The 57,671-nt window shown below is 42.4% G+C and carries 65 protein-coding genes (2 of these 65 cut by a window edge); 64 read left to right on the top strand and 1 reads right to left on the bottom strand.

Annotated features, from left to right (window positions below; translation table 11 throughout):
* Both QSJ37_RS05815 and spoVM read left to right on the top strand, forming a co-directional pair.
* Positions 1-304, top strand: partial view of a thiamine diphosphokinase gene (locus QSJ37_RS05815; RefSeq protein ID WP_285754302.1) — the 3' end only. 344 nt of this gene lie to the left of the window's left edge; the window shows 304 of its 648 coding nt (coding positions 345-648); the start codon falls outside the window, past its left edge; the stop codon is at positions 302-304.
* Positions 305-373: 69 nt separating this feature from the next.
* Positions 374-454: a stage V sporulation protein SpoVM gene (gene spoVM / locus QSJ37_RS05810; RefSeq protein ID WP_003394991.1), complete on the top strand. Its 81-nt coding sequence runs from the start codon at positions 374-376 to the stop codon at positions 452-454.
* A 45-nt stretch (positions 455-499) separates the two neighbouring features.
* Here spoVM and rpmB read toward each other — a convergent pair whose 3' ends face one another.
* Positions 500-685, bottom strand: coding sequence for a 50S ribosomal protein L28 (gene rpmB, locus QSJ37_RS05805; protein WP_015863405.1), 186 nt, complete (start codon positions 683-685; stop codon positions 500-502).
* Between the two features lie 239 nt (positions 686-924).
* Here rpmB and QSJ37_RS05800 point away from each other — a divergent pair, with 239 nt between their 5' ends.
* From QSJ37_RS05800 to QSJ37_RS05495, 62 genes are all read left to right on the top strand, one after another.
* Positions 925-1,287, top strand: a complete 363-nt coding sequence (locus QSJ37_RS05800) for an Asp23/Gls24 family envelope stress response protein (protein WP_015863406.1) — start codon at positions 925-927, stop codon at positions 1,285-1,287.
* A 17-nt stretch (positions 1,288-1,304) separates the two neighbouring features.
* Positions 1,305-2,981 (top strand): DAK2 domain-containing protein, encoded by a 1,677-nt coding sequence (locus QSJ37_RS05795; RefSeq protein WP_285754301.1) that lies wholly within the window; start codon positions 1,305-1,307, stop codon positions 2,979-2,981.
* Positions 2,982-3,047: 66 nt separating this feature from the next.
* The gene (gene sdaAB / locus QSJ37_RS05790) at positions 3,048-3,710 is read left to right on the top strand and encodes an L-serine ammonia-lyase, iron-sulfur-dependent subunit beta (protein ID WP_285754300.1); all 663 of its coding nucleotides are present in this window, start codon (positions 3,048-3,050) and stop codon (positions 3,708-3,710) included.
* A gap of 34 nt (positions 3,711-3,744) precedes the next feature.
* Positions 3,745-4,635: an L-serine ammonia-lyase, iron-sulfur-dependent, subunit alpha gene (gene sdaAA, locus QSJ37_RS05785; protein WP_285754768.1), complete on the top strand. Its 891-nt coding sequence runs from the start codon at positions 3,745-3,747 to the stop codon at positions 4,633-4,635.
* Positions 4,625-6,673, top strand: a complete 2,049-nt coding sequence (gene recG, locus QSJ37_RS05780) for an ATP-dependent DNA helicase RecG (protein WP_285754299.1) — start codon at positions 4,625-4,627, stop codon at positions 6,671-6,673. Before sdaAA ends, recG begins: the two co-directional genes overlap by 11 nt.
* A 120-nt stretch (positions 6,674-6,793) precedes the next feature.
* Positions 6,794-7,390 (top strand): transcription factor FapR, encoded by a 597-nt coding sequence (gene fapR, locus QSJ37_RS05775; RefSeq protein WP_285754298.1) that lies wholly within the window; start codon positions 6,794-6,796, stop codon positions 7,388-7,390.
* Entirely contained in the window at positions 7,374-8,363 is a 990-nt protein-coding gene (gene plsX, locus QSJ37_RS05770; protein WP_285754297.1) for a phosphate acyltransferase PlsX, read from the top strand. The genes fapR and plsX overlap by 17 nt, the downstream gene beginning before the upstream one ends.
* A 14-nt stretch (positions 8,364-8,377) precedes the next feature.
* On the top strand, positions 8,378-9,319 hold the full coding sequence (gene fabD, locus QSJ37_RS05765; RefSeq protein WP_285754296.1) for an ACP S-malonyltransferase: 942 nt from the start codon (positions 8,378-8,380) through the stop codon (positions 9,317-9,319).
* Positions 9,320-9,322: 3 nt separating this feature from the next.
* Entirely contained in the window at positions 9,323-10,063 is a 741-nt protein-coding gene (gene fabG / locus QSJ37_RS05760; RefSeq protein WP_285754295.1) for a 3-oxoacyl-[acyl-carrier-protein] reductase, read from the top strand.
* 74 nt (positions 10,064-10,137) lie between these two features.
* On the top strand, positions 10,138-10,371 hold the full coding sequence (locus QSJ37_RS05755) for an acyl carrier protein (RefSeq protein ID WP_003251806.1): 234 nt from the start codon (positions 10,138-10,140) through the stop codon (positions 10,369-10,371).
* A 149-nt stretch (positions 10,372-10,520) separates the two neighbouring features.
* Entirely contained in the window at positions 10,521-11,261 is a 741-nt protein-coding gene (rnc, locus tag QSJ37_RS05750) for a ribonuclease III (protein WP_285754294.1), read from the top strand.
* A 92-nt stretch (positions 11,262-11,353) separates the two neighbouring features.
* Positions 11,354-14,917: a chromosome segregation protein SMC gene (gene smc / locus QSJ37_RS05745; RefSeq protein ID WP_285754293.1), complete on the top strand. Its 3,564-nt coding sequence runs from the start codon at positions 11,354-11,356 to the stop codon at positions 14,915-14,917.
* Between the two features lie 21 nt (positions 14,918-14,938).
* Positions 14,939-15,928, top strand: a complete 990-nt coding sequence (ftsY, locus tag QSJ37_RS05740; protein WP_285754292.1) for a signal recognition particle-docking protein FtsY — start codon at positions 14,939-14,941, stop codon at positions 15,926-15,928.
* Positions 15,929-16,089: 161 nt separating this feature from the next.
* Positions 16,090-16,422 (top strand): putative DNA-binding protein, encoded by a 333-nt coding sequence (locus QSJ37_RS05735; RefSeq protein ID WP_062753422.1) that lies wholly within the window; start codon positions 16,090-16,092, stop codon positions 16,420-16,422.
* 17 nt (positions 16,423-16,439) lie between these two features.
* The gene (gene ffh, locus QSJ37_RS05730; protein WP_285754291.1) at positions 16,440-17,780 is read left to right on the top strand and encodes a signal recognition particle protein; all 1,341 of its coding nucleotides are present in this window, start codon (positions 16,440-16,442) and stop codon (positions 17,778-17,780) included.
* Between the two features lie 94 nt (positions 17,781-17,874).
* Positions 17,875-18,147, top strand: a complete 273-nt coding sequence (gene rpsP / locus QSJ37_RS05725; RefSeq protein ID WP_015863421.1) for a 30S ribosomal protein S16 — start codon at positions 17,875-17,877, stop codon at positions 18,145-18,147.
* Positions 18,148-18,161: 14 nt separating this feature from the next.
* Entirely contained in the window at positions 18,162-18,398 is a 237-nt protein-coding gene (locus QSJ37_RS05720) for a KH domain-containing protein (protein WP_041269849.1), read from the top strand.
* Between the two features lie 52 nt (positions 18,399-18,450).
* Positions 18,451-18,837: a YlqD family protein gene (locus QSJ37_RS05715; RefSeq protein WP_285754290.1), complete on the top strand. Its 387-nt coding sequence runs from the start codon at positions 18,451-18,453 to the stop codon at positions 18,835-18,837.
* 14 nt (positions 18,838-18,851) lie between these two features.
* Positions 18,852-19,370 carry a ribosome maturation factor RimM gene (gene rimM, locus QSJ37_RS05710; protein ID WP_285754289.1) on the top strand — a complete coding sequence of 173 codons (519 nt, stop codon included), beginning with the start codon at positions 18,852-18,854 and terminating at the stop codon, positions 19,368-19,370.
* Entirely contained in the window at positions 19,370-20,104 is a 735-nt protein-coding gene (gene trmD / locus QSJ37_RS05705; RefSeq protein ID WP_171698685.1) for a tRNA (guanosine(37)-N1)-methyltransferase TrmD, read from the top strand. The genes rimM and trmD overlap by 1 nt, the downstream gene beginning before the upstream one ends.
* A 137-nt stretch (positions 20,105-20,241) precedes the next feature.
* The gene (gene rplS, locus QSJ37_RS05700) at positions 20,242-20,589 is read left to right on the top strand and encodes a 50S ribosomal protein L19 (protein WP_285754767.1); all 348 of its coding nucleotides are present in this window, start codon (positions 20,242-20,244) and stop codon (positions 20,587-20,589) included.
* A 102-nt stretch (positions 20,590-20,691) separates the two neighbouring features.
* Positions 20,692-21,243 carry a signal peptidase I gene (gene lepB / locus QSJ37_RS05695; protein WP_285754766.1) on the top strand — a complete coding sequence of 184 codons (552 nt, stop codon included), beginning with the start codon at positions 20,692-20,694 and terminating at the stop codon, positions 21,241-21,243.
* Between the two features lie 13 nt (positions 21,244-21,256).
* Complete coding sequence (gene ylqF / locus QSJ37_RS05690; RefSeq protein WP_483313579.1) at positions 21,257-22,108, top strand: ribosome biogenesis GTPase YlqF; 852 nt, start codon at positions 21,257-21,259, stop codon at positions 22,106-22,108.
* Between the two features lie 82 nt (positions 22,109-22,190).
* Positions 22,191-23,024 (top strand): ribonuclease HII, encoded by an 834-nt coding sequence (locus tag QSJ37_RS05685; protein ID WP_285754287.1) that lies wholly within the window; start codon positions 22,191-22,193, stop codon positions 23,022-23,024.
* The gene (locus QSJ37_RS05680) at positions 22,981-24,555 is read left to right on the top strand and encodes a hypothetical protein (RefSeq protein WP_285754286.1); all 1,575 of its coding nucleotides are present in this window, start codon (positions 22,981-22,983) and stop codon (positions 24,553-24,555) included. The genes QSJ37_RS05685 and QSJ37_RS05680 overlap by 44 nt, the downstream gene beginning before the upstream one ends.
* Positions 24,552-24,848: an EscU/YscU/HrcU family type III secretion system export apparatus switch protein gene (locus QSJ37_RS05675; protein ID WP_285754285.1), complete on the top strand. Its 297-nt coding sequence runs from the start codon at positions 24,552-24,554 to the stop codon at positions 24,846-24,848. Before QSJ37_RS05680 ends, QSJ37_RS05675 begins: the two co-directional genes overlap by 4 nt.
* A 118-nt stretch (positions 24,849-24,966) precedes the next feature.
* Entirely contained in the window at positions 24,967-26,127 is a 1,161-nt protein-coding gene (gene sucC / locus QSJ37_RS05670; RefSeq protein ID WP_285754284.1) for an ADP-forming succinate--CoA ligase subunit beta, read from the top strand.
* A 17-nt stretch (positions 26,128-26,144) separates the two neighbouring features.
* A complete protein-coding gene (gene sucD / locus QSJ37_RS05665; RefSeq protein ID WP_015863433.1) occupies positions 26,145-27,047 on the top strand; it encodes a succinate--CoA ligase subunit alpha in 903 nt (300 codons plus the stop codon).
* Positions 27,048-27,182: 135 nt separating this feature from the next.
* Positions 27,183-28,064: a DNA-processing protein DprA gene (dprA, locus tag QSJ37_RS05660; protein WP_285754765.1), complete on the top strand. Its 882-nt coding sequence runs from the start codon at positions 27,183-27,185 to the stop codon at positions 28,062-28,064.
* Between the two features lie 103 nt (positions 28,065-28,167).
* Positions 28,168-30,243: a type I DNA topoisomerase gene (topA, locus tag QSJ37_RS05655; RefSeq protein ID WP_285754283.1), complete on the top strand. Its 2,076-nt coding sequence runs from the start codon at positions 28,168-28,170 to the stop codon at positions 30,241-30,243.
* Between the two features lie 18 nt (positions 30,244-30,261).
* On the top strand, positions 30,262-31,584 hold the full coding sequence (trmFO, locus tag QSJ37_RS05650) for an FADH(2)-oxidizing methylenetetrahydrofolate--tRNA-(uracil(54)-C(5))-methyltransferase TrmFO (RefSeq protein WP_285754282.1): 1,323 nt from the start codon (positions 30,262-30,264) through the stop codon (positions 31,582-31,584).
* Positions 31,585-31,623: 39 nt separating this feature from the next.
* Positions 31,624-32,526: a tyrosine recombinase XerC gene (gene xerC / locus QSJ37_RS05645; protein ID WP_285754281.1), complete on the top strand. Its 903-nt coding sequence runs from the start codon at positions 31,624-31,626 to the stop codon at positions 32,524-32,526.
* 33 nt (positions 32,527-32,559) lie between these two features.
* Positions 32,560-33,102, top strand: coding sequence for an ATP-dependent protease subunit HslV (gene hslV, locus QSJ37_RS05640; RefSeq protein ID WP_015863438.1), 543 nt, complete (start codon positions 32,560-32,562; stop codon positions 33,100-33,102).
* A 19-nt stretch (positions 33,103-33,121) separates the two neighbouring features.
* A complete protein-coding gene (gene hslU, locus QSJ37_RS05635) occupies positions 33,122-34,519 on the top strand; it encodes an ATP-dependent protease ATPase subunit HslU (protein WP_062753406.1) in 1,398 nt (465 codons plus the stop codon).
* A gap of 26 nt (positions 34,520-34,545) precedes the next feature.
* Entirely contained in the window at positions 34,546-35,325 is a 780-nt protein-coding gene (gene codY, locus QSJ37_RS05630; protein ID WP_062753404.1) for a GTP-sensing pleiotropic transcriptional regulator CodY, read from the top strand.
* A gap of 253 nt (positions 35,326-35,578) precedes the next feature.
* The gene (gene flgB, locus QSJ37_RS05625; RefSeq protein WP_081188591.1) at positions 35,579-35,971 is read left to right on the top strand and encodes a flagellar basal body rod protein FlgB; all 393 of its coding nucleotides are present in this window, start codon (positions 35,579-35,581) and stop codon (positions 35,969-35,971) included.
* A 2-nt stretch (positions 35,972-35,973) separates the two neighbouring features.
* Positions 35,974-36,426, top strand: coding sequence for a flagellar basal body rod protein FlgC (gene flgC, locus QSJ37_RS05620; protein ID WP_062753402.1), 453 nt, complete (start codon positions 35,974-35,976; stop codon positions 36,424-36,426).
* Positions 36,427-36,448: 22 nt separating this feature from the next.
* Positions 36,449-36,748: a flagellar hook-basal body complex protein FliE gene (gene fliE, locus QSJ37_RS05615; protein WP_081188589.1), complete on the top strand. Its 300-nt coding sequence runs from the start codon at positions 36,449-36,451 to the stop codon at positions 36,746-36,748.
* 32 nt (positions 36,749-36,780) lie between these two features.
* On the top strand, positions 36,781-38,364 hold the full coding sequence (gene fliF, locus QSJ37_RS05610; protein ID WP_285754280.1) for a flagellar basal-body MS-ring/collar protein FliF: 1,584 nt from the start codon (positions 36,781-36,783) through the stop codon (positions 38,362-38,364).
* Positions 38,365-38,376: 12 nt separating this feature from the next.
* The gene (fliG, locus tag QSJ37_RS05605; RefSeq protein WP_015863445.1) at positions 38,377-39,396 is read left to right on the top strand and encodes a flagellar motor switch protein FliG; all 1,020 of its coding nucleotides are present in this window, start codon (positions 38,377-38,379) and stop codon (positions 39,394-39,396) included.
* On the top strand, positions 39,380-40,168 hold the full coding sequence (gene fliH, locus QSJ37_RS05600) for a flagellar assembly protein FliH (RefSeq protein ID WP_015863446.1): 789 nt from the start codon (positions 39,380-39,382) through the stop codon (positions 40,166-40,168). Before fliG ends, fliH begins: the two co-directional genes overlap by 17 nt.
* Before the next feature lie 10 nt (positions 40,169-40,178).
* Complete coding sequence (gene fliI, locus QSJ37_RS05595; RefSeq protein WP_062753396.1) at positions 40,179-41,459, top strand: flagellar protein export ATPase FliI; 1,281 nt, start codon at positions 40,179-40,181, stop codon at positions 41,457-41,459.
* Between the two features lie 5 nt (positions 41,460-41,464).
* Entirely contained in the window at positions 41,465-41,908 is a 444-nt protein-coding gene (fliJ, locus tag QSJ37_RS05590) for a flagellar export protein FliJ (RefSeq protein ID WP_285754279.1), read from the top strand.
* 4 nt (positions 41,909-41,912) lie between these two features.
* The gene (locus tag QSJ37_RS05585; protein ID WP_285754278.1) at positions 41,913-42,566 is read left to right on the top strand and encodes a MotE family protein; all 654 of its coding nucleotides are present in this window, start codon (positions 41,913-41,915) and stop codon (positions 42,564-42,566) included.
* Positions 42,563-43,810 (top strand): flagellar hook-length control protein FliK, encoded by a 1,248-nt coding sequence (locus tag QSJ37_RS05580; protein WP_285754277.1) that lies wholly within the window; start codon positions 42,563-42,565, stop codon positions 43,808-43,810. The genes QSJ37_RS05585 and QSJ37_RS05580 overlap by 4 nt, the downstream gene beginning before the upstream one ends.
* Before the next feature lie 11 nt (positions 43,811-43,821).
* Positions 43,822-44,244 carry a flagellar hook assembly protein FlgD gene (gene flgD / locus QSJ37_RS05575; RefSeq protein ID WP_285754276.1) on the top strand — a complete coding sequence of 141 codons (423 nt, stop codon included), beginning with the start codon at positions 43,822-43,824 and terminating at the stop codon, positions 44,242-44,244.
* A gap of 25 nt (positions 44,245-44,269) precedes the next feature.
* Complete coding sequence (gene flgG, locus QSJ37_RS05570; protein WP_285754275.1) at positions 44,270-45,064, top strand: flagellar basal body rod protein FlgG; 795 nt, start codon at positions 44,270-44,272, stop codon at positions 45,062-45,064.
* 45 nt (positions 45,065-45,109) lie between these two features.
* Positions 45,110-45,328 carry a flagellar FlbD family protein gene (locus tag QSJ37_RS05565; RefSeq protein ID WP_062678221.1) on the top strand — a complete coding sequence of 73 codons (219 nt, stop codon included), beginning with the start codon at positions 45,110-45,112 and terminating at the stop codon, positions 45,326-45,328.
* Positions 45,325-45,750: a flagellar basal body-associated protein FliL gene (gene fliL / locus QSJ37_RS05560; RefSeq protein WP_285754274.1), complete on the top strand. Its 426-nt coding sequence runs from the start codon at positions 45,325-45,327 to the stop codon at positions 45,748-45,750. Before QSJ37_RS05565 ends, fliL begins: the two co-directional genes overlap by 4 nt.
* Positions 45,751-45,780: 30 nt before the next feature.
* Entirely contained in the window at positions 45,781-46,785 is a 1,005-nt protein-coding gene (fliM, locus tag QSJ37_RS05555; protein ID WP_285754273.1) for a flagellar motor switch protein FliM, read from the top strand.
* Positions 46,775-47,977, top strand: a complete 1,203-nt coding sequence (gene fliY / locus QSJ37_RS05550; protein ID WP_285754272.1) for a flagellar motor switch phosphatase FliY — start codon at positions 46,775-46,777, stop codon at positions 47,975-47,977. The genes fliM and fliY overlap by 11 nt, the downstream gene beginning before the upstream one ends.
* A gap of 22 nt (positions 47,978-47,999) precedes the next feature.
* Complete coding sequence (locus tag QSJ37_RS05545; protein ID WP_013401257.1) at positions 48,000-48,359, top strand: response regulator; 360 nt, start codon at positions 48,000-48,002, stop codon at positions 48,357-48,359.
* Positions 48,360-48,379: 20 nt separating this feature from the next.
* Positions 48,380-49,045 (top strand): flagella biosynthesis regulatory protein FliZ, encoded by a 666-nt coding sequence (fliZ, locus tag QSJ37_RS05540; RefSeq protein ID WP_285754271.1) that lies wholly within the window; start codon positions 48,380-48,382, stop codon positions 49,043-49,045.
* On the top strand, positions 49,038-49,706 hold the full coding sequence (gene fliP, locus QSJ37_RS05535) for a flagellar type III secretion system pore protein FliP (protein ID WP_285754270.1): 669 nt from the start codon (positions 49,038-49,040) through the stop codon (positions 49,704-49,706). The genes fliZ and fliP overlap by 8 nt, the downstream gene beginning before the upstream one ends.
* Before the next feature lie 14 nt (positions 49,707-49,720).
* Positions 49,721-49,990, top strand: coding sequence for a flagellar biosynthesis protein FliQ (gene fliQ, locus QSJ37_RS05530; protein ID WP_062678217.1), 270 nt, complete (start codon positions 49,721-49,723; stop codon positions 49,988-49,990).
* A 6-nt stretch (positions 49,991-49,996) separates the two neighbouring features.
* Positions 49,997-50,770, top strand: coding sequence for a flagellar biosynthetic protein FliR (gene fliR, locus QSJ37_RS05525; RefSeq protein ID WP_285754269.1), 774 nt, complete (start codon positions 49,997-49,999; stop codon positions 50,768-50,770).
* On the top strand, positions 50,771-51,853 hold the full coding sequence (flhB, locus tag QSJ37_RS05520) for a flagellar biosynthesis protein FlhB (RefSeq protein ID WP_285754268.1): 1,083 nt from the start codon (positions 50,771-50,773) through the stop codon (positions 51,851-51,853).
* A 19-nt stretch (positions 51,854-51,872) separates the two neighbouring features.
* Positions 51,873-53,912, top strand: coding sequence for a flagellar biosynthesis protein FlhA (gene flhA / locus QSJ37_RS05515; protein WP_285754267.1), 2,040 nt, complete (start codon positions 51,873-51,875; stop codon positions 53,910-53,912).
* On the top strand, positions 53,909-55,027 hold the full coding sequence (gene flhF, locus QSJ37_RS05510; RefSeq protein WP_285754266.1) for a flagellar biosynthesis GTPase FlhF: 1,119 nt from the start codon (positions 53,909-53,911) through the stop codon (positions 55,025-55,027). Before flhA ends, flhF begins: the two co-directional genes overlap by 4 nt.
* Positions 55,024-55,893: a MinD/ParA family protein gene (locus QSJ37_RS05505; protein ID WP_285754265.1), complete on the top strand. Its 870-nt coding sequence runs from the start codon at positions 55,024-55,026 to the stop codon at positions 55,891-55,893. The genes flhF and QSJ37_RS05505 overlap by 4 nt, the downstream gene beginning before the upstream one ends.
* 7 nt (positions 55,894-55,900) lie before the next feature.
* Positions 55,901-56,998 (top strand): protein-glutamate methylesterase/protein-glutamine glutaminase, encoded by a 1,098-nt coding sequence (locus QSJ37_RS05500; RefSeq protein ID WP_285754264.1) that lies wholly within the window; start codon positions 55,901-55,903, stop codon positions 56,996-56,998.
* Positions 56,964-57,671: the 5' end (the start) of a chemotaxis protein CheA gene (locus tag QSJ37_RS05495; RefSeq protein ID WP_285754263.1), read on the top strand. The gene runs 1,320 nt beyond the window's last position; the window shows 708 of its 2,028 coding nt (coding positions 1-708); it begins with the start codon at positions 56,964-56,966; the stop codon falls past the right edge of the window. The genes QSJ37_RS05500 and QSJ37_RS05495 overlap by 35 nt, the downstream gene beginning before the upstream one ends.

Below are 57,671 nucleotides of genomic sequence, written 5' to 3'. Positions count from 1 at the left end.
GCTGGTCAAATACGCAGGGAAACCGATTGAGATGATCGACAGACAAAATATTGTGACTGTCCATCTTCCAGGCACGTACACCGTTTCTTACGATGAACGATATCGATACGTTTCTTACATTCCGATTTCCAATGATATTAAAGGAATGACGTTGGATGGATTTAAATATCCGCTAACAAATAGTCATATTTTTCGAGGTTCGACACTATGTATTAGTAACGAACTTATCCAATCTTCTGGTACTTTTTCATTTTCCAAAGGCATATTAATGATGATAAGAAGTAGTGATGTAGGTACGATTTAAAGTGAAGCGAATATACTTATAAAGAGATGAAGGAAAGCCCGTTATGATGGCAGTGAGGAGGGAATCGGAATGAAATTTTATACCATTAAATTACCGAAATTTCTTGGTGGAATTGTGCGTGCCATGTTAAATTCCTTTAAAAAAGGGTAATAAAAAAGCACCAATTTTTGGTGCTTTTTTATTATGCGGTGTCCGTTAAACGCGTTGTACTTTTCCAGATTTTAATGCGCGGGCAGACACCCATACACGTTTTGGTTTTCCGTCGACTAAAATACGAACTTTTTGAAGGTTTACTTTCCATGTGCGTTTATTTGCATTCATCGCATGTGAACGTGAATTACCGAAAGATTTTTTCTTTCCTGTCACAAAGCATTTTGCCATCTTTTTTCCCTCCTTACTCGTACCGCTTTCCGTTGTGAGTCTAAAAAACACTATTATAATTTACCATACAAACAGTTAAATTTCAATATATGATGTTTTATCTTTCAAGAAAATATCCTTGACATATATTTTTATTTTCGGCTAAATAATACTAGTGGGCGATGGGAGAACTTTTAAAAAGCAGAGCGTTATAGTACAATGACTGTAGCTATGCGAACAATTCCGAAGGGGGAACTGTCATGTCCATTGAATTGCAAACGAAATACGGGAGAATCGAAATTTCCAATGATGTAATTGCGATGATTGCAGGGGGCGCTGCGGTCGATTGCTATGGAATCGTTGGAATGGCATCGAAAAATCAAATTAAAGACGGAATTTCTGAAATTTTGCGGAGGGAAAACTTTTCTAAAGGTGTGATTGTCCGAGAAGAAAATGGGGAAGTACATATTGATATGTACATTATTGTTAGCTATGGAACGAAAATTTCTGAAGTTGCTCACAATGTGCAAACAAAAGTGAAATATACGCTTGATCAAATGTTAGGGCTTTCTGTACAGTCGATTAATATTTATGTTCAAGGGGTTCGTGTAACGAATCCGTAGTAAGGAGGAGTTAGTAGGTGACAATTAGGATACTTGACGGAAGACTGTTTGCAGAAATGGTCTTTCAAGGAGCGGCGCATTTATCCAACAATGCAAAAGCGGTCGATGCGCTGAACGTCTTTCCGGTTCCGGATGGCGATACAGGCACGAATATGAATTTATCGATGACTTCTGGTGCAAAGGAAGTAAAAAATAACATTTCTGATCATATTGGAAAAGTCGGCAGTGCATTAGCAAAAGGGCTATTGATGGGAGCGCGCGGAAATTCAGGAGTGATTTTATCGCAATTGTTTCGTGGTTTTGCGAAAGCGGTGGAAGCGAAAAAAGAAATTAATAGTGCGGAATTTGCTGCTGCGCTTGAAGCAGGTGTCACCACCGCTTATAAAGCGGTAATGAAGCCGGTGGAAGGCACGATACTGACCGTAGCGAAAGACGCGGCGAAACGGGCGGTAGAAGTCGCAAAAAAAGAACAAGACATTGCCATTGTGATGGAAGAGGTAGTGAAGGAAGCGAAGGCGTCTTTGCAACGCACACCTGAATTATTGCCGGTATTAAAAGAAGTGGGGGTTGTCGATAGCGGCGGTCAAGGGCTTGTCTACGTATATGAAGGATTTTTGAGCGCATTAAAAGGGGAAAATGTTGCTGATCGAAAGCCTGTAGAAGTCTCGATGCAAGAATTAATCAATGCTGAACATCATAAAAGTGCACAAAGCCATATCGATACGGATGAAATTGAGTTTGGTTACTGTACCGAATTTATGGTACGGTTTGAACGAGATAAATTGCAAAAACATCCATTCTCTGAAGAAGCGTTTCGTCAAGATTTAAGCCGATTCGGTGACTCATTATTAGTCATTGCTGATGATGAACTTGTAAAAGTGCATATTCACACAGAACAGCCTGGCGAAGTACTGACATACGGACAAAAATACGGAAGTTTAATAAACATTAAAATTGAAAATATGCGCCAACAGCACGCAAATATAGTAAATCAAGAACGCAATGCTGCTTCGAGCGTATCGAAGGCGAAACAAAAAGAGAAATATGGAATTGTGACAATAGCGATGGGATCCGGCGTTGCCGAGCTGTTTAAAAGCATCGGCGCACACGTTGTCATTGAAGGCGGCCAAACGATGAACCCGAGCACGGAGGATATCGTAAAAGCAATTGAAAGCATTAACGCAGAAACAGTATTCGTGCTTCCAAATAATAAAAACATTATTATGACAGCGCAACAAGCTGCGACCGTCGTCAACCAAAAGGTGATCGTTATTCCATCGAAAACAGTCCCTCAAGGGATGTCGGCATTGCTAGCGTTTAATCCATCACTTTCTGAGGAACAAAACGAAAAAGCAATGACGGTCGCCCTGTCGCGTGTCAAAACAGGACAAGTTACGTTTTCGGTACGGGATACAACGATCGATGGGGTGGAGATTGAAAAAGACGATTATATGGGTCTTGCTGATAATAAAATCGTTGCGGCGGAAAGAGATAAGCTTTCGGTGACGAAGCAATTGCTTAATACGCTAATTGATGAAGATAGCGAAATCGTTACAATGATATATGGGGAAGAAGCAACAGAAGAGGAAGTCGAAGCAATTGTTTCTTATATTGAGGAAACATATCCGGACGTAGAAGTGGAAGTGCATAACGGAAAACAGCCGTTATATCCATTTATCTTTTCTGTTGAATAAATTATGTTAGAATAGTAGAAGGGGAGCCCCCCTTCTATTTTATTGTAATATTAAGGGAGTGGAAATGTGAAATATAAAAGCGTTTTTGATATTATCGGACCGATTATGATTGGCCCATCCAGTTCGCATACAGCGGGAGCGGCGCGAATCGGGAGAGTGGCTCGCAGCTTATTTGGCAGAAAACCGAAATGGGCACATATTTCCTTTTACGGTTCTTTTGCGCAGACGTATAAAGGGCATGGAACCAATGTGGCCATTGTTGGAGGCCTTCTTGATTTCGATACATTTGATGAGCGAATTCCGCATTCGCTTGAAATTGCGAAACAAGAAGGAATGGAAGTCACTTTTTATGAAGAAGATGCGATCCCACATCATCCTAACACTGCGAGAGTGCGCATTGGAGATGAAAAAGGGGAATTGGAACTTGTCGGTATTTCCATTGGCGGTGGAAAAATCGAGATTATCGAGTTAAACGGATTTGAGTTGAAGTTGTCTGGTCATCATCCGGCATTGCTCATTATGCATAATGACCGGTATGGGGCGATCGCGTCGGTGGCGAATGTTTTAGCGAAATATGCGATTAATATTGGACATATGGAAGTGTCACGGAAAGAAAAAGGAAAAGAAGCATTGATGACCATTGAAATAGATCAGCCGATTGATCAAACAGTGATTGATGAACTGACAGCGTTGCCGCATATTATCCAAGTAACAAACATTGTGGACTAGCGTAAGCGTTTGCAAAAAAGGAGGCCGCATCATGATGTTTCGCAACGTTGCTGAACTTGTGCAATTGGCGGAAAGCCAAAACATTAAAATTGCCGAAGTAATGATTCGGCAAGAGATAGAAGTAACGGGGAGAAGCCGTGAAGAAATTTTTGAGCAAATGGATAAAAACTTACAAGTAATGGAACAAGCCGTTGCAAAAGGGCTTGCTGGCGTTGTCTCCAGATCGGGGCTCACTGGCGGGGATTCGGTGTTGTTGCAACAATATATCAGCCAAGGGAATTTTTTATCAGGAGAAACGATTTTAGATGCCGTTAGTAAAGCGGTGGCGACAAATGAAGTAAACGCGGCAATGGGCGTCATCTGCGCGACGCCGACCGCGGGTTCTGCCGGAGTTGTCCCGGGGACGCTTTTTGCAGTAAAAGAAAAATTAAAGCCGACGCGTGAAGAGATGATTGAATTTTTATTTACAGCGGGGGCATTCGGTTTTGTTGTTGCCAATAACGCATCCATCTCTGGAGCGGCTGGAGGGTGTCAAGCGGAGGTTGGCTCAGCCGCGGGAATGGCGGCGGCAGCGTTAGTCGAACTTGCAGGGGGAACGCCGAGCCAAGCAGCGGAAGCGATGGCGATCGCTTTAAAAAATATGTTAGGATTAGTATGTGATCCTGTCGCTGGTCTTGTCGAAGTTCCATGTGTAAAGCGAAATGCGATGGGAGCGGCAAATGCGATGGTAGCAGCGGACATGGCGCTTGCTGGCATTAAAAGCCGCATTCCATGTGACGAGGTCATTGAAGCGATGTTTCGCATCGGTGAAACGATGCCAACTGCATTGAAAGAAACTGCAGAAGGAGGGTTAGCAGCAACGCCGACCGGCCGCGCTTTAGCGGCAAAAATTTTCGGCGTTTCAGCTAATAGCCGTGAATCGTGAGTTGCAACAACCTGTTACAGCAATAAAGGGAATTGGAGAAGAAACAAGTGAAGCGCTTCGGGAAATGGGGATTACAACGATCGAGGAATTGTTTATGCATATTCCATACCGCTATGAAGATTATGAGATAAAAGATTTAGCGGAAGTAAAACACGACGAAAAAGTAACAGTCGAAGGGAAGGTTCATAGCGAGCCTTCTCTTACCTATTATACGAAAAAAAAATCGCGCTTGACATTTCGTCTGCTTGTGGGGCGGTATTTAATCACCGTCGTTTGTTTCAATCGTCCTTATTTAAAAGGAAAATTATCCATTAACGATACCGTTACAGTCATTGGAAAATGGGATCAACACCGTCAAATGATTACGGCATATGAATTGAAATTAGGACCGCTGCCGCAAAAGCGGGAAATTGAACCTGTTTACTCGGTTCGTGGATCCATCACAGTGAAAGGAATGCGTCGTTTTATCAAGTTGGCTTTAACGCAATACGGCGAAGCAATCGTGGATCCGCTCCCGCTATCGATACGGCAAACGTACCGGCTTATTTCAAAGCAGGAAGCGATTCGGGCGATCCATTTTCCACGTTCTCATGAGGAATTGAAGCAGGCTAGACGGAGGCTTGTATACGAGGAATTTTTGCTTTTTCAATTAAAAATTCATGCTCTTCGTAAAGTGCAAAGGGAATATTCGGAAGGAATCGCCCACTCGTTTTTGGAGGAAAAATTGCATGACTTCATCCAACAGCTTCCATTTTCGTTGACAAAAGCACAGCAGCGCGTCGTTCATGAAATACTAGCAGATATGCGATCCCCATACCGTATGAACCGCCTTCTTCAAGGAGACGTTGGTTCGGGAAAAACGGTCGTTGCGGCGATTGTATTATATGCTGCCGTTCTATCCGGCTATCAAGGAGCGCTAATGGTGCCGACGGAAATTCTAGCGGAGCAGCACGCGCAGTCATTGCAAACATTATTCACATCAACCGATGTAACGGTGGCGTTACTAACGAGTTCTGTGAAAGGAAAGAAAAGAAAGGAAATTTTAGAACAGCTTGCTTGTGGAGATATTGACATTATTATTGGGACACATGCACTTATTCAAGAAGAAGTAAATTTCAAGAAGCTTGGTTTGGTGATTACAGACGAACAACATCGGTTTGGAGTGGAACAGCGCCGGATTTTGCGCGAAAAAGGGCAATCGCCTGACGTGTTGATGATGACGGCGACACCAATTCCGCGAACGCTTGCCATTACTGCGTTTGGCGAAATGGATGTGTCGGTGATCGACGAAATGCCGGCCGGAAGAAAAAAGGTGCAGACATATTGGGTAAAACACCATATGTTTGAACGCGTCCTTGATTTTATCGAAAAAGAAATTCAAAAAGGACACCAAGCATATGTCATTTGTCCGCTCATTGAAGAATCGGAAAAATTAGATGTGCAAAACGCGATTGATGTTCATAGCATGTTGACACATTATTACAAAGGGAAATATCATATCGGCCTTATGCACGGACGGCTTTCTTCGGAGGAAAAAGAGGAAGTAATGAAAGCGTTCAGCGAAAATCGTGTGCAAGTGTTAGTTTCTACTACTGTTGTGGAAGTTGGCGTTAATGTCCCGAACGCCACTGTCATGGTGATTTACGATGCGGAACGATTTGGGCTGGCACAGTTGCATCAATTGCGCGGTCGGGTCGGCCGCGGTGATGAGCAATCATATTGTATTTTAATTGCTGATCCAAAATCAGAAACAGGAAAAGAGAGAATGCGCATTATGACGGAAACGACAGACGGATTTGTTCTATCAGAGAAAGACTTGCAGTTGCGCGGCCCTGGTGATTTTTTTGGCACCAAACAAAGCGGTATGCCTGAATTTAAATTTGGAGACGTCGTACATGATTATCGCATTCTGGAAGTAGCGCGCAACGATGCGGCAAAATTAGTTCAATCTACTGCTTTTTGGCGCGATGAGCCATATCAATGGCTGCGTCTTTATTTACAAGAATCCGGTGTGCTAGATGGCGAAAAATTAGATTGATGCGGAGCCGTTTTCGCCATTTTCACCGAAGAATGAAACCACTTTTTTTGCTTGCAATCTTTTTTTTGAGATTATATACTACTATTAGTACCTAGTCATAGAAGTGGACGGTGTAAATAGATGCGAAAAAGCAAACGGGAACGACAACGGCTTTTGCAAGAAACGATTCAAGAAAATCCGTTTATTACCGATGAGGAATTAGCTGAAAAATTTTCCGTCAGCGTTCAAACGATCCGCTTAGATCGTTTAGAGTTGTCGATACCTGAACTGCGTGAGCGAATTAAACATGTCGCGCAGCAATCGCTGGCCGATAAAGTCAGGTCGCTTCCGATTGAGGAAGTAATCGGGGAAATTATCGATATTGAGCCCGACCATAGCGCCATTTCTATTTTCGATGTGAAAGCAGAACATGTGTTTAAGCGAAACCGCATTGCGCGCGGTCATCATTTATTTGCCCAAGCCAATTCACTTGCCGTTGCCGTCATCAACGATGAGCTTGCATTGACAGCAAAAGCGAACATTCGCTTTACAAGACAAGTGAAAGAAAATGAACGAGTGGTAGCGAAAGCAAAAGTGGTTGGCGAAAAAGAGAACGGACGAACGATTGTGGAAGTAAACAGCTACGTCGGACAAGAACTTGTCTTTTCCGGAACGTTTGAAATGTATCGATCAAATCGCGAAAAAAAGGATGGAGACAGCAATGAAAATAGCAATTGATGCGATGGGAGGAGACCATGCACCAAAAGAAATTGTTCTCGGGGCGATGAAGGCCGTTCAGCACTTTTCAGATGTACATATTACTCTATTCGGAGACGAGGGCAAAATTCGTCCTTATCTTACATCGGACGAGCGGATCACTGTCATTCATACCGATGAAGTGATCGAAGCAACGGATGAACCAGTGCGGGCGGTAAGAAGAAAAAAACAATCGTCCATGGTGCTAATGGCCGAAGAAGTGAAAGAAGGACGTGCTGATGCTTGTATATCGGCGGGAAATACGGGCGCGCTTATGGCGGCAGGGCTATTCGTCGTCGGACGAATAGCGGGGATTGATCGGCCAGCATTAGCGCCAACGCTTCCGACGATTGGCGGCGAAGGGTTTTTGTTTTTAGATGTCGGAGCAAACGTCGATGCCCGTCCGGAACATCTGTTGCAATATGCTTTAATGGGAGCGGTGTACGCGGAAAAAGTGCGGGGAATTTCACGCCCGCGCATCGGTCTATTAAACGTTGGAACAGAAGACCAAAAGGGAAACGATGTTGCCAAGAAGGCGTTCCAACTTTTGCGAGAAACCGATCTTAATTTTATCGGCAACGTGGAAGCGCGCGATTTATTGCAAGGCGTCGCCGATGTGGTTGTCACGGATGGTTTTACTGGCAACGTTGCATTAAAAACGATTGAAGGTACGGCTATTTCCGTTTTTTCTATGTTAAAAGAAGCGTTGACAAGCAGTTTTTTAAGCAAATTAGCGGCAGCTATTTTAAAGCCGAAATTAATAGATTTGAAAAAAACGATGGATTATTCCGAATATGGAGGAGCCGCGCTGTTTGGGCTAAACGCTCCTGTCGTAAAAGCGCACGGTTCGTCTGATGCGAACGCCATCTTTCACGCCGTCCGTCAGGCGCGGGAAATGGTAGCGAACGATATCATCGCTACAATAAAAGAAGCGATTGAACAAAATCATTCATAAGGGAAGGGAAACATATGGGGAAAATTGCTTTTATTTTTCCAGGACAAGGGTCGCAAACGGTAGGTATGGGAAAAGACGTCGCGCAAAGCGATGCCAACATCGCTGCGGTGTTTCAGTCCGCGGACGAACGTCTTGGTTTTTCGCTTTCTTCGCTTATTTTTGAAGGGCCGCAAGAAACGCTGACTTTAACGTACAACGCACAGCCGGCCTTATTAACGACGAGCATTGCGCTTCTTGAAAAAGTAAAAGAAGCCGGCATTACGGCAGATTATGTCGCTGGCCATAGTTTAGGAGAATATACGGCGCTTGTGGCGGCGGGAGCGATTTCGTTTACCGATGCGGTGTATGCGGTAAGAAAACGCGGGGAGTTTATGGAAGAAGCGGTGCCGGCAGGAGAAGGAACGATGGCCGCAGTGCTGGGAATGAATGCGGACGCGCTTGAAGCGGTGACAAAAGAAGTATCGGAACAAGGCGATCCAGTACAGCTGGCGAATTTAAACTGTCCGGGGCAAATCGTTATTTCCGGTTCAAAAGCGGGAGTAGAAAAAGCCGGGCAGCTTGCGAAAGAGCGAGGAGCAAAAAGGGTTATTCCGCTTGAGGTGAGCGGTCCGTTTCATTCTTCCCTTATGAAACCGGCAGCAAGCAAATTGCAGAATGTGCTAAACACCATTGCGATTCGTGATGCTGAAATTCCTGTTATTTCAAACGTTACTGCACAGCCGGTCGTAAAAAAAGAAGAGATTTTGCGCCTATTAATCGAGCAATTGTATTCTCCTGTACGCTGGGAACAATCGGTAGAAATGATGATCGGCTTAGGAGTAGATACATTTATTGAAATCGGTCCGGGAAAAGTGCTGTCAGGACTTGTGAAAAAAATTAACCGCAACGTGAGCGTGTACGCAGTGAACGATCTTGAGTCTTTACAAGCGACCGTTGCGGCATTGAAAGGAGAATAAACGATGTTGCAAGGAAAAGTTGCGCTTGTCACGGGAGCATCGCGCGGCATCGGCCGGGCGATTGCATTGGAGCTGGCGCGTCAAGGCGCAAAAGTAGCGGTCAATTATGCCGGCAATGAAGCGAAAGCGAATGAAGTTGTCGAAGAAATTAAAAATATGGGTGGGGAAGCGTTCGCCATTCAAGCGGACGTATCCAATGCCGAAGCTGTTGATCAGATGGTCAAAGCGGTATTAGAACGATTTGAGCGCATCGATATTTTAGTGAACAACGCCGGCATTACCCGCGATAATTTATTAATGCGCATGAAAGAAGAAGAATGGGATGACGTGATTAATATTAACTTAAAAGGGGTGTTTAACTGCACGAAAGCAGTGACACGTCCGATGATGAAACAGCGGTACGGCCGCATCGTGAACATCGCTTCTATCGTCGGCGTCAGCGGAAATCCGGGACAAGCAAACTACGTCGCCGCAAAAGCTGGCGTCATTGGGTTAACGAAAACAGCAGCTCGTGAGCTTGCGAGCCGCAACATTACCGTCAATGCGGTTGCTCCTGGATTTATTACAACCGATATGACCGACCGTCTTAGTGAAGAACTGAAGGCGGAAATGTTAAAACAAATTCCGCTTGCACGCTTCGGCGAACCGGAAGATGTTGCGAAAGTCGTTTCATTCCTTGTATCGGATGCTGCTAGCTATATGACAGGGCAAACGCTTCATGTCGACGGCGGAATGGTCATGTAAAATCATATGTTTTTGAAATAGCCGCTAGTATTTTCTAGCTGAATCTACTATAATCATGAAGGGAGGTGAATGTGATGGCAGACGTATTAGAGCGTGTTACGAAAATTATCGTCGACCGCTTGGGTGTCGAAGAATCCCAAGTTACATTGGATGCTTCTTTCAAAGATGATCTAGGGGCAGACTCTCTAGATATCGTAGAGCTTGTGATGGAATTAGAAGATGAATTTAATATGGAAATTTCTGATGAAGAGGCTGAAAAAATTGTCACAGTAGGAGATGCTGTGAACTACATAAAAAGCCACATGTAATATCGTATAGAAAAGTCCCGTTACAAAAGCGGGGCTTTCTATGCTTTTTATCGGTGTAACGTACGGATGAACGGATATAATAAGGAAGGATAAAGCATTGCTTTTTCTATATATATTTTTGCGTGGAATGAAGTCGGAGGGCCTTATGTATGTCGAAACAAAAAGATAAAGAACGAATAAATGAAAAAAGGCGAGCGAAATTTAAGGAACTGCAAAAAAAAATCGGCATTTTTTTTACGAATGAAAAACTTCTCATTCAGGCTTTTACCCATTCATCGTATGTGAATGAGCATCGGAGACGACCGCATGAAGATAATGAACGGCTCGAGTTTTTAGGTGACGCGGTGCTTGAGCTTACCGTTTCGCAATATTTGTTTAAAAAATTTCCGCATATGAGTGAAGGAGAATTAACAAAACTGCGCGCGGCCATTGTATGTGAACCATCGCTTGTCAAGTTTGCCAACGCCTTATCATTCGGCGAACTCGTGCTTTTAGGAAAAGGGGAGGAATTGACAGGGGGGAGAACAAGGCCAGCGCTGTTGGCTGATGTATTCGAAGCGTTCATTGGTGCGCTATATTTAGACCAAGGAATGGATGCGGTCATGCAATTTTTGGGACAAACGATTTTCCCAAAAATTGATGAAGGTGCTTTTTCTCATGTGATGGATTTTAAAAGCCAATTGCAAGAACTCGTTCAACGCGATGGCATTGGTGTGCTTGAATATAGCATTTTAGAAGAAAAAGGACCGGCACATAATAAAGAATTTGTCTCTCGCGTTTCGCTAAATGGACAGGCACTTGGCATTGGGGTTGGAAAGTCAAAAAAAGAAGCAGAACAACATGCAGCGCAAATGGCATTGCAAAAGTTAAAAACAATAGGGAAAGAATAAGGGGCTGGCTCTCCAAATATAGTCAGCCCTTCTTTCGGTTATTTATGTTATAGTGATGGTACAAACATAGGAAGATTGTGAGGCGGGTACGAATGTTCCTCAAACGGTTGGATATTATCGGGTTTAAATCATTTGCTGATCGAGTATCCATTGAATTTGTTCCCGGGGTGACGGCGGTTGTTGGCCCAAACGGAAGCGGAAAAAGCAATATAACCGATGCGATTCGCTGGGTGCTTGGCGAGCAGTCGGCAAAGTCATTGCGCGGCGCAAAAATGGAAGATATTATTTTCGCTGGAAGTGATTCCCGTAAACCGCTGAATGTGGCAGAAGTGACGATCACTCTTGACAATGAAGATCAATTTTTGCCGCTGGATTATCAAGAAGTCAGCATTACGCGGCGTGTTTATCGCTCAGGAGAAAGTGAATTTTTCATTAATAAACAACCGTGCCGTTTAAAAGATATTGTGGATTTATTGATGGATTCCGGGTTAGGAAAAGAAGCCTTTTCCATCATTGGACAGGGACGCGTCGAGGAAATTTTAAGCAGCAAGCCGGAAGAAAGGCGGACCATTTTTGAAGAGGCAGCCGGTGTGTTAAAGTATAAAATCCGCAAGAAAAAAGCGGAAAATAAGCTTGCGGAAACGCAAGAAAACTTGCACCGTGTCAGCGATATTTTACATGAACTAGAACAGCAACTAGGGCCGCTGAAAATGCAAGCATCCATCGCGAAAGATTATTTAGAAAAGCGCGATGAACTCGAAAGATTTGAAGTAGCACTGATGGTGCATGACATTGAACAATTGCATCAGCAATGGACATCGCTAAAGCAACTGCTTGCCCGGCACCAAAACGAAGAGATACAGCTATCTGCAGCATTGCAAAAAGAGGAAGCGGAAATCGAACAGCTTCGCGATCATATTACGGCGCTTGATGAGTCGATTGACGGCCTGCAGCAAGTATTGCTCGTTGCGAGCGAAGAATTGGAAAAGCTCGAAGGGAAAAAAGAAGTATTAAAAGAGCGAAAGAAAAATGCCGCTCAATATAAAAAGCAGCTCGAAGATACAATTTCATCTCTTTCCGAAAAAAAGGAACGCCTCGAGCTAACGTTAAAGCATGAGAAAGAACAGCTTGCACAGTTAAAGAAGACCGTTTCTACTATTCAAGCGGAACTAAAAGAGAAACAAGCGTCTCTTTCAGCCTATGACGCAAACGTCGAAGAGAAAATCGAGCAGTTAAAAAGCGATTATATTGAACTAGTTCATGAACAAGCTTCGCTAAAAAATGAACGTTCCCATTTGCAAACACTGCTAGAAAAATTACAAGCAAAACAAATAGCGCTTGCCGAAGAAAACCGCAAATATTTAGACGAGCGCAAATATCTCGAAGAGCAATACGCAAAACTAGACCAAAAGCGTCAACAAATGGAGAAAACGCTGCAAGAAAAGGAAACGCTCTTGCAGCAAAAAACAAACGAAGTTGCGGCGATGAAAGCCGATTTGGAAAAGAAAGAATCCATGCTTTATCAAGCGTACCAATATTTGCAACAAACGAAATCGCGCAAAGAAATGCTTGAAGAAATGCAGCAAGACTATGCAGGCTTTTTCCAAGGTGTAAAAGAAATATTAAAAGCACGTGCACAGTTTCCGGGCATTCATGGGGCCATCGTTGAATTGATTCAAGTGCCTGACCGTTATGAAACGGCGATGGAAATCGCTCTCGGCGGCGCGATGCAGCATATCGTTGTAGAAAATGAGGAAGTAGCGCGAAAAGCGATCCATTACTTAAAAGCGCATGCTTACGGACGTGCCACTTTTTTGCCGATGAATGTCATGCAGCCGAAAACGATTTCTTCCGAACAACTTGCCCTTATTAAAGACCATCCGGCGTTTGTCGGAATTGCAAGCGAGCTCATTCATTATGACAGCGCCTATCGTTCCGTCATTGCCAATTTGCTTGGAAATGTGATTATCACAACCGATTTAAAAGGAGCGAATGAACTAGCGCGCTTGCTTCATTATCGTTACCGTCTTGTAACGCTCGATGGAGATGTCGTTAGTCCGGGCGGTGCGATGACTGGCGGCGGAATCGCGAAAAAAGCGAATTCTCTTTTAAGCAGAAACCGTGAATTAGAAACGATTACGGCAAAGCTGCATGAAATGGAGCAAAAAACAGAACAGCTTGAACGTTTTGTACAAACGAAGAAGAAAATGATTCATCAAGAGGAAGCGGCATCGCTTGCATTGCGAAAGCAAATAGAGGAGGAGCGTTTTGCGCTTCAAGAAGTAAAAAGCGAATTGCGCGAAGTACAATTGCAGGAAAAAAATATGAATGAACGTCTTGCTCTCTACGACCATGAAAAAGCCAATGATGAACAAGAAGCAAAACAGATGACAGAAAAGCTTGCTGTGATTGAACAACAGCTTTGCGACTTAGAAGGAAAATTGAAGGAAATCGATCGGACGATTGAAACGCTTCAAGCGCAAAAACAAACAGAGCAGACATCAAAAGAAGCGCTGCAAACAGCGATGACGGAACAAAAAATCGCTCTAGCCGAAACACAGCAGCGTCTAAAAAATGTTCAAGAAAAAGTAGAACAGCTCCATAACGAGCTAGCAGATACAGAAAAACAGCTGCAGGCGTCCAAACAGGAACTTGCCTTTCTGATCAAAGAGATGAATTCGAGCCATTTTGGAGAAGAAGAATTAGAGAAAATGCGGCAAAAAAAATCACAAGATAAACAAAAAACGATTGAACTGATCGCCAGCCGCCGTGAACAGCGTTTGCAATATCAGACGAAGCTCGAGCATTTGGAACGGGAATGGAAAGAGAAAAAACGCCAGCATAAACAACTTGCGGATATTGTAAAAGACGAAGAAGTCAAGCTTAACCGCCTTGATGTGGAGTTGGAAAATTTATTAAACCGTCTTCGCGAAGAATATATGCTTTCGTTTGAGGCGGCAAAAGAAGCGTATCCGTTAACGGTGGACGTTCAAGAAGCGCGCAAACGAGTAAAGCTTATTAAACGGGCAATCGATGAGCTCGGAACGGTGAACTTAGGCGCAATTGATGAATACGAACGGGTATCAGAGCGTTATCAATTTTTAACAGAACAAAAAGCGGATCTTCAGCAAGCAAAAGAAACGCTCCATCAAGTCATTGACGAGATGGACCAAGAAATGAAAAAACGATTTTTATCAACGTTTGAACATATTCGTTCCCACTTCGGCAACGTGTTTCGCCAGCTGTTCGGCGGAGGAAACGCTGATTTGCGCCTGACGAATCCGAACGATTTGCTCGAAACAGGCATCGAAATCGTCGCACAGCCGCCAGGAAAGAAATTACAAAATTTAAGCTTGCTTTCCGGCGGGGAGCGTGCGCTAACGGCGATTGCTCTATTGTTCTCCATTTTAAAGGTGCGCCCTGTTCCGTTTTGTGTGCTTGATGAGGTGGAAGCAGCGCTGGATGAAGCGAACGTGCATCGCTACGCCCAATATTTAAAACAATTCAGCGACCAAACACAATTTATTGTCATTACCCATCGAAAAGGAACGATGGAAGAAGCGGACGTGCTGTATGGCGTCACGATGCAGGAATCTGGCGTATCGAAACTCGTTTCCGTCCGTTTAGAAGATTCGAAACAACTTGTAAAGTCATAATGTAGAAAGGATGGCGTCGATATGAGTTTTTTCAAAAAGTTAAAAGAAAAAATTACAAAACAAGCGGATTCGGTTACGGAAAAGTTTAAGCAAGGCCTTTCGAAAACGCGTGATTCATTCGCTGGCCGCGTCAACGATTTAATCGCCCGCTATCGGAAAGTCGATGAAGAATTTTTTGAAGAACTCGAAGAAATTTTGATTAGTGCGGATGTTGGTGTGAATACCGTTATGGAGCTGGTTGATGAACTGAAAATGGAAGTGAAACGCCGCAATATTCAAGATCCGAAAGAAATGAAGGCGGTCATTTCCGAAAAGCTTGTTGAGATTTACCGCGGCGATGATGACGCGAAAGCCGAATTAAATATCCAAGAAAATGGCTTAACCGTTATCTTGTTTGTCGGTGTCAATGGGGTCGGCAAAACGACGACGATCGGCAAGCTTGCCCATAAACTGAAGTCGGAAGGAAAAACGGTGATGCTCGCGGCAGGTGATACATTCCGTGCCGGAGCGATTGAGCAACTTGAAGTCTGGGGAGAGCGCGTCGGTGCGGAAGTCATTAAACAATCGGCAGGTTCTGATCCAGCAGCCGTGATATATGATGCGATCCAAGCGGCAAAAGCGCGCCATGTTGATGTGCTTTTATGCGATACAGCTGGGCGCTTGCAAAACAAAGTGAATTTAATGAAAGAGCTTGAAAAAGTTAAACGCGTCATTGAACGGGAAATTCCAGGAGCGCCGCATGAAGTGCTGCTTGTACTTGATGCGACAACCGGGCAAAACGCGATGAGCCAAGCGAAAATTTTTAAAGAAGTAACTAACGTCACCGGCATCGTGTTGACGAAGCTCGACGGCACGGCCAAAGGCGGGATCGTGCTTGCGATCCGCAATGAGCTTCATATTCCGGTGAAATTCGTTGGGCTTGGCGAAAAAATGGATGATTTGCAGCCGTTTGATCCGGAACAATATGTATATGGTTTGTTTGCGGATTTATTTGATGAAAAAAATGAGTAACATATCGGGAATAAATGACAGGGCTGGCTCGAGACATCATGATTAGGGGTCTTTTTGAGCCAGCTCTTTTTTTGTAAAGATAAAATCTTGACATGTATAATAAAAAAAGATACACTAATCATCTGTAAAGGTGTTTCACTTAACAAAAAAGGGGGAGTTTCATGCTCGAAAAAACGACGAGAATGAATTATTTGTATGACTTTTATCAAGCGCTGCTGACGCCAAAACAGCGCAGCTATATGTCGCTTTACTATTTAGACGATTACTCCCTCGGTGAAATTGCCCAGCAGTATGAAGTCAGCCGTCAGGCTGTTTATGATAATATAAAGCGAACCGAAGCGATGCTAGAAGAATATGAAAAAAAATTATCGCTCTTTCAGAAGTTTCAAAAACGAAAACAGCTGATGAACCAACTAAAAGATTATGTTTTACAAAAATATGGAGAGGACAAACAACTTTTCGATATGATTAAAGAACTAGAAGAATTAGAATGATAAGGAGGTGAAAACAGATGGCGTTTGAAGGATTATCCGAACGTTTGCAAAACGTGATGAACAAAATCCGCGGCAAAGGAAAAGTAACGGAAGCGGATGTTAAGGAAATGATGCGTGAAGTTCGCCTTGCTCTTCTTGAAGCGGACGTCAACTTTAAAGTTGTCAAAGACTTTGTCAAGCGGGTCAGCGAACGCGCGGTTGGGCAGGAAGTGTTAAAAAGCTTAACGCCGGGACAGCAAGTCATTAAAGTCGTCAAAGAAGAGCTGACCGAACTGATGGGCGGCGAACAAAGCAAAATTGCGGTTGCCAGCCGTCCGCCGACCGTCATTATGATGGTTGGATTGCAAGGTGCCGGAAAAACGACGACGACGGGGAAATTAGCGAACTTGCTGCGGAAACGATATAATCGCAAACCACTGTTAGTCGCGGCGGACATTTATCGTCCAGCGGCGATTAAACAGCTTGAAACGCTTGGAAAACAACTGAATATGCCCGTTTTTTCCTTGGGCGATCAAGTCAGCCCTGTGGAAATTGCCAAACAAGCCATCGAAAAAGCAAAAGAAGAGCATTACGACTATGTGCTCATCGACACGGCCGGACGTCTCCATATTGACGAAACATTGATGGATGAATTAAAGCAAATGAAAGAAGTAGCGAAGCCAGATGAAATTTTCCTCGTTGTCGATGCGATGACGGGGCAAGATGCAGTAAATGTCGCGCAAAGCTTTCATGAACAGCTTGGCATCACCGGCGTTATTTTAACGAAGCTTGACGGCGACACGCGCGGCGGGGCGGCGCTTTCGATTCGAGCGGTTACGAACACCCCGATTAAATTCGTCGGAATGGGTGAAAAGCTCGACGCGCTCGAGCCGTTTCATCCGGAGCGCATGGCTTCGCGCATTCTAGGAATGGGTGATGTGCTTACACTTATTGAAAAAGCGCAGGCCGCTGTCGATGAAGAAAAAGCCAAAGAGCTCGAACAAAAAATGCGCACTGCTACGTTTACACTTGAAGATTTCTTAGAGCAGCTTGGGCAGGTGCGTAAACTCGGCCCCCTTGATGAAATTTTAAAAATGCTTCCGGGTGCGAATAAAATAAAAGGGTTGAACAACTTACAAATTGATGAAAAACAAATTAGCCGCGTTGAAGCGATTATTCGCTCGATGACGAAAGAAGAAAAAATGCATCCGGAAATTATTAATGGAAGCCGGAAAAAGCGGATTGCAAAAGGAAGCGGTACATCCGTGCAAGAGGTAAACCGGCTTTTAAAACAGTTTGAAGAAATGAAAAAGATGATGAAAATGATGACAAATATGCCAAAAGGAAAGAAAAGAGGGTTTAAATTCCCGTTTATGTAGGGAATGATGTGTTAAGAAAAAAAACTTTACAAACTACGTAATTATTGTTAATATACTATCTTGTGTGAACTATTTACGGAGGTGCTAAAATAACATGGCAGTAAGAATTCGTTTAAAACGCATGGGCGCGAAGAAAAAACCTTTCTATCGTATCGTTGTTGCGGACTCTCGTTCTCCGCGTGACGGACGTTTCATCGAAACAATTGGTACGTATAATCCGATTACAGAACCAGCGGAAATCAAAATCGACGAGGAACTTGCGCTTAAATGGCTGCAAAACGGCGCAAAACCGTCGGATACGGTCCGCAACCTTTTATCCAAACAAGGCATTTTAGAGAAGTTTCATAACTTAAAATACGGCAAATAATGTCTGTGGTGTACATGAAACAATTAATTGAAACGATCGTACAAGCGCTTGTCGATCATCCCGAAGAGGTTTTCGTGACAAACATCGAGGATGAACGGACAATCATTTATGAGGTGTCAGTGCACGAAGAAGATATCGGCAAAGTGATTGGAAAGCAAGGTCGTACGATTCATGCGATTCGCACGGTCGTGTACGCTGCAGCAGTAAAGCAGCCAAAACGTGTGATCGTGCAAGTAAAAGAAAAAGGGTGAGGGTGATTTTCCTCTCCCTTTTTCTATATTCATTTCCGTTAGGAGTGACATTATGAAAATTATTCAAACGATAGAAGTGCGGCAAATCGTAACGGAAAAGAGCAAACAAGCGCTTCGTGAGGCATTTTTAACCCAAAAACAACAACTCATGCGGGAATGTGATCAGCTTCGTTTCGAACAGAAACGGCTTGAAAAAACAGGAAAATATTCTTCTTCCCTTCTAAAGCAGCACTTTGCAAAAGAAATGGATGCAAGGATGGAAAAGATCAAACTTCTTGATTTTCAGTTGGAACAATTACATATCCTACCGTTAGGAAGCGAATTAAAAGAGCGGGAAGTACAAGCGCTCATTGACGTAGAGGTCGGTGACAAGTGGGAAAATGTCATTTCCAAACGTGCCATTATTATTGAAGATGGAATCGTCAAAGAAATTCGATAGAAGGGGTGAATGGAATGGAAAAGTGGTTTAATGTCGGAAAAATTGTGAATACGCATGGGATTCGTGGCGAAGTACGTGTTATTTCCCGCACTGATTTTCCAGAGGAACGTTATAAAAAAGGAAATACGTTATATATTTTTATGGAGAAATCGAAAGAACCAGTCGCAGTAATCGTCAAAAGCCATCGTGTTCATAAATCATTTGATTTGCTTGCGTTTGAAGGATATGACAACATTAATCTTGTAGAGAAGTTTAAAGGGGCGATGTTGAAGGTGCCGGAGAGCCAGCTTGGCGAGTTAGATGAAGGAGAATATTATTTCCATGAAATTATTGGCTGTACGGTCGTTACAGAAGAAGGGGAAACGATCGGAACCGTGAAAGAAATTTTAACTCCGGGCGCCAACGATGTATGGGTGGTAAAACGGAATAACGGAAAAGAAGTGCTTATTCCGTATATAGAAGACGTTGTAAAAAATGTCGATGTAGAAACGAAAACCATTACCATTCGCCCAATGGAAGGGCTGCTCGAATGATGAGAATCGATATATTAACGTTATTTCCGAACATGTTTACTGGAGTTTTTAATGAGTCGATTTTGAAAAAGGCACAAGAGAAAAAGGCGGTTTCGCTTAATGTGATCAATTTTCGCGATTTCGCGGATAACAAGCATAAAACAGTGGATGATTATCCATACGGCGGCGGAGCGGGAATGGTGTTAAAGCCGCAGCCGATTTTTGACGCAGTTGCCCATGTGACAAAGCATTCCGAACATCCACGCATCATTTTGCTTTGCCCGCAAGGTGAACGCTACACGCAAAAAAAAGCGGAAGAGCTGGCGAAAGAGGACCATTTAGTGCTTATTTGCGGCCATTACGAAGGCTATGATGAACGAATTCGCGAATATTTAGTGACCGATGAAATCTCGATTGGGGATTATGTATTAACAGGCGGGGAATTAGGAGCAATGGTGATCGTCGATAGCGTTGTCCGGCTGCTTCCGGGTGTGCTTGGCAACGAAGCTTCCCCTGTTCATGACTCGTTTAGTTCCGGCTTGCTCGAACACCCACATTACACGCGTCCTGCCGATTTCCGCGGCATGAAAGTTCCAGAAGTACTTTTGTCGGGAAATCATCGCCTCATCGAAGAATGGCGTGAAAAACAATCGTTAAAACGAACGTTTTTGCGCCGACCGGATTTACTAGAAAATTATCCATTAACAGAAAAGCAAAAACGATGGATCGAAGAGTGGAAAAAAGAAGAGCGGTAACTATTGCGCATGATGCAAGTTTATGCTAGTATATTCTTTGTGTGACTTAAGTGATTTGCTTAAGTGAGGAAAACGATGTTCCGCTGCAATGATGGATAAGCATTGTCATGAACATCTGTTGGAAGGAGTGGAAAATGATGCATCATTTAATCCAAGAAATTACGAAAGAGCAATTGCGGACAGATTTACCAGATTTCCGTCCTGGTGACACGGTGCGCGTTCATGTGAAAGTCATCGAAGGAAACCGTGAACGTATCCAAGTGTTTGAAGGCGTTGTAATTAAACGCCGCGGTGCTGGTATTAGCGAAACATTCACCGTCCGCAAAGTATCTTACGGTGTTGGTGTAGAGCGTACTTTCCCAGTGCATACACCGAAAATCGCGAAGTTAGAAGTTGTTCGCCGCGGTAAAGTGCGCCGTGCGAAATTGTATTATTTACGTCAACTTCGTGGTAAAGCAGCACGCATTAAAGAAATCGTTCAATAATGAACATTATGAATGGAGAAAAAGGAGCTTGATTGCAAGCTCCTTTTTTCACTACCCGTAATTGTGTCATAATAGATAAAAAATCATTTAGGTGGGAGAATGATGGAAAAGAAAAGAAGTGAACTACGGGAATGGTTAAAAGCGATTGTGATTGCCGTTTTGCTCGCGGGCGGCATTCGTTATTTTATTTTCGCGCCGATTATTGTTGACGGGCTATCGATGATGCCGACTCTTCATAATCATGATCGGATGATTGTCAACAAACTTTCTTATAAAATCGGCACACCGCAGCGATTCGACATTATTGTCTTTCATGCCGAAGAAGGAAAAGACTATATTAAGCGGGTGATCGGTTTGCCGGGCGACCATATTGAATATAAAAACGACACGTTATATGTAAACGGCAAACCGTACGACGAACCGTACTTGGACGAATATAAAAAACAAGTAGTGGATGGTCCGCTGACCGAACCGTTTACTTTAGAGGAACTTACCGGCCGAAAAACAGTGCCAAAAGGCTATTTGTTCGTTATGGGGGACAATCGCCGTTTTAGTAAAGATAGCCGTCACATTGGATTTATACCAATGGATAAAGTTGTCGGAAAAGCCAATATTGTGTATTGGCCGCTTTCTGATGCACGCGTTGTGAAATAATAAGCAATAGGTGATGCATATGACGATTCAATGGTTTCCAGGCCATATGGCGAAGGCAAAACGTGAAGTGCAAGAAAAACTGAAACTAATCGATATCGTTTTTGAATTGCTCGATGCACGTATTCCTATGTCGTCAAGAAATCCGATGATTAATGAAATTCTCGGCAATAAACCGCGCATCGTTTTATTAAACAAAGCAGATATGGCAGATAAGGCGATTACACAACAATGGATTGCTTATTTTAAGCAACAGCAGTTGCGCGCGTTAGCGATCGATGCACAAACTGGCACAGGGATCAAACAAATTGTGGCAGCGTCGAAAGAGATGTTGAAAGACAAATTTGCTAAAATGGCGGCGAAAGGAATAAAAAATCCTCGACCGATGCGCGCGCTCATTGTTGGAATTCCGAATGTCGGAAAATCTACGCTAATTAATCGTCTTGCTGGAAGGAATATTGCAAAAACAGGGGATAAACCGGGAGTCACGAAAGCGCAACAATGGATTAAAGTCGGCAAAGAAATGGAGCTTCTTGATACACCAGGTATTTTATGGCCGAAATTTGAGGATGAGGAAGTTGGTCTGAAGCTTGCCACAACCGGGGCCATTAAAGATACGATTTTAAATTTGCAAGATGTTGCTGTATATGCGTTAAATTTTTTAAAACAGCATTATCCAGAACGATTAAAAGAGCGGTATTCTCTTGATGATATTCCTGAAGAAATTGTGGCATTGTTTGATGCAATTGGCAAACGGCGCGGCTGTCTTGTCAGCGGAGGTGCCGTTGACTATGATAAAGTATCCGAAATTGTGCTTCACGATATTCGTACGGAAAAATTAGGAAGATTGAGTTTTGAAACTCCATAAAAGCCCGCTAAATGAATCGGGCTTTATTTTTTTGTTGCAATGCCGATAAAATGTATAGAGAAAGAAGAGAGGGACAGGAGAAATGAATAAATATACTGTAAAAGAAATACAAACTCTATTACAGCAAATCGATGATGAGAATGCTCCCTTGTTTAAAGAGATTGTTCAAGATGAGCGAAAAAGCGTACAAAAGCTCGTTGCTCGCTGGTATAAACAGAAAAAACAAGAAGAACAAGCAAAAAGACAATGGCAGGAAATGTCGCGCTATGAGCGGCAGTTGTTTGAACAAGGAATCGAGTATATAGCCGGCATCGATGAAGCGGGACGAGGGCCGCTTGCTGGTCCAGTTGTTGCCGCGGCCGTCATGCTGCCGAAAGATGCGTACATTCCGGGATTAAATGACTCGAAAAAGCTATCGGAAGCAAAGCGGGAAAAGTTATTTCATATGATTCAATCATGTGCGATTTCGATTGGCATTGGCGTCGTCACAGCTGCGGAAATTGATGAAATGAACATCTATGAAGCAACAAAAAAAGCGATGATCAAAGCGGTCGAGCAGCTTTCACCGAAACCGGATTATTTATTAATTGATGCAATGACACTGCCTATATCAACACCGCAACAAAGCATTGTAAAAGGAGATGCAAATAGCGTTTCGATTGCAGCTAGTTCCATCATTGCAAAAGTGACGCGTGACCATTTTATGAAACAGCTCGCAAAGCAATATCCACAATATGGATTTGAAAAAAATATGGGATATGGCACTGCCCAGCATTTAGAAGCGATTCGCATGTACGGTACCATTGATGAACACCGTCGTTCTTTTTCTCCGATTAAAGAAATGATAGAAATGAAGAAAGAAGGAAAGGAATATGATCAAACGCATCGACAAAGCATTGCCGGTTTTTCCAGCTAGCGATGCAACGCGCGGCCGCTTTCGCCATGGACAAGTTGTCTATGGAAAAATTGAGAGCATACAAGGAGAAGCTGAAAAGATCGCTCATGTGCGCGTCGGGGATGAAATTGTAACTGCAAGATTACGCGCTTCTTTACAAGCGGGAAATTATTATTTATTCGAAGTAAAAGCCGAAAATGACAATATATATTGGAAAATAATAGATGGAGAGAGAGGGCTCTCTTTCAACATCGATGAAGCGGCGCAGCATCTTATTCAAAAATGGAAATTGCCGCGTGATGCGCATTCTTTTCTTCGCTTTGTATTACAAGAAAAAATACCAGTTGCGAAAGAAGAAATGAGTAAAATCGCTCAATGGACAGAGCAATTAGAAGATACGGAACAAGGGTGGGAAACGCTTCGTTATATGTTTGCCCATCGTCTTCCGGTGACGAAAGAAGTTTTCTTTTCATTGCTTGCGGTAAAAACCAATCCCCCGCTTTTTCAGCAGCTGCAATATACGGAAAAACTGCTGGCGTCTTTGCCAACGGAACAGCAAAAAGATTCATTGCAAGCGTTGCGTCGCTATTTACAGCACATTACAACCGATCGAAAAAACGCCTATGACATTCTTTCCAATTTACTTCAATCATTACAACAACCTGAACAAAAGATCGCGCAGCGATTATTGAACAAGTTAGGTTTACCGTTACACAACATAGATTCTGATCAATTAAAAAAATTCCAAACTGCCATTAGGAATGGCGACTTCCACGAAATAGAGCAGCATTTACAGCTGTTATTTCCAGGATTTGAAGAGCAGCAATTTCTTAAACATTTTCAAACGCTTTATGCATCCTATGAGAACGGTTTTCTCTCCAATGAGGAACAACAGCTTTTTTCTGCTATTTTAACAAGATCGGATGATGATATTGCTTTATCGATTTTTCAACTATTAAAAAAGTCGTTTCAGAAGCTTGGGCTTCAGTATGAAGCAAATATACGCCGAGCGCTGGAAACAAAAACGCTTGCCATGACGACGCTAACGTCTTTAAAATCCCTTCTTTTGCAGGCGTTAGAAAACGCACATGAACCGGTATTGAAAGAAACGTTACAGACGCTTCTTTATCATATTACCGGTCAGCAACTATTATCCCAAGGCGAAGGACCGTTGCAACATGTATTTATGCAAATTCCGATTCAGATTGGAGAACAACGGACGGATGTAGCGATTCATTGGCAAGGAAAAAGACAAAAAAATGGGAAAATCGACCCAGACTATTGCCATATCGTTTTTTGCTTATTTCTCGAAAAATTAAAAGAAACGGTCGTCGACGTGCGCGTGCAACAACGTATTGTTCACATTTCCATTTTCAATGATCATCCTCATTTACTCCGCATTGCTAATGAGTTTCAGCCTATGCTGAAAGAACGTCTAGAGGCGCATGGATATACGTTATCCGCTTTGAAAATCGAAACGTCTAAACAAAAGAAAATGCCCATTGATATCGTATTTCAACAACGTTATAACGGGGTGGATTACCGTATATGAAAAACAAAGAAAAACAAGCGGTGGCCCTTTCCTATGATTCGAATGTACATGAAGCTCCGGTAGTGGTTGCCAAAGGAAAAGGGCATGTAGCGGAAGCGATCATCGATGCCGCAAAACAACACGGGATTCCTATACAAGAAGATCCGTCTCTCGTCCAATTATTGAGTGAACTGGAAATAAGCGAAACAATCCCTGAAGATTTGTACTATCTTGTTGCTGAATTGTTTGCGTTTATTTATCGTTTAGACAAACATGTAAAAAAAAGAATAGATCCCCTTGTATCAAGGGATTGAAGGGGTTTTCCCTTTTGAAATTTTTTAATTTTGTGTCGAAATGGTGGACAATATAGAAAGTATCATTATAAAATGAAAGCGCTAGAATTTTTTTAGTTTTTACATAGGAGGTTGGCGCATGAATATTCATGAATATCAAGCAAAAGAAATCCTCAGAAGCTATGGCGTTAGCGTGCCAAACGGCCGCGTAGCGTTTACTGTTGAGGAAGCGGTAGAAGCGGCAAAAGAATTAGGAAGCCCTGTTTGCGTTGTAAAAGCGCAAATTCATGCCGGCGGGCGCGGAAAAGCCGGAGGGGTAAAAGTAGCAAAAAGTTTAGATGAAGTTCGTACATATGCGAGCGAACTGCTAGGAAAAGTGCTTGTTACTCATCAAACAGGCCCGGAAGGAAAAGAAGTAAAACGCTTACTTATTGAAGAGGGCTGCGACATTAAGAAAGAATATTACATTGGTCTCGTTGTGGATCGCGCAACTTCTCGCGTTGTGTTGATGGGCTCAGAAGAAGGCGGTACCGAAATCGAAGAAGTAGCAGCAAAAACACCAGAGAAAATTTTTAAAGAATATATCGACCCAGCGGTAGGATTGCAAGCGTTTCAAGCACGTCGTTTAGCGTTTAACATCAATATTCCAAAGGAGCTTGTCAATCAGGCAGTCAAGTTTATGATGGGGCTTTACCAAGTGTTTGTTGACAAAGACTGCTCGATCGCCGAAATCAACCCGCTTGTTGTCACCGGCGACGGCAAAGTAATGGCGTTGGATGCTAAACTGAACTTTGATTCGAACGCACTGTACCGTCATAAAGATATTTTAGAATACCGCGATTTAGATGAGGAAGATCCGAAAGAAGTTGAAGCATCCAAATATGATTTAAACTACATCGCGCTTGACGGTAATATCGGCTGCATGGTAAACGGCGCTGGCCTTGCAATGGCAACGATGGATATCATCAAATATTACGGCGGCGAACCAGCAAACTTCTTGGATGTTGGCGGCGGCGCAACCGCGGAAAAAGTAACGGAAGCGTTTAAAATTATTCTTTCTGACCCGAACGTCAAAGGCATTTTCGTCAATATTTTCGGCGGCATCATGAAATGCGACGTGATCGCTAGCGGCATTGTCGAAGCGACAAAACAAGTCGGCCTCAATCTTCCGCTTGTCGTCCGTCTCGAAGGAACAAACGTCGAACTAGGGAAAAAGATTTTGCAAGAATCGGGTCTAAACATTACCGCTGCTGATTCGATGGCAGACGGCGCACAAAAAATCGTGGAGCTAGTACGTTAAGAAAGTGAGGGAGAAACGTGAGCATTTTTATTAATAAAGACACAAAAGTGATCGTACAAGGGATTACGGGTTCACAAGGATTATTCCATACAAAACAAATGCTCGAGTACGGAACAAAAATTGTAGGCGGTGTCACGCCAGGAAAAGGTGGTACAGAAGTCGAAGGAGTACCTGTGTTTGATACTGTTTCCGAAGCGGTAGAAAAAACAGGAGCAAACGCTTCTGTCATTTACGTTCCGCCAGCATTTGCCGCAGACGCGATTATGGAAGCGGTCGATGCAGAATTAGACCTTGTCGTTTGTATTACGGAAGGTATTCCTGTCCTTGATATGGTGAAAGTAAAACGCTACATGGAAGGCAAGAAAACTCGCCTCATCGGACCAAACTGCCCTGGCGTCATTACGCCGGAAGAATGTAAAATCGGCATTATGCCAGGCTACATTCATAAAAAAGGCCATGTCGGCATCGTTTCCCGCTCTGGTACGTTAACGTACGAAGCGGTTCATCAATTGACGCAAGCGGGCATCGGCCAATCGACAGCGGTTGGAATCGGCGGCGATCCGGTCAATGGCACAAACTTCATTGATGTATTAAAAGCGTTTAACGAAGATGAAGAAACGTATGCCGTTATTATGATTGGGGAAATCGGCGGTACTGCGGAAGAAGAAGCGGCAGAATGGGTAAAAGCGAACATGAAAAAACCGGTCGTCGGCTTTATCGGCGGTCAAACAGCGCCTCCAGGAAAACGGATGGGACATGCTGGCGCAATTATTTCTGGCGGTAAAGGAACGGCAGCAGAAAAAATTAAGAAAATGAACGAATGCGGCATTAAAGTGGCAGAAACACCTGCAGTAATTGGCGAAACATTAATTTCCGTTTTGAAGGAACAAGGCCTTTACGAAAAATGCAAAACGCATTAAAATGCATCGTCCCGCATCGTTTTTCAGGCGGGACGATTTTTATTGGGTATTGGCGAATTCTATCATCGTTATGGCAGATTCATGATCGGAACCGTGCAAAAACAGAAAAGAAATAGAGATAGAAAGGAAGATACGATGTATTCATCCGTTCGTGAGCGCCTTATTCATCTTCACCACTGCCGCGGGGCAGGCTGGAAAACGATCCATCGCTTATTGGAAATCGATCCGACCTTTTCCTCTGTATTTACCCTTCCATCTTCTGCATTGCGAACGCGACTTCCTTTATCCTCCCAGCAATATACACAATTTTTCCAAGATTTACATTCCCCTCATATTGAAAGTATGATAAAAACATATAAGGACAAAAATATCCACGTCATCACAATTTTTGACTCAGACTATCCACCTTTGTTAAAACATATATACGAACCCCCATGGGTGCTATATGCAAAAGGGAATATTCGTCTTTTGTCGTCATTCAAAATGATTAGTATTGTTGGGACGAGACACCCGACAAAAGAAGGGATACAATCGTTGCGGCAACTAGTTCCGCCGCTGGTGGCGAACGATTGGGTAATCGTAAGCGGTCTCGCAATAGGAATCGATACGTTAGCGCACGAAATGGCAATTGAAAACGGTGGACATACAATCGCGATCATCGCAGGAGGATTTGAACATATATATCCAAGGCAAAATAAAAGACTAGCAGACCAATTAATGGGCGGACACCTTATTTTATCGGAACATCCGCCGCATGTGCGGCCGCAAAAATGGCATTTTCCGCTGCGCAATCGGATTATCAGCGGAATATCGCTTGGAACGATCGTCGTACAAGCGAAAGAGAGAAGCGGCTCATTAATTACTGCTCTATTAGCGCTAGAGCAAGGAAGAGAGGTGTTTGCCGTTCCTGGTCCAATTTTTTTGGAACAATCAAAAGGACCAAACATGTTAATACAGCAAGGAGCAAAATTAGTTCATTCGGCAAACGATATATTCGAGGAATTTTCCTACATTTGATAAAAGCAATGCAAGAATTTTTCATATCTTGTTTGACAAATATCATAAGAATCATTAATAATAATGAAGATTTTAAATTTACCTCGTTAGGGGAGGAAGTTTGATGTCAGACTATCTTGTCATCGTGGAATCGCCGGCGAAAGCGAAGACGATCGAACGATATTTAGGAAAAAAATATAAAGTAAAAGCTTCGATGGGACATGTTCGCGATCTGCCAAAAAGCCAAATGGGCGTTGATATAAATAACGGCTATGAGCCAAAGTATATTACGATTCGCGGTAAAGGGCCAATCATTAAAGAATTAAAAACAGCAGCGAAAAAAGCAAAAAAAGTGTTTCTTGCCGCAGACCCGGACCGCGAAGGGGAAGCGATTGCTTGGCATTTAGCCAATATGCTCGACCTTGATATTCATTCCGACTGCCGCGTTGTATTTAACGAGATTACGAAGGATGCAGTTAAAGAGTCATTTCAACATCCGCGTCCGATCAATATGAATCTTGTTGACGCGCAGCAAGCGCGCCGAGTGTTGGACCGGCTGGTTGGATACAACATTAGCCCGCTTCTTTGGAAAAAGGTGAAGAAAGGATTGAGCGCGGGGCGTGTTCAATCTGTAGCGCTGCGTTTGATCATCGACCGCGAAAAAGAAATTAAACAATTTCAGCCGGAAGAGTATTGGACGATTCAAGCCGAATTTGTAAAAGGAAATGAAACGTTTACCGCTTCTTTTTACGGAGTGGATGGGCAAAAGCTTGAATTAAAAAAGGAAGCAGACGTTGCCGCGATTTTACAACGCATAAACGGCAACCACTTTACGGTGACATCGGTGGCAAAAAAGGAGCGGAAACGAAATCCAGTGCCGCCGTTTACGACGTCTTCCTTGCAGCAAGAAGCAGCGCGCAAGCTTAATTTTCGAACGAAGAAAACGATGATGATCGCCCAGCAGCTATATGAAGGAATTGATCTTGGCAGTGAAGGAACGGTCGGCTTAATTACCTATATGCGTACAGACTCGACAAGAGTATCAGAAAGCGCACAGCAAGAGGCACTATCTTATATAGAAGCGACGTTTGGAAAAGAATTTGTCGCACAAGAAAAGCGAAAAGAAAAGAAAAATGCCAATGCGCAAGATGCGCATGAAGCGATTCGTCCGACATCTGCATTTCGCGACCCGGAAAAGGTAAAGCCATATTTAACCCGCGATCAATTTCGGTTGTATAAGTTAATTTGGGAACGTTTTATCGCAAGCCAAATGGCAGCCGCACTGTTAGATACGATGAGCATTGAACTTGAAAATGAAGGGGTGATCTTTCGGGCAAGCGGCTCGAAAGTAAAATTTCCTGGTTTTATGAAAGTGTATGTAGAGGGAACGGATGACCAAACGGATGAACAAGATCGCCTTCTTCCGGATTTGCAGGAAGGGGAAACTGTTTTCAGCAAAGATATTGAACCAAAGCAGCATTTTACTCAGCCGCCTCCTCGCTATACGGAAGCGCGGCTTGTGAAAACGCTAGAAGAGCTTGGCATCGGCCGGCCGTCTACGTACGCGCCGACGCTTGATACGATTCAAAAACGAAACTATGTCGTGCTAGAAAATAAACGTTTTGTTCCAACAGAACTTGGAGAAATCGTGTTAGAACTAATGTTAGAGTTTTTCCCAGAAATCATTGACGTGGAGTTTACAGCGAAAATGGAGAAAAATTTGGATGAAATCGAGGAAGGAAAAGTAGAATGGGTGAAAGTGGTCGACGAATTTTACCAGGAATTTGAAAAGCGGCTGCAAACCGCGGAAAAGGAAATGAAAGAAGTCGAGATTAAAGACGAGCCGGCGGGAGTCGACTGCGAAGTGTGCGGAAGCCCAATGGTATATAAAATGGGGCGATTCGGCAAATTTGTCGCCTGCTCCAATTTCCCGGAATGCCGCAATACAAAGCCGATCGTTAAGGAAATCGGGGTAAAATGTCCGAAATGCCGCGAAGGAAATATTGTGGAGCGCAGCAGTAAGAAAAAGCGGATTTTTTATGGCTGCGACCGTTTTCCACAATGCGATTTCGTCTCGTGGGATAAACCGCTTGCCCGCCCTTGCCCGAAATGCGACGGCTTGCTAGTGGAAAAGAAACTGAAAAAAGGCGTGCAAGTGCAATGTACGGCATGTGATTACGAAGAAGCACCACAATCTTGACAAATAAAGGAGGAATATATGGTGAACGAACGAACGGTAAATGTCATTGGCGCAGGTTTGGCAGGCAGTGAGGCGGCATGGCAGCTTGCCAACCGCGGCATCCATGTCCGCCTTTACGAAATGAGACCGGTGAAGCAAACGCCTGCTCACCATACAGATAAATTTGCGGAACTTGTTTGCAGCAACTCGTTGCGTGCTAATTCATTAACAAATGCAGTCGGCGTATTAAAAGAAGAAATGCGCCGCTTGAATTCTGTCATTATGAAGGCAGCAGATGAATGCTCTGTTCCGGCGGGAAGTGCGCTTGCTGTAGACCGGCATGAGTTTGCCGCGCGCGTAACCAATCTTGTCCAAGGGCATCCGAATGTGACCGTTATTCGTGAAGAAGTGACAGAAATTCCGTCTGGCCCAACGATTATCGCAACAGGGCCATTAACGTCTAAAGCATTATCCGAGCGGCTAAAAGAGCTAACGGGAGAAGAATATTTATATTTTTACGATGCCGCTGCTCCAATCATCGAAAAAGAAAGCATTAATATGGATAAAGTATATGTCAAATCACGTTATGATAAAGGCGAAGCTGCGTATATCAACTGCCCGATGACGGAAGAAGAATTCGACCGCTTTTACGAAGCGCTCATTTCCGCAGAAACGGTTCCATTAAAAGAGTTTGAAAAAGAAATTTATTTTGAAGGCTGCATGCCGATTGAAGTAATGGCGCGGCGAGGGAAAAAGACGCTTCTATTTGGGCCGATGAAACCGGTTGGTTTGGAAGACCCGCGTACCGGAAAGCGTCCATACGCGGTTGTTCAGCTTCGGCAAGATGATGCGGCAGGTACGCTTTACAATATTGTCGGATTCCAGACACATTTGAAATGGGGCCCGCAAAAAGAAGTAATTCGTCTTATTCCGGGGCTAGAAAATGCGGAAATTGTCCGCTATGGCGTGATGCATCGCAATACGTTTATCAACTCGCCAAAATTATTGCGGCCAACGTATCAATATAAAGAACGTGACGATTTATTTTTTGCTGGACAAATGACCGGTGTCGAAGGGTATGTGGAATCAGCAGCATCGGGGCTTGTCGCAGGAATTAACGCAGCGCGGCTTGTATTAGGGCAAGAACTTGTTGTTTTTCCGCGTGAAACAGCGATTGGCAGCATGGCGCATTACATTACGTCGACGAATCCAAATCATTTTCAGCCGATGAATGCTAATTTCGGTTTGTTTGCACCTCTAGAAGAAAAAATCAAAGATAAACAGCGCCGCAATGAACGATACGCGCAACGGGCATTGGATACAATTCAGAATTTTATAAAAAATGATTGCAAGGGCTACTAATATATGTTACTATTTAGTAGCCCTTGTGAGGTGGGAAAAATGGAAAATTCGAAAATTGCGTTAAAATTGTTCATAGAATATTTACAAATCGAGAAAAATTATTCACAATATACTATTGTGTGTTACCAACGAGATGTAGAACAGTTTTTCGAGTTTATGAATGAACAAGGGATTCATCATCTGCATGAAGTAACGTATAATGATGTTCGTCTCTATTTAACAAAGCTGTATGAACAAAAACAGTCAAGCCGTTCCATTTCACGGAAAATTTCTAGTTTGCGAAGCTTCTATAAGTTTTTGCTGCGGGAAAAAAAGGTAAAAGAAAATCCGTTTGCGCTCGCTGCACTTCCGAAAAAAGAACAAAAAATTCCTAATTTTTTATATGAACAGGAATTAGAAAGCCTTTTTTATGTCAATGATGTTAATACAGCGATCGGCCAACGCAATCAAGCGATTCTTGAGCTTCTCTACGCGACGGGCGTCCGTGTTAGTGAATGTTGTCACATTCAACTTTCTGATATCGATTTTTCTGTTTCCACCATTTTGATTCATGGGAAAGGGAATAAACAGCGTTATGTCCCGTTTGGCCGTTTTGCCAAAGAAGCGTTGGAGCGTTACATTCATCATGGACGGCGTGAGCTTTTGCAAAAAGCAAAAAGCGCTCATGCTTATTTGTTTGTCAACGCCCGCGGCAATCCGTTAACACCTCGGGGAGTGCGTTATATTTTGGATGAAATAGTAAAAAAAGCGGCGCTTACTCAAAATATTAGCCCACACGTGCTGAGACATACGTTTGCGACTCATTTATTAAATGAAGGGGCCGATATGCGTACAGTTCAAGAATTGCTTGGACATGCGCATCTTTCATCAACACAAGTGTATACCCATGTAACGAAAGACCGGCTGCGCCATATTTATTTACATACGCATCCGCGAGCATAACTCTGCCGCGAGCAAAAAGGAGGATGGATAGCGATGGAACAGTTCCACGCGACGACGATTTTTGCGATTCATCATAATGGAAAGGCTGCGATGGCAGGAGACGGTCAAGTAACGTTTGGCAATGCAGTGGTGATGAAACATACAGCGAAAAAAGTACGGAGATTATTTCAAGGAAAAGTGTTAGCAGGATTTGCCGGATCGGTCGCAGATGCGTTTACATTATTTGAGATGTTCGAAGGAAAGCTAGAAGAATTTAATGGGAACTTGCCGCGCGCCGCTGTGGAATTAGCAAAAGAATGGCGCAGCGATAAAGTATTGCGGCGCTTAGAGGCAATGCTAATCGTGATGGATGAACGCCATTTGCTTCTCGTATCAGGAACTGGTGAAGTCATTGAACCGGATGACGGAATATTAGCGATCGGTTCTGGCGGAAATTACGCGCTAGCGGCAGGACGTGCATTAAAACAATACGCAGGAGATCAGCTATCGGCCAAAGAGATTGCCAAAGCGGCGCTAGAAATAGCCGCAAATATTTGTGTGTATACGAATGACCATATTATTGTGGAAGAACTATAAAAAGAGAGGAGGGACAGCGGTGTCAGAAGCATTAACGCCTCGGCAAATTGTCGAAAAGCTTGATCAATTTATCGTTGGGCAAAAGGAAGCGAAGAAAGCAGTTGCGATTGCGCTAAGAAATCGTTATCGCCGCAGTTTGCTTGATGAAAAATTACGGGATGAAGTTGTCCCGAAAAATATTTTAATGATCGGTCCGACAGGGGTCGGAAAAACGGAAATCGCCAGACGGTTGGCGAAGTTGGTTGGCGCTCCGTTTGTCAAAGTGGAGGCAACAAAGTTTACGGAAGTTGGATATGTCGGCCGCGATGTCGAATCGATGGTGCGCGATCTTGTGGAAACGTCCGTTCGATTAGTAAAAGAACGGAAAATGAACGAAGTGAAAGATCGCGCTGAACAGCAAGCGAATAAACGGCTTGTTGAGTTATTAGTGCCGGGAAAGCAAAAACAAACGATGAAAAACCCTCTTGAACTATTATTCGGTGGAGCGCAAACATCGCAGCAAGATACAAATCAAACGTATGAAGACGATCACATCGAACAAAAACGGAGACAAGTCGCTTGGCAGCTGGCGAACGGTCAGCTGGAAGATGAAATGGTGACAATCGAAGTAGAAGAACAACAGCCGATGTTTTTTGACTTTTTGCAAGGGGCCGGCATTGAGCAAATGGGAATGAATATGCAAGACGCGCTAAGCAGCCTCATTCCGAAGCGCCGTAAAAAACGCAAATTAAAAGTAAGAGAAGCGCGTAAAGTGCTTACGAATGAGGAAGCGCAGAAGTTAATCGACATGGATGAAGTAACACAGGAAGCAATACGTCTTGCCGAACAGTCTGGCATCATTTTTATCGATGAAATCGATAAAATTGCGCGCAGCGGGCAAGCCGCTTCTTCAGCGGATGTATCGAGAGAAGGAGTGCAACGCGACATTTTGCCAATTGTTGAAGGCTCCACCGTTATGACGAAATACGGCCCTGTTAAGACAGATCATATATTGTTTATCGCTGCCGGAGCATTTCATATGGCAAAACCGTCCGACTTAATCCCAGAGTTGCAAGGCCGGTTTCCGATTCGTGTCGAGCTAACGAAACTTTCAGTTGACGATTTCGTAAAAATATTAGTAGAGCCTGATAATGCTCTTATTAAACAATATAAGGCGCTTCTTGCGACGGAAGGTATAAATCTTGAATTTTCTGACGATGCTATTCGTAAGATCGCCGAAGTCGCCTTTGAAGTGAATCAGACAACCGATAATATCGGAGCAAGACGCCTTCATACGATCATGGAAAAGCTGCTTGAAGATTTATTGTTTGAAGCTCCGGATATTACGCTAGATAAAGTAGTCATTACACCTCAGTATGTCGAACAAAAACTAGGCAACATTGTCAAAAACAAAGATTTGAGTGAATTCATTTTGTAACATTAAATGAGGAGGAGAATGAAAAAATGAATTTATTACAAAAAACAAGAAAGATTAACGCAATGCTGCAAAAAGCAGCGGGAAAACCGGTAAACTTTAAAGAAATGGCAGAAACGCTTTGTGAGGTAATTGAAGCAAACGTATTCGTTGTGAGCCGTCGCGGTAAATTGCTCGGCTTTGCGATTAAGCAATCGATTGAAAATGAGAGAATGAAAAAAATGTTAGAAGAACGTCAATTTCCAGAAGAGTATACGAAAAATCTGTTTAACATTACAGAAACGTCTCCTAACATTGATATTAATAGCGAATATACCGCGTTTCCAGTGGAAAATCGCGATTTATTTAAAACAGGTTTGACGACAATTGTGCCGATCAATGGTGGCGGCGAGCGGCTCGGAACACTTATTTTATCGCGATTGGATCGTGAATTTCACGATGATGATCTCATTCTAGCAGAGTATGGCGCAACGGTTGTCGGCATGGAAATTTTGCGTGAGAAAGCGGAGGAAATTGAAGAAGAAGCACGCAGCAAAGCGGTCGTACAAATGGCAATCAGCTCGCTTTCTTATAGCGAACTAGAAGCGATCGAACATATTTTTGAAGAGCTAGACGGTACAGAAGGGTTGCTTGTCGCAAGTAAAATTGCTGACCGTGTCGGCATTACTCGTTCTGTTATCGTAAATGCTCTTCGTAAACTAGAAAGCGCCGGTGTGATTGAATCACGATCCCTCGGTATGAAAGGAACATATATTAAAGTGTTAAATGATAAGTTTTTAACAGAACTAGAAAAATTAAAATCCAGTTAATAAAATAAGAAAACCGGCCTAAAAGCAGACTTGCTTTTAGGCCGGTTTTTTATATGTCAAAACATTTGTTTGGCCAGCGATTTTAGTACATTTACAATAATATAAAAACGACAGACATAGACAAATTTCGTCTTTTTTTCTATTTAGGATGAAAAAAATAGTACAATCTTCCGGCTATACAATATTTTTTCATTCTCGTAAAATGAATATTAGCATATATTGTCGAAAAAATAGGATAAAAGAGGGGATACCTTTGTCACTGTTTTCGCGTACATTTATGATGCTAGAGCAAGGGCTGGATTATGCGTCATTAAGGGAAAAAGTGATTGCAAACAATATCGCCAATGTAGACACGCCCAATTATAAGGCAAAAGAAGTGCGGTTTCGGGCAGAACTAGACCGAGCGCTTCAACCGCTAGAAGCAAAGCGAACAAATCCGAAACATCTTCCGTTTACCCGTCAAATGACAAACAAATTTCTCGTGACGTCAAGGACCAATGTAGTATACAATCATAATGGAAATAATGTCGATATTGATCAAGAAATGTCATATTTGGCAGAAAATCAAATTTATTACAACGCTTTAGTCGAGCAATTGAACGGAAAGTTCACAACGTTAAAAACGGTCATTAAGGGAGGAAAATAATTATGTCTATTTTTCAAAGTTTAGATATAACAGCGTCTGCGCTTACGGCGCAGCGGTTACGCATGGATGTAATTTCCTCCAATATGGCTAATGTCGACACGACTCACGCTCGATTGGTTAATGGACAATGGGAACCGTATCGACGCAAATTCGTTGTGATGGAACCGCGTCAAGAAGGATTTTCTACATATTTGCAAGCTGCGATGAATAGCCGCTCATCTGTTGGTAACGGAGTGAAAGTAACAAAAATTATGGAGGATCAAACTCCTTTTAAACTCGTTTACGATCCTTCTCATCCTGACGCAGACCCTAACGGATATGTTCGCCTTCCTAACGTCGATCCGTTAAAAGAAATGGTCGATTTAATGAGTGCAACACGGTCATATGAAGCAAATGTAACGGTTTTTAATGCGACGAAAGGAATGTTAATGAAAGCATTAGAAATCGGAAAGTAAAAAAATAAAGGGGATATAGATGATGATACAAGGAATTCATCGCTCTTTGTTTTCAGAGGCGACAAACGTTGCTTCACAAGCGACAAAACCAGCTGATGTGCAAAAGGCGTTTTCCACTTTTTTGAAAGATGCGCTGAATAAAGTGAATGACGAGCAATTGCAAGCTTCCCAATTAACAGAGAAGCTTGTAAAAGGGGAAAACGTTGATTTACACAAGGTGATGATCGCTTCGCAAAAAGCGAGCATTTCCTTACAACTTACATTAGAAGTGCGCAACAAAGTGATTGAGGCATATCAAGAAATGATGAGAATGCAAATATAGCATATGGATTGTGAAATAATCGGGGGAATAGTATGAGCAACAAATTAAAAGAATGGCTAAGCCGATTCACCTTATTTTGGAAAGAGAGAACAAAAAAACAAAAATGGATCGCCATTGCCAGCCTCGTTCTTTTCTTGCTTATAACCGGCGTAGCTATATATTTTGCGACAAGAACAGAGTTTGCGCCGTTATATAGCAACTTAACGCCACAGGAAGCGGGGCAAATTAAAGCAACGCTCGACCAGCGGGGAATCAAATCGGAAGTAGCGGATAACGGCACCACGATTAAAGTGCCAAAAGAGTTAGTAAACTCGTTAAAAGTTGATTTAGCGGCAGAAGGAATTCCAAACAGCGGCACCATTGATTATTCTTATTTTGGAAAAAATGCAAGCTTCGGAATGACGGATAACGAGTTTAATGTTGTCAAACTCGAAGCAATGCAAAATGAGCTGGCAAATTTAATTAAAAGCATCGATGGTGTAGAAGACGCAAAAGTAATGATTAATCTTCCACAGCCGAGCGTGTTTGCTTCCGATGACCAAGGCGAGGCATCGGCTTCGATCGTGTTAAAAACAAAACCGGGATATCAATTTAGCGATCAGCAAATTAGGGCGTTGTACCATCTTGTTTCTAAAAGTGTTCCTAACCTTCCTACAGATAATATCGTCATTATGAATCAGTTTTTTGAGTATTTTGATTTGAAAAATAACGAAAATTTTTCGACAGGCACAACGTTTGCCACACAGCAAGAAATTAAAAAACAAATTGAACGAGATATTCAACGGCAAGTACAGCAAATGTTAGGAACAATGATGGGGCAGGATAAAGTCGTTGTATCCGTAACGGCTGATGTGGACTTTACGCAGGAAAACCGGGAAGAAAACCTTGTTGCTCCGGTTGATGAAAAAAATAACGAAGGCATTGCCGTCAGCGTGCAACGTATTAAAGAGACATACTCTGGGAAAGGCGTGCAGCCGGGCGGCGTGGCCGGTACGGGAGAAAACGAAGTGCCAAGCTATCAGGCTGGAGCAAGCGAGACAAATGGAGATTATGAGCGAACCGAGGAAACGATTAATAACGAAGTGAATAAGATCAAAAAACATATCGTCGAAAGTCCATATAAAATTCGTGATTTAGGCATTCAAGTAATGGTTGAGCCGCCAAACCCGAAAAATCCAAACTCTTTGTCACAGCAAACGATCGATGATATTCAAAAAATATTAGGAACGATTGTCAGAACATCGATTAATAAGCAAGATGGCCAAACATTAACCGATCAGGATATTCAAAATCGCATCGTTGTTTCTGTTCAGAAATTTAACGGAAAACCAACATTTACGGAACCAAAACAGACGATTCCAATGTGGGTATACATCGTCGGTGGAATTGGCCTTGTTCTTCTTATTGCATTGCTCATCTTATTGTGGCGCAGACGTAAAGAGGAAGAAGAGGAAGAAGAGGAAGATATTCTGGAGCCTATGGTTCAAGAAATTCCAGATATCCATGAAGAGAACGAAACGGAATCGACGATGCGCCGTAAGCAACTAGAAAAATTAGCGAAAGAAAAGCCAGACGAATTTGCAAAGCTGTTGCGAACATGGCTATCGGAAGAGTAGGAGGAACGGAAAATGGCAAAGCGCGACAAAAAAGGAGGGTTAACAGGGAGACAAAAAGCAGCGATCCTTCTCATTTCCCTTGGTCCAGATGTGTCCGCCTCCGTTTATAAACATTTGTCAGAAGAAGAAATTGAAAAACTAACGTTAGAAATTTCGAATATGCGGCAAGTGACAGCAGACGCAAAGGAAGAAGTGCTGGAAGAATTTCATCAAATTGCACTGGCACAAGATTATATTGCACAAGGCGGGATCGCTTATGCAAAAGAAGTGCTGGAAAAGGCGCTCGGTCCGGAAAAAGCGATGAATATTATTAACCGGTTAACGTCCGCCTTGATGGTGCGGCCGTTTGATTTCGCCCGTAAAGCGGATCCAACGCAACTATTAAATTTTATTCAAAACGAACATCCACAAACGATTGCCCTTATTCTTTCTTATCTTGAACCGGCGCAAGCAGGACAAATTTTATCGGCACTGCCGCAAGAAATGCAGGCGGATATTGCGCGACGCATCGCGTTAATGGATAGCACATCTCCTGACATTATTAATGAAGTGGAGCAAATTTTAGAACGAAAACTATCGACAACGGTTGTGCAAGATTATACACAAGCCGGCGGCATCGAAGCGGTAGTGGAAGTGTTAAATCAGGTGGACCGCAGCACAGAACGGACGATTCTCGATGCCCTTGAAATTCAAGATCCTGAACTTGCCGAAGAAATTAAGAAACGAATGTTTGTCTTTGAAGATATCGTCACTCTTGATAATCGCGCAATCCAGCGCGTGATTCGTGAAGTGGATAACAATGATTTAATGCTAGCGCTCAAAGTGGCAAGCGATGAAGTAAAAGAGATTGTGTTTCGCAACATGTCCACGCGCATGGCAGAGACATTTAAGGAAGAAATGGAATTTATGGGTCCTGTCCGTTTACGTGATGTTGAAGAAGCGCAGTCACGGATTGTCGCAGTGATTCGCCGTCTAGAAGAAGCAGGGGAAATTGTGATTGCACGCGGTGGGGGAGATGATATTATTGTCTAACGTCATTAAAGCTCCTTTTACAAAAACAAATCGTACTGCTAAAAAAACGATTGAAATTAAACGACTTTTTCTCGAACAGCAAAATATAACAGAAAAACAGCAAGAAAATCACGAAATGATGATGGAACATGCCAAGTATGAGGCAGAACAAATCAGACGGGAAGCAGAACAATATTATGAATCTATTCGGCAGCAATTGTTGAAAGAACAAGAAGCCTGGCATATAGAAAAGGAGCAGCTTATCCAATTAGCGCGTGAAGAAGGATATCAAGACGGATTTCATCAAGGAAAAGAAGAAGCGCTGCATCGTTATCGCGAGCTGATTGAACAGGCGAGACAAATTACAGAAAAAGCAAATGTTCAATTTTATGAACAAATCAATGCATCCGCAGAAACGATCCTCCGCATTGGAATGAAAGTAGCAGAGCGTATTATCGGTGAAAAATTAGCGGAAAATCACGACTATTTTTTATCACTAGTAAAGCGGGCGATTAAAGAAGTTCGGGAACAAACGGAAGTAACGATTTACGTCCATCCGCTTTCTTATGAAACGGTCGTGCAACAAAAAGAAGAATTAAAAGCGTTATTTCACCATGAAGCGGATGTGTTCATTCATCCAGATTTGCAGCTTGCGGAATATAGCTGCATCATTGAAACCCCGTTCGGACGCATCGATGCAAGCGTTGATACACAGCTTGAGCAAATAAAAGAGAAGCTGTTCGAACGAATGAAGGAGGGGGTATCCACTGAATTGGCAAGCTCTGCTCGATGAAATCGACGAGATGGACACTTATAAACGGTTTGGCAAAGTTTCACGGGTCATTGGCTTAATGATTGAAGCGAAAGGACCGGAAAGCTCAGTCGGCGACATTTGCTATATTCACACTAGAAGCGGCAGGCAAAAACAATTGATTGCGGCAGAAGTAGTTGGATTTAAAGAGCAACATGTATTGTTAATGCCGTTTTCGACTGTTCAGCATATTTCACCAGGATGTATTGTTGAAGCAACTGGAAAACCGTTGCAAATTCACGTTGGCTCGCCATTAATCGGGCAAGTGCTTGACCCTCTCGGCTATCCACTGGATGGCAGCCCATTGCCGAAGGGATTGCATCCTATTTCGATTGAGCGCAATCCGCCCAATCCGCTTGCAAGACCGCCGATCAACGAACCGATCGAAGTTGGGGTTCGGATCATTGACAGCTTGTTAACGGTTGGCAAAGGGCAGCGCGTCGGAATTTTTGCCGGTTCGGGAGTTGGAAAAAGCACGTTAATGGGGATGATTGCCCGTCACACGAATGCGGATATAAATGTTATCGCATTAATTGGTGAGCGCGGACGTGAAGTCCGTGAATTTATTGAACGGGACCTCGGTCCGGAAGGTTTGGCCCGTTCTATCGTTGTCGTTGCCACTTCTGATCAGCCTGCGCTCATGCGTGTAAAAGGAGCGTATACCGCCACGGCGATTGCGGAATATTTCCGCGACCAAGGGATGGATGTGATGTTTATGATGGACTCTGTCACACGCGTTGCCATGGCGCAGCGAGAAATTGGACTAGCCATCGGCGAGCCGCCGACAACAAAAGGGTATACTCCGTCCGTGTTTGCTATCTTACCAAAATTATTAGAGCGTACAGGGACGAGCGCTTACGGCACTATTACCGCATTTTATACCGTACTTGTTGACGGAGATGACATGAACGAGCCGATTGCTGATACGGTACGCGGCATTTTGGACGGGCATTTCATCCTTGAACGAAGCTTAGCCAATAGGGGACAGTATCCAGCCATTAACGTATTGAAAAGCGTTAGCCGCGTAATGAATCATATTATTACACCAGAACATCGGCAAGCGGCAGATAAACTGCGCCAGCTTCTATCCACTTATATTAATTCGGAAGACTTAATCAATATAGGGGCGTACAAACGAGGATCGTCAAACGAAATTGATGAAGCGATTCGTTATTATCCAAAAATCATTTCCTTTTGCAAACAAGATATTCATGAAAAAATAACAAAAGACAAAAGCATTGAAATGCTAATTGACCTAATCCATGCAGGGTGAAAAAAATGGGATACGCATTTAAGCTGCAAAAAGTTTTAACAATGAAAGAAAATGAGAAACATCAAGCAGCAGGAGAATACAATGAAGCCGTACGGCGCTTTGAGGAAGTGGCGGAAAAATTATACCACTTTCTTAAGCAAAAAGAACAATATGAAGAAATCCATAAACAAAAACTTCAATCAGGATTGTCCATTCAAGAAATTCGCTACTTTCAGCAGTTTATTTCCAATCTTGAACGGACGATCCACCATTATCAGCTTCTAGTGATGCAAGCAAGAGAACAAATGCACCGGAAGCAAATGAAATTAACAGAGCTTAATATAGAAGTAAAAAAATATGAAAAAATGAAAGAAAAATATATACAAGCTGCTTTTGATGCGGAAAGAACCGCAGAAAATAAATGGATGGATGAAATTTCGATTCAACGTTTTGTACATCGGGGAGATTAGAAAGATGGCACAAAATCAAGAAATGGAGAGAGAAGAAAAAGAAAGCAAACTCCAATGGTTTTTATTTATCATTGTCATTCCATCGTTGTTTGCGATAGCATTAGCTTTTGTCATTATGGCCATCGCGGGAGTTAACGTTCTTGATACGGTAAAAACATTCAGCAAAAACATTCCGATTATCTCGCAATTGGTAGATGTGCACAAAATACAAAGGAAGTTAGAAACAACGATTGAAAAGCAAAACGAAGTGATCGACCAACAAAAGAAACAAATTAACGAGCTAGAAAATGAATTATCGGCAAAACAACAAGAAGTGGACAGGCTGAAAAAAGAGAAGGAACATTTAGAAGAACAATTATCATTGATGGAAGCAAACAAAGAGGAACTTCCTGAAGACAACACCGCAACAATGAACACAACGAACAACACAACGATGGAAGACATTGCGAGCATGTATGAAACGATGTCAGAGAAAAACGCTGCAATGATTTTAACAAAAATGCCGGAAAGCGATGTGCTGAAGATCTTATCCTCATTAGACGGTGATAAAGCGGCGGCCATTTTAGAGAAAATGCCGCCAGATGATGCGGCAAAATATACTTCGATGCTGGCAAAACGCGCTGAAGAAAATCCACCCGTTGAGGAGGCGGCAAGGTGAAAATTGGAACTAGCTATCAACTGTTCGGTCAACCAATAGCAGGACCGCCAAAAAAATCAACTCCTAAGCTAGCAGGGGAAAAAGAGGAATGCGGCCCGTTTCAGCAACTGCTAGCGATGATCGAAACGGATGCAAAAAATGAAGAAGGAACTGTTCTTGTTTCTAATGAGCGTTTTTCCACGCCATCTAAAGAACAGGAAGATGTAACCGGCGAATTTAGGATAGAAGAATCGTTTTCTATTCTTCTTTACATGTTGAACAACATGATAGATACCAATCAAATGGATCTTCATCCTATTTTTCCTAACCATTCTATAGAGCGGATAAATAATGTGGTAGATAAAGAAGCGATCATACAATTTATCCAGCAAACAAACAATACTACGGATAAAAATATGTCAGTAGAACAAATAAGCAATGTTATAAATGACGAAGCAGCGTCCCGTTTATATTCCTTTTTTGATAACGATATACAACCTTTGCAGCAAAACAGCATCATGAAAGAAAGTAAAGAACAAACCGATATACAAACGTTTTTGCAAGAAGTGCTGACAAGTTTGGATAAGCAAGAAGAGAAAAGTGAAGAAGTTTCTAGCAACAGTAAAAAAACAGAAAGATCGATGTTGCAAAATCGGTTTTCACTTTCATCTGCTTTCAGTAAAAGCTTTGATTTCTCGTTAGGAGATAAAGCAGCTGCTGAAAACGTAGAGAGACAGAAAGAGTCCTTTATACAACCGTTTAATAGGTTGTTGCCGAATGGAAATATGATGATTTCAAGAGAGAACGCACCTGTTATTGTTTTGGATCAGACGTTATCAGAACAAAAAGTCAATGAGGCATTTCTTCAGCAATTAACAAATATTATCCGATCAGGCCGATTTACTCGTTTAAAAAATGGAAATGCGCAACTCGCCATTCGCCTTTATCCTGAACATTTAGGAACATTGACCGTAAAAATTGTACGGGAACATGGAACATTAGTAGCAAAGCTAATTGTATCGACGGATTCGGCGAAAGAGCTTTTAGATGCAAATTTATCGCAACTTCAGCAAGTTTTGTCGACGGAAAATATAACGGTGGAAAAATGGAATGTATTGACGCAAGACGATCGTTATACACCTGCATTTTATCAAGAAGAACGTGGACATGAACAAAAAGAACGGCAGCAACGCAAAGAAGAGAAAGCGAAAAAACAACCTTCTTTCCATACGTTGATGACAGAAATAGTCGATATGGAAGTATAGGAGGGAAAACCGTGACAAATGGAATTGATCCAAGCTTGCTATTGGATAACTATAAGCCGCCCGAACGAAAGACGGGAAATCAAATATTAGGAAAAGATGATTTTTTAAAAATTTTGCTTGCTCAATTGCAAAATCAAGATCCGTTAAATCCGATGGAAGATAAAGAGTTTATTGCGCAAATGGCCAGCTTTTCTTCTTTAGAACAAATGATCAATATTTCAAGCATGCTCGAACGGTTTATGCAAACGCAAACGAATCAAGCCCTGCTTCATTACAGTGAATGGATTGGCAAAAACGTGTATTGGCAAGAAGATGGGAACACAAAAAGCGGGATTGTTAAATCGGTGTCGCAAAAAGATAATCAAATTTTTCTAGAGCTTGACAACGGCACAACAATTGAAGCAAGCCTTGTCGTGAAAGTGGAATCTAAATAAATAAATGAAAGGGAGAGGAATCACTATGCTTCGTTCTATGTATTCAGGAATTGGCGCAATGAGAAATTTCCAAACAAAGCTGGATGTCATTGGGAATAACATCGCCAACGTTAATACATATGGATTTAAAAAAGGAAGAACGATTTTTAAAGATTTAGTAAGCCAGCAAATTGCAGGGGCAAGCGGCCCGACCGGAAATCACGGCGGCGTAAACCCAAAACAAGTTGGTCTAGGATCCCAACTGGCAGCGATTGATACCGTCCATACGCAAGGAAGCTTGCAAACGACGGGACGTCCGCTTGATTTAGCGATTTCGGGAGACGGATTTTTCGTGCTTGGAGATAAGAATGGGGGAAATCATGTATACACAAGAGCTGGCAACTTTTATTTAGATAAAGACGGAAATATTGTCAATGCAGATGGATTGTATTTGCTAGGAATAGGAAATAAGCTCATTAACATTCCATCTAGTGCGGAAAGTTTTAGTATCGGTTCAGACGGTACGGTTAATTATATCGAAAACGGAAGTCTAAAACCTGCTGGACAAATACAATTAGCCAAATTTAACAATAATGACGGATTAGAAAAGGCAGGAGACAATCTTTTCAGACAAACAGCTAACTCTGGTACAGCAACTACAGGCGCTCCTGGTGCTAATGGAACTGGCACTATTGTCGCTGGTACGCTGGAAATGTCCAACGTCGATCTTGCGGAAGAGTTTACGGAAATGATTGTCGCGCAGCGCGGCTTCCAAGCGAATACGCGCATTATTACAACATCGGATGAAATTTTACAAGAGCTTGTCAACTTGAAGAAATAGTAAAGGGGGGAGGGTACTAGCTGCCGTCTAGTACCCTGTACATACATGATTACATTAACACGGCTAAATGGAAAAAAGTTTGTGTTAAATGCGATTTATATTGAACAAGTGGAAGCATTTCCCGATACAACGATTACACTAACAAACGGAAAAAAGTTTGTCGTACGTGAATCCGTACAAGAGGTTATTCGATTGGTGAACGATTTTTATCGACAAGTTGCGGTGGTGCGCTTACCGGAAGGTTTAGGAGGATCGGAAACGTGAAAAGTAATGTAATAAAAACGATGGTAATTATACTTGTTATTATTGCTCTCATTGGCACCGTAGCTTTAATTGCTGTGATGAAACTAACCGAAGAAAAAGATCACAGCGCGCCAAGTGCCGATGAAATCGTGGCGAGCTCGATCGATATCCCAGAAATAACAACAAATTTAGCAGATGGACGTTATGTGAAAGTTTCCTTTAAAATTCAAGCAAACAGTGAAGAAGGAAAAGAAGAAGCGGAAAAACGAGATTTTCAAATTAAAAATATTATTATCGAAGAGCTTTCTGAAATGAAAGCGGAAAATTTTAAAGGAAAAAAAGGCATGACTGATTTAGAAGAACGTTTAAAACAACAAATTAACCAAATTATGCAAGAAGGAAAAGTGGAGCAAGTATATATTACCTCCTTTATCCTCCAATAGCTTGTACTTAAAAAGGGGGAAAACGAGCACATGACGACCGGTGAAGTATTATCACAAAGCGAAATAGACGCGCTGTTAGCGGCACTGTCCGCGGGGGAAATGAGCGCGGAAGAATTAAAAAAAGAAGAAGAGGGAAAGCGCGTCAAAGTATATGACTTTAAGCGGGCGCTTCGTTTTTCGAAAGATCAAATTCGCAGTTTAACACGCATTCATGAAAATTTTGCAAGATTATTAACTACCTTTTTCTCGGCGCAATTGCGTACATATGTGCAAATATCGGTGGCATCAGCCGACCAAATTCCGTATGAAGAGTTTATTCGTTCCATTCCGAAAATGACGATTTTAAACATCTTTGAAGTACCACCGCTTAATGGACATATATTAATAGAAGTGAATCCAAATATCGCCTATGCGATGCTTGATCGTGTGATGGGCGGAAGAGGAACAAGTATGAATAAAGTAGATAATTTAACAGAAATTGAAACAAAAATTATGTCCAATTTATTTGATAAAGCTTTTTCCAATTTGCGTGATGCATGGGAATCGGTGGCAGAGATTGATCCTATTTTCACCGATTTTGAAGTAAATCCGCAGTTTTTGCAGATGATATCACCGAATGACACGGTTGTCGTTATTTCGTTAAACACACAAATTGGCGAGACGAGCGGAATGATTAATATTTGTATACCACATGTTGTGCTAGAGCCGATTATTCCAAAGCTCTCCGTCCATTATTGGATGCAAACACAGAAAAAAGAAAGTTCACCGGAAGAAACAGAAGCGATCGAAAGGCGAATTCGCTTTGCAAAACTTCCTATTATTGCTGAGCTTGGAAGTGCAACGATTACCATTCAAGAATTTTTACAGCTGGATGTCGGTGATGTTATTGAGCTCGATCAGTCTATTCATCAACCGCTTCTTATTAAAGTAGGGGATATTCCAAAATTTATTGGCCAGCCCGGAAAGCGAAATAAAAAGTTGGCGATACAAATTTTAGGTACGTTTAAGGGGGAAGAAAATTACAATGATGAATGATGATATGTTATCTCAAGATGAAATCGATGCGCTGCTGCGCGGATCAGATGAAAATGACGAAATTCCGCAGCTGGATGATGTATTGTCGCCACTTGAGCAAGATGCGCTAGGGGAAATTGGCAATATTTCGTTTGGAAGCTCGGCAACAGCGCTTTCGATGTTGTTAAATCAAAAAGTGGAAATTACAACCCCAAGCGTTTCGGTCATTGAACGAAAAAATGTAGCTGACGAGTTTCCATTACCGTATGTAGCGATTCAAGTAAATTATACAGATGGACTTTTAGGAACCAATTTGCTTGTCATTAAACAAGAAGATGCGGCTATCATTGCCGATTTAATGCTAGGTGGAGATGGAAAAAGTGCGACTGATTTATTAGGAGAGATTCAATTAAGCGCTGTGCAAGAAGCAATGAACCAAATGATGGGATCGGCAGCGACATCGATGTCCACTATTTTCGGAAAACGTGTAGATATTTCTCCCCCAACCGTTCACTTGCTAGATGTAAAAGAAGGGGAAGGAATTGAATATTTGCCGGATGAAGACGTATTTATTAAAGTTTCTTTTCGATTGAAAATTGGCAATTTAATTGATTCAAATATTATGCAATTATTGCCAGTTGATTTTGCGAAAGGACTTGTGCAACAGCTCCTTCATTCAACTAGTGAAACAGACTCTTCTAGCAGTGTGAAAGAAGCAGGGAAAGAAACCGTTATGCAAGAAGCGGCGCTTTCTAAACAATCAGTAACGGATGAAACAAATGATACACCGCCGTCTTACGAACTTCCTAAAACGGAAAATCATGTTACACATGAAACAACTTCTTCTCATCGCGATACAAATCATTTTGGGACGTATGCTAGAGCGGGAGAACGACAAATTCAATCGGTTGATTTTGCTGAATTTGAACCATCCCCGCCAGCGGATGCAGAAGTGAAAAATTTATCGCTTCTTCTTGATGTTCCGCTTCAAGTAACCGTCGAACTTGGGCGTACGAAACGTTCTGTTCAGGAAATTTTAAATTTGTCATCAGGCTCTATTATCGAATTGGATAAATTAGCGGGAGAGCCTGTTGATATATTGGTGAACAATAAGTTAATTGCTAAAGGAGAAGTAGTTGTGATTGATGAAAATTTCGGTGTACGCGTCACCGATATTATCAGTCAAAGTGATCGCCTAAAAAGACTAAAATAATCATTTAGGAGGTTGATAGACAATGGCAAGAATATTGGTTGTTGATGATGCAGCGTTTATGAGAATGATGATTAAAGATATTTTAACAAAAAACGGACACGAAGTAGTAGCAGAAGCAGCCGATGGCTTGCAAGCGATTGAAAAATATAAGGAAACCCGTCCAGATATCGTAACGATGGACATTACCATGCCGGAGATGGATGGTATTACTGCATTAAAAGAAATTAAGAAAATTGACAGCAATGCAAAAGTCATTATGTGTTCAGCGATGGGGCAGCAAGCAATGGTGATTGATGCTATTCAAGCGGGAGCAAAGGATTTCGTTGTAAAACCATTCCAAGCTGACCGTGTCATTGAGGCGATTAATAAAACGCTTGGATAAATATAAGAGGTGGAACAAGTTTGTTTCGGTTACGAATCATTCCATTATTTTTATGTATCGTCATCACGATTGCTGCGCAAACAGGCTTTCCTGTTTTTGCGGAGCAATCGCCAACGGTGAATGAATGTTTACAGCATCCTGATTTATGCGAACAACAAACGGATTCGCATAAAGAAGTTACAGCAACTCAAAAAGAGCAAGGATCGCCTTTATCCGTTTGGGATGTCATCAAACTTATTAGCACAACAGTGTTTGTACTTTTATTAATTTATGGATTGCTAAAATTTCTCCATCATCGCGGCCAGTTGTTTACTGGAAAAAAAGGAGTTATTGAGCATCTTGGTGGGACAAGCGTTGGAACAAATCGTTCGGTCCAATTAATAAAAGTAGGAAATCGCATTCTTGTGATTGGAGTTGGCGAATCGATTCAACTATTGCGAGAAATCGATGATGAAAAAGAGATAGAAGAAATTTTGGCGCTGCATCATGAACGATTGCAGCAAATGTTAGAACCAAGCAAATGGGGTGCTCGTTTGCGCGATTACTTAACAGAGAAACGAAAACAGACAAGTGATCGTCATGATACGTTTCGCGACATGTTTTTAAAAGAAATGCAGGAGCTGTCAGTCAAGCGGAAAGAATTATTGAAGCAGGTCAAACGGAAAGGAACGACATCCGATGAATGAATTTGTGCAAATGTTTAACCAAGTCGCTCCTGAAAATGTCTCCATGTCTGTAAAACTATTATTATTATTAACTGTATTGTCCATCGCTCCTGGCATTTTAATTATGATGACATGCTTTACACGCATCGTTATCGTTTTATCGTTCGTTCGCACATCGCTTGGAACGCAGCAAATGCCGCCAAACCAAGTGCTGGTCGGTTTAGCGCTATTTTTAACGTTTTTCATTATGGCCCCGACTTTTAAAGAGATAAACGACCAAGCGTTGCAACCATTGTTTTCAGAAAAAATTAGTTTAGAGCAAGCGTATGAACGTGCTTCTGTACCGATAAAAGAGTTTATGAGCAAACATACACGGCAAAAAGATTTGGCTTTATTTTTGTCCTATAGCGGTGCAGAAAAACCGAAAACCGTACAAGATATTCCGCTTACGACGCTTGTTCCGGCATTTGCGATCAGCGAAATAAAAACGGCGTTTCAAATGGGATTTATGATTTTTATTCCGTTTCTTGTCATCGATATGATCGTTGCAAGTGTCTTGATGTCGATGGGAATGATGATGCTGCCGCCTGTGATGATTTCATTGCCGTTTAAAATTTTATTGTTTGTCCTTGTTGATGGATGGTATTTAGTCGTGAAATCTTTGTTAGAAAGCTTTCAGTAAAGTAGGTGGCAAAAATGAGTGCCGATTTTGTCATTCATATGGCGGAGCGGGGAGTGTATATGATTTTAATCGTGTGCGGTCCGCTTCTCTTATTGGCTCTTGCCGTTGGACTGATTGTCAGCATTTTTCAAGCAACGACGCAAATTCAAGAGCAGACGCTTGCATTTGTGCCCAAAATTGTTGCGGTATTAATCGGACTTATTTTTTTCGGGCCTTGGATGTTATCAAGAATGGTGTCCTATGCATATGAGATTTTTAATAACTTAACAAAATTTATAGGCTGATGAGTGATGGAGCAATTATTATTACATTTTCCAGCATTTTTGCTCGTTTTTGCGCGGGTCGCTTCCTTTTTTGCGACATTGCCGCTGTTTTCGTATCGAACGATTCCAGCGGTACATAAAATCGGGCTATCCTTTTTTCTAAGTTGGATGATGTTTTTGGCCATTTCTAAACCGGCAATCCCCTTAGACGGAATGTATGTGCTGCTAGTAGTTAAAGAAGTGCTTGTCGGTCTTTTTATAGGTCTATTTGCCTATATGATTGTGTCGGCGATTCAAATCGTTGGCGGGCTGATTGATTTTCAAATGGGGTTTGCCATTGCCAATGTCATCGACCCTCAAACGGGTGCGCAAAGCCCGCTAGTGGGGCAATATCTTTATACGTTTGCTTTATTGTTGTTGCTCTCAGTCGATGGACATCATTTGCTGCTAGATGGAGTATTTTACAGTTATCGTTTTATCCCGCTTGATCATTGGCCGCATTTTGACCACGGCCATGTCGCTAAATACATTGTCAAATCGTTTAGCACGATGTTTATTATTGCTTTTCAAATGTCAGTTCCACTTGTTGGCTCCTTATTTTTAGTCGATGTTGCGCTTGGAATCGTTGCCCGCACCGTACCGCAGCTTAATATTTTCGTTGTCGGTTTTCCAGTAAAGATTGTTGCGGCGTTTATATTATTGATTGTAACGATGGCAACACTGTTTATCGCTGTCCGCCATTTGTTCGACATGATGTTTTTGGCGATGCGTGAGCTGATGAAGCTTTTAGGAGGCACATAAATGGATGAGTTGCGCCTTGATTTACAATTTTTCGCCGGCGAAAAAACGGAGAAAGCGACGCCTAGAAAGCGGCAAGAAGTGCGAGAAAAAGGACAAGTTGCCAAAAGTGCCGACATCAATACTGCGATTGTGATGCTTGTTGTTTTTCTTGTTTTGTACTTCTCAGGAACTTTTTATAAAGAAAAGCTTTTGCACTTCATGTATCAATCTTTCGAACAATATGCACGAGTTGATTTAACCATTGACTCGGTTCACCGTCTTGCTATCACTTGGTTAAAAAATATGGCGGTGATCGTTGCACCCATTTTTTTCGCGGCAGTCATCGCCGCTTGTTTAGCCAATTTTTTGCAAGTCGGTTTTTTGTTTACGACAGAACCGTTGAAAATGAAATGGAATAGGCTTGATCCCATTCAAGGGTTTAAGCGAATGATATCGCTGCGAGCGATTGTAGAACTCTTAAAGTCGCTTTTAAAAATCAGCGTTGTGGGACTTGTTACGTTTGCATTGTTATGGTTTCAGATTGATCATATTTTGTCGTTAACAACGAAATCAGTAAGCACGACATTAAGCTCGTTAGCTGGTTTAACGGCAAAAATGGGGCTTTATGCTTCTTCGGCGCTGTTGTTTCTCGCCATTTTTGATTATTTATATCAACGCTTTGACTTTGAAAAAAATATTCGAATGTCAAAACAAGATATTAAAGACGAATACAAAAAAACAGAAGGCGATCCATTAATTAAATCAAAGATTAAGCAAAAGCAGCGGGAAATGGCGATGAGGCGGATGATGCAAGAGGTTCCGAAAGCCGACGTTGTCATAACGAACCCAACGCATTATGCGGTAGCACTAAAGTACGAGGACGGAAAAATGGATGCACCGATGGTTGTGGCAAAAGGTGTCGATTACGTTGCGCTAAAAATCAAGCAACTAGCAAAAGAGCATGATGTCGTGACGGTAGAAAATCGTCCGCTTGCACAGGCGCTTTATCGGCAAACGGAAGTTGGCGATATGATTCCGGAAGAATTTTTTAAAGCGGTAGCCGAAATTTTAGCGTACGTGTACCGCTTGAAACGAAAAGTTTAGCAGTAAGGAGAGAACGTGTATGCAAGCAAGAGATTTATCGGTATTATTGATGGTTGTTTTAATTGTAGCAATGCTCATTATCCCACTACCGTCATGGCTATTAAGTGTATTAATTATTATTAATATTTCGCTTGCGCTATTAGTTCTCCTTACGGCGATGAATATGAAAGAGCCGCTGCAATTTTCAATTTTTCCGTCCCTTTTATTACTTCTTACACTATTTCGATTAGGGTTAAACGTTTCTACGACACGTTCGATTTTAAGTAAAGGAGAAGCAGGCGGGGTTGTGGAAACGTTTGGCACATTTGTTGTTGGCGGCAATGTGGTCGTCGGCTTCGTTGTGTTTTTGATTTTAATTATTATCCAGTTTGTCGTCATTACAAAAGGCGCTGAACGTGTATCAGAAGTAGCGGCACGCTTTACGCTTGATGCGATGCCCGGGAAACAAATGAGCATTGACGCTGATTTAAATGCAGGAATGATTTCGGAACAAGAAGCGCGGCAACGCCGTGAAAAAGTTGCTCAAGAAGCGGACTTTTATGGGGCGATGGATGGAGCGAGCAAATTTGTAAAAGGCGATGCTATTGCCGGGATGATTATTGTCGTCGTTAATATGCTTTTTGGCATGGTGATTGGCGTTGTTCAGCAAGGGCTTGACATTTCTGAGGCGGCACAGCGCTACACGTTATTAACCGTTGGGGATGGAATTGTTAGTCAAATTCCGGCATTATTAATTTCAACAGCTACGGGAATTGTCGTGACAAGAGCCGCATCCGATAGCAATCTCGGCGGCGACATTATGAAGCAGTTGTTTGCGTTTCCAAAAATGTTATATGTGACGGCGGGAACGATTTTCTTGTTAGGCCTGTTCACACCGATTAATGATGTGCTTACGATTCCGATTGCCGGTCTGCTTGCGCTTGGCGGATATCGCTTTTCCACACAGACGGCCCGTCAAGAAGCAGCGCCTTCGCAAGAAGAAACGAAAGAAACGGAAATGGATGAATTAAAAAGTCCGGAAAGTGTTATTAGCCTACTGAATGTGGATCCGATTGAGTTTGAGTTTGGTTATGCCCTTATTCCGCTTGCCGATGCGAATCAAGGCGGGGATTTGCTTGATCGGATTGTCATGATTCGCCGGCAGCTGGCCCTAGAGCTGGGGTTAGTCATTCCAGTTGTTCGTATACGTGATAATATTCAACTTCAGCCAAATGAGTATCGTTTAAAAATTAAAGGGAATGAAGTGGCGCGCGGTGAACTGCTCTTAGATCATTATTTAGCGATGAGCCCAGGAATCGAAGATGATTCCATTGAAGGAATTGACACTGTGGAGCCGGCATTTGGACTTCCTGCCAAATGGATTTCCGAAGAGATGAAAGATCGGGCGGAAATGTTGGGCTATACGGTCGTTGATCCGCCGTCTGTCGTTTCTACACATATTACAGAAGTGTTAAAAGCCCATGCTCATGAATTGTTAGGGCGTCAGGAAACGAAGCAGCTTATCGATCATTTGAAAGAATCGTATCCGGTATTAGTGGATGAAGTGACGCCGAATCCGCTTTCGATCGGTGAAGTGCAAAAAGTACTAGCGAAACTATTAAAAGAAAAAGTATCGATTCGCAATTTGCCGCTCATTTTTGAAACGCTGGCAGATTTTGCCCGCATGACAACGGATACAGACATATTAACCGAATACGTGCGGCAAGCGTTAGCAAGGCAAATTACGAATCAATATGTCATTCCGGGAGAGCCGTTAAAAGTAATTACGTTATCAGGAAAAGTGGAAAAAACGATTGCCGATGCGGTACAACAGACTGAATATGGCAGCTATCTATCGCTGGATCCGGAACGGTCGCAGTCGATTATTGAAGCGATTGCCGCACAGCTTGAACAGCATCCGTTTGCAAATCAGACGCCGATTTTGCTTTGTTCCCCTGCTGTTCGTATGTATGTGCGGCAATTGACGGAACGACATTTTCCAAACTTGCCGATTTTATCTTACAACGAACTTGAAGCGAATGTGGAAGTTCAAAGCGTTGGGATGGTGGATATAGCATGAAAGTAAAGAAATTTGTTGCACCGTCGATGCCGGAAGCAATGAAAATGATTCGTGCGGAACTTGGGAGCGATGCGGTGATTTTAAATTCAAAAGTGGTTCGTAAAGGCGGATTTTTTGGGTTATTTACAAAAAAAAATATCGAGGTGATTGCCGCTGCCGACTCGCAGCCTGTTCGCCAAAGATTAGAAAGAAAAAAAGAAACGACTCCGTTTCTTGCCGAGAAAAAACAGAACAAAGATGCGGAGTTGCTTCATGAACTAAAAGAGTTAAAAACGATGTTAAAGCAGCTCTCAACAAACGTCACCACCAGCTTTTCCCATTATCCGGGACCGCTTAGAGAAGTGCATTACCGGCTAGTAAGACAAGAAATTTCTGCTCCGCTTGCGCAAGAAATCATGGCTGATTTGCTTGAGAAATGGTATAAAAGTGGCGGAAAAGCGGCAGAAAAGCAGGTGTTTGCCTGGGCCAAAGAAATCGTGAAGGAAAAATTGTCGCCGCTTCCGTTCGGCGGAATTTCCTTTCAGAAAAAATATATTAATGTTGTTGGGCCAACAGGGGTAGGAAAAACGACGACATTAGCCAAAATTGCGGCGCGCTGCGTTTTGGAGCATGGAAAAAACATCGCATTTATTACGACAGACACGTATCGGATTGCAGCCATCGATCAACTGAAAACGTATGCCAACATTTTAAATGTACCTCTTGAAGTTTGTTATAATTTGCAAGATTTTCACGAAGCAAAGAAAAAACTGTCCGATCGCGATGTAATATTTATTGATACAGCAGGACGAAATTTCCGTCATTTACAATATGTAAAAGATTTGCGAAATATGATCGATTTTAATGAAGAAATGGAGACGTTTCTCGTATTTGCGCTAACGGCAAAATACGAGGATATGAAAACGATTTATGAACAGTTTTCTCTCATTCCGATTGATCGCTTCATCTTTACAAAGCTAGATGAAACAACTCATTACGGTGCGATGTTTAATTTAATGATGGAATATAAAGTAGGAGCTGCTTATTTAACAAATGGCCAAAACGTTCCTGACGATATGATAGAAGCGTCGGTTGAACAAATGATGAATATGTTGTTTGGAGTCGAACGAACATGAGAGATCAAGCAGAAAGCTTGCGGTTGCGATTAAATAGACGAAATGAACAAAGTGCGACAAAAGCGATTGCAATCACTAGCGGGAAAGGTGGAGTCGGTAAATCCAACGTCTCACTCAACTTTTCGATTATGTTATCCAAACGAGGCTTTCGGGTATTGTTGCTTGACATGGACATTGGAATGGGAAACATCGATATTTTGCTCGGTCAATCGTCTCATGCGACGATAATTGACTTGTTTTATGAGCGGTTTTCGTTATATGAGCTGATTAAAAATGGTCCGGAAAATATTTCGTTTATTGCTGGAGGAACAGGACTAGCAAACATATTTACAATGGACGAAGAAAAAGTAGATTTCTTTTTAACGCAGTTGCAATCGGTGTCGGAACAATACGACTATCTTATTTTCGATATGGGAGCGGGGATTTCCGAAGATCGTCTTCGTCTTTTAAAGGCGGTCCATGAAATTTTTATCGTCACGACACCAGAGCCGACAGCGATGACAGATGCGTATGCGATGATGAAGTATGTTCATATGCAAGAAAAGAATATTCCGTTTTATGTCATTGTGAATCGAGCCCAGACCGATCAAGAAGGGCGAGATACGTTGCGTCGATTGAAAAGTGTGGCAAAACAATTTCTTAATAAGGATATTATTCCGTTGGGCGTTTTGCCGGAAGACCGCTCCGTCTATAAGGCAGTAGTGCGGCAAACACCGTTTTTACTGTTCGACCCGGTTTCGAAAATTAGCCGTGCAATGTATATGCTAACGGATCGTTATTTGTCAGCGCGGGCAATGGATGAAGAAAGAGTTCAGCGATCGTTTAACTTCTTTGCTAGATTGCGGCATTTCCTTTTAGAAAGGTAGAGAGTACATGAATAAAGTGAAAGTGCTCGTTGTAGACGACTCGGCTTTTATGCGAAAGTTTATTACCGATCTTCTTTCCGAAAACCCGCAAATTGAAGTAGTAGGGACGGCTAGAAACGGTAAAGAAGCACTAGAAAAGGTTTCTCTGCTAAATCCGGATGTCGTTACATTAGATGTTGAAATGCCGATTATGAATGGGATTGATGCGCTCAAACAAATAATGAAAGAACACCCGCTCCCTGTTGTAATGTTATCCAGCACGACGACAGAAGGAGCAAAAAATACGATTATCGCCATGCAATATGGGGCGATCGACTTTGTTGCAAAACCGTCCGGGGAGATTTCGCTTGATTTATATAAAGTGAAAGAAGAACTAATAAACAAAGTGCTGCTAGCAAGTCGTGCCAATGTACCGGCAATATCCAAAGACAATGCAAGTGAAATAATAATGAATCCGATGTATGACAAGCGAGCATATCAGCGCAAAAAAATCGTTTGTATTGGGACATCAACGGGAGGGCCCCGCGCTTTACAGCAAGTGTTAACGAGATTGCCAGAAAATATCGCTGCACCAATTATGATCGTTCAACATATGCCAAAAGGATTTACAAAATCATTGGCACAAAGGCTTGATTCACTTTCACAAATTACCGTAAAAGAGGCAGAAGATGGGGAAACGTTGCAAAATGGCACTGCTTATATTGCGCCTGGCGGGTTTCATTTATTAGTACGTAAATCAAATGGATCGCTTACGACATGCGTGGAACAGTCGCCGCCACGAAATGGCCATCGTCCATCTGTTGATGTGCTGTTTGAATCGATAAGCGCATTAACGGACTATGAAAAAATTGCAGTCATTATGACAGGAATGGGTTCAGACGGAACAGCAGGATTAAAAAAATTAAAAGAAAATGGAAACACCAAAGTAATCGCTGAAGCGCAGGAAACAGCGGTCGTGTTCGGGATGCCGAGAGCAGCGATTCAAGCAAATGTAGTAGATTTGATCGTGCCTTTAGAACAAATTGCACAAATGATTGTCAAATATGTAGAAGGGCAAGGGGGAAAAGGCGATGGACATGAGCCAATATTTGGAAGTGTTCATTGAAGAAAGTAAAGAGCATTTACAAGCAATCAATGAACAGTTGCTAGAATTGGAAAAAGCACCTGAAGACATGTCAATTGTAAACGAGATTTTCCGTTCAGCACATACGTTGAAAGGAATGTCTGCAACGATGGGGTTTGAAGATTTAGCAAATTTGACCCATCAAATGGAAAATGTGCTTGACGGCATTCGCAACCATAAAATTACCGTTACCCCAGAAATATTAGATGTTGTTTTTCAAGCAGTGGATCATTTAGAAGCGATGATTATGTCCATTGCGGAAGGCGGCGATGGCAAGCGTGATGTAAAAGAAGTAGTCGATCAATTAAAACGTATTGAACAAGGAGAGCCACCGACTAAATTAGGAACGGAACAGACTAGTTCTTCTAATATATCACTTACCCAAACTTACGGAGAATTTGAGTACAATGTGCTGCAGCAATCAAAAGAGCAAGGCTTTTTTGCGTATGAAATACGCGTCAAATTACGAGCTGACTGTTTATTAAAATCTGCACGCGTGTTTATGATATTTGAAGCATTAAACGAAGCAGGCGAAGTGATTAAATCGACCCCTCCTGTAGAGATGCTTGAGGAGGAGCAGTTTGATCGAGAATTCATTGTCACCGTTGTAACGAAAAAATCAGCAGAGGAATTATATGAGCGGATAATGAAAATT

The organism is Parageobacillus sp. G301 (assembly GCF_030268025.1).
Lineage (GTDB): Bacteria > Bacillota > Bacilli > Bacillales > Anoxybacillaceae > Parageobacillus_B > Parageobacillus_B toebii.
Note: the sequence above shows the minus strand (reverse complement) of the source record. Positions and strands in the feature narration are given on the sequence as shown.

Coding starts and splice junctions, on each gene's coding strand:
- fapR (WP_285754298.1), top strand. CDS start 6,794: ATGCGAAAAAGCAAACGGGAACGACAACGGCTTTTGCAAGAAACGATT.
- plsX (WP_285754297.1), top strand. CDS start 7,374: ATGAAAATAGCAATTGATGCGATGGGAGGAGACCATGCACCAAAAGAA.
- trmFO (WP_285754282.1), top strand. CDS start 30,262: ATGGTGAACGAACGAACGGTAAATGTCATTGGCGCAGGTTTGGCAGGC.
- fliR (WP_285754269.1), top strand. CDS start 49,997: ATGGAGCAATTATTATTACATTTTCCAGCATTTTTGCTCGTTTTTGCG.
- flhB (WP_285754268.1), top strand. CDS start 50,771: ATGGATGAGTTGCGCCTTGATTTACAATTTTTCGCCGGCGAAAAAACG.
- fliE (WP_081188589.1), top strand. CDS start 36,449: ATGATACAAGGAATTCATCGCTCTTTGTTTTCAGAGGCGACAAACGTT.
- spoVM (WP_003394991.1), top strand. CDS start 374: ATGAAATTTTATACCATTAAATTACCGAAATTTCTTGGTGGAATTGTG.
- rplS (WP_285754767.1), top strand. CDS start 20,242: ATGCATCATTTAATCCAAGAAATTACGAAAGAGCAATTGCGGACAGAT.
- QSJ37_RS05755 (WP_003251806.1), top strand. CDS start 10,138: ATGGCAGACGTATTAGAGCGTGTTACGAAAATTATCGTCGACCGCTTG.
- fliM (WP_285754273.1), top strand. CDS start 45,781: ATGACGACCGGTGAAGTATTATCACAAAGCGAAATAGACGCGCTGTTA.
- QSJ37_RS05715 (WP_285754290.1), top strand. CDS start 18,451: ATGAAAATTATTCAAACGATAGAAGTGCGGCAAATCGTAACGGAAAAG.
- fliF (WP_285754280.1), top strand. CDS start 36,781: ATGAGCAACAAATTAAAAGAATGGCTAAGCCGATTCACCTTATTTTGG.
- sdaAA (WP_285754768.1), top strand. CDS start 3,745: ATGTTTCGCAACGTTGCTGAACTTGTGCAATTGGCGGAAAGCCAAAAC.
- flhA (WP_285754267.1), top strand. CDS start 51,873: ATGCAAGCAAGAGATTTATCGGTATTATTGATGGTTGTTTTAATTGTA.
- hslV (WP_015863438.1), top strand. CDS start 32,560: ATGGAACAGTTCCACGCGACGACGATTTTTGCGATTCATCATAATGGA.
- codY (WP_062753404.1), top strand. CDS start 34,546: ATGAATTTATTACAAAAAACAAGAAAGATTAACGCAATGCTGCAAAAA.
- topA (WP_285754283.1), top strand. CDS start 28,168: ATGTCAGACTATCTTGTCATCGTGGAATCGCCGGCGAAAGCGAAGACG.
- fliI (WP_062753396.1), top strand. CDS start 40,179: ATGGACACTTATAAACGGTTTGGCAAAGTTTCACGGGTCATTGGCTTA.
- smc (WP_285754293.1), top strand. CDS start 11,354: ATGTTCCTCAAACGGTTGGATATTATCGGGTTTAAATCATTTGCTGAT.
- rpsP (WP_015863421.1), top strand. CDS start 17,875: ATGGCAGTAAGAATTCGTTTAAAACGCATGGGCGCGAAGAAAAAACCT.
- QSJ37_RS05675 (WP_285754285.1), top strand. CDS start 24,552: ATGAAAAACAAAGAAAAACAAGCGGTGGCCCTTTCCTATGATTCGAAT.
- fabG (WP_285754295.1), top strand. CDS start 9,323: ATGTTGCAAGGAAAAGTTGCGCTTGTCACGGGAGCATCGCGCGGCATC.
- ylqF (WP_483313579.1), top strand. CDS start 21,257: ATGCATATGACGATTCAATGGTTTCCAGGCCATATGGCGAAGGCAAAA.
- rimM (WP_285754289.1), top strand. CDS start 18,852: ATGGAAAAGTGGTTTAATGTCGGAAAAATTGTGAATACGCATGGGATT.
- flgG (WP_285754275.1), top strand. CDS start 44,270: ATGCTTCGTTCTATGTATTCAGGAATTGGCGCAATGAGAAATTTCCAA.
- sucC (WP_285754284.1), top strand. CDS start 24,967: ATGAATATTCATGAATATCAAGCAAAAGAAATCCTCAGAAGCTATGGC.
- QSJ37_RS05800 (WP_015863406.1), top strand. CDS start 925: ATGTCCATTGAATTGCAAACGAAATACGGGAGAATCGAAATTTCCAAT.
- fliH (WP_015863446.1), top strand. CDS start 39,380: ATGATATTATTGTCTAACGTCATTAAAGCTCCTTTTACAAAAACAAAT.
- QSJ37_RS05565 (WP_062678221.1), top strand. CDS start 45,110: ATGATTACATTAACACGGCTAAATGGAAAAAAGTTTGTGTTAAATGCG.
- rpmB (WP_015863405.1), bottom strand. CDS start 685: ATGGCAAAATGCTTTGTGACAGGAAAGAAAAAATCTTTCGGTAATTCA.
- QSJ37_RS05720 (WP_041269849.1), top strand. CDS start 18,162: ATGAAACAATTAATTGAAACGATCGTACAAGCGCTTGTCGATCATCCC.
- QSJ37_RS05500 (WP_285754264.1), top strand. CDS start 55,901: ATGAATAAAGTGAAAGTGCTCGTTGTAGACGACTCGGCTTTTATGCGA.
- QSJ37_RS05735 (WP_062753422.1), top strand. CDS start 16,090: ATGCTCGAAAAAACGACGAGAATGAATTATTTGTATGACTTTTATCAA.
- fliP (WP_285754270.1), top strand. CDS start 49,038: ATGAATGAATTTGTGCAAATGTTTAACCAAGTCGCTCCTGAAAATGTC.
- flgC (WP_062753402.1), top strand. CDS start 35,974: ATGTCTATTTTTCAAAGTTTAGATATAACAGCGTCTGCGCTTACGGCG.
- ffh (WP_285754291.1), top strand. CDS start 16,440: ATGGCGTTTGAAGGATTATCCGAACGTTTGCAAAACGTGATGAACAAA.
- lepB (WP_285754766.1), top strand. CDS start 20,692: ATGGAAAAGAAAAGAAGTGAACTACGGGAATGGTTAAAAGCGATTGTG.
- QSJ37_RS05545 (WP_013401257.1), top strand. CDS start 48,000: ATGGCAAGAATATTGGTTGTTGATGATGCAGCGTTTATGAGAATGATG.
- fliG (WP_015863445.1), top strand. CDS start 38,377: ATGGCAAAGCGCGACAAAAAAGGAGGGTTAACAGGGAGACAAAAAGCA.
- ftsY (WP_285754292.1), top strand. CDS start 14,939: ATGAGTTTTTTCAAAAAGTTAAAAGAAAAAATTACAAAACAAGCGGAT.
- fliJ (WP_285754279.1), top strand. CDS start 41,465: ATGGGATACGCATTTAAGCTGCAAAAAGTTTTAACAATGAAAGAAAAT.
- rnc (WP_285754294.1), top strand. CDS start 10,521: ATGTCGAAACAAAAAGATAAAGAACGAATAAATGAAAAAAGGCGAGCG.
- fliY (WP_285754272.1), top strand. CDS start 46,775: ATGATGAATGATGATATGTTATCTCAAGATGAAATCGATGCGCTGCTG.
- QSJ37_RS05685 (WP_285754287.1), top strand. CDS start 22,191: ATGAATAAATATACTGTAAAAGAAATACAAACTCTATTACAGCAAATC.
- trmD (WP_171698685.1), top strand. CDS start 19,370: ATGAGAATCGATATATTAACGTTATTTCCGAACATGTTTACTGGAGTT.
- QSJ37_RS05680 (WP_285754286.1), top strand. CDS start 22,981: ATGATCAAACGCATCGACAAAGCATTGCCGGTTTTTCCAGCTAGCGAT.
- fliQ (WP_062678217.1), top strand. CDS start 49,721: ATGAGTGCCGATTTTGTCATTCATATGGCGGAGCGGGGAGTGTATATG.
- fabD (WP_285754296.1), top strand. CDS start 8,378: ATGGGGAAAATTGCTTTTATTTTTCCAGGACAAGGGTCGCAAACGGTA.
- QSJ37_RS05505 (WP_285754265.1), top strand. CDS start 55,024: ATGAGAGATCAAGCAGAAAGCTTGCGGTTGCGATTAAATAGACGAAAT.
- dprA (WP_285754765.1), top strand. CDS start 27,183: ATGTATTCATCCGTTCGTGAGCGCCTTATTCATCTTCACCACTGCCGC.
- flhF (WP_285754266.1), top strand. CDS start 53,909: ATGAAAGTAAAGAAATTTGTTGCACCGTCGATGCCGGAAGCAATGAAA.
- QSJ37_RS05585 (WP_285754278.1), top strand. CDS start 41,913: ATGGCACAAAATCAAGAAATGGAGAGAGAAGAAAAAGAAAGCAAACTC.
- xerC (WP_285754281.1), top strand. CDS start 31,624: ATGGAAAATTCGAAAATTGCGTTAAAATTGTTCATAGAATATTTACAA.